Annotated in this window: 42 protein-coding genes, 1 other RNA gene, 1 pseudogene and 1 riboswitch (2 of these 45 cut by a window edge); of the genes and pseudogenes, 35 read left to right on the forward strand and 9 right to left on the reverse strand. The window is 31.8% G+C overall.

Annotated features, from left to right (window positions below; all coding sequences use genetic code 11):
* The 15 genes from LGK95_RS07830 to LGK95_RS07900 all read left to right on the forward strand — a co-directional run.
* On the forward strand, nucleotides 1-657 hold the 3' portion of the coding sequence (locus tag LGK95_RS07830) for a DRTGG domain-containing protein (protein WP_226123863.1). Its footprint begins 648 nt before the window's first position; the window shows 657 of its 1,305 coding nt (coding positions 649-1,305); its start codon lies beyond the left edge, outside the window; its stop codon occupies nucleotides 655-657.
* A 31-nt stretch (nucleotides 658-688) separates the two neighbouring features.
* Entirely contained in the window at nucleotides 689-973 is a 285-nt protein-coding gene (locus LGK95_RS07835) for a Dabb family protein (protein WP_226123864.1), read from the forward strand.
* A gap of 62 nt (nucleotides 974-1,035) precedes the next feature.
* The gene (locus LGK95_RS07840) at nucleotides 1,036-4,617 is read left to right on the forward strand and encodes a DNA polymerase III subunit alpha (RefSeq protein ID WP_226123866.1); all 3,582 of its coding nucleotides are present in this window, start codon (nucleotides 1,036-1,038) and stop codon (nucleotides 4,615-4,617) included.
* Nucleotides 4,618-4,966: 349 nt separating this feature from the next.
* Nucleotides 4,967-5,926: a 6-phosphofructokinase gene (pfkA, locus tag LGK95_RS07845; protein WP_226123867.1), complete on the forward strand. Its 960-nt coding sequence runs from the start codon at nucleotides 4,967-4,969 to the stop codon at nucleotides 5,924-5,926.
* Between the two features lie 80 nt (nucleotides 5,927-6,006).
* On the forward strand, nucleotides 6,007-7,767 hold the full coding sequence (gene pyk / locus LGK95_RS07850; protein ID WP_226123869.1) for a pyruvate kinase: 1,761 nt from the start codon (nucleotides 6,007-6,009) through the stop codon (nucleotides 7,765-7,767).
* 304 nt (nucleotides 7,768-8,071) lie between these two features.
* Nucleotides 8,072-8,434 (forward strand): DUF1540 domain-containing protein, encoded by a 363-nt coding sequence (locus LGK95_RS07855; protein WP_226123871.1) that lies wholly within the window; start codon nucleotides 8,072-8,074, stop codon nucleotides 8,432-8,434.
* 157 nt (nucleotides 8,435-8,591) lie between these two features.
* The gene (rlmD, locus tag LGK95_RS07860) at nucleotides 8,592-9,992 is read left to right on the forward strand and encodes a 23S rRNA (uracil(1939)-C(5))-methyltransferase RlmD (protein WP_226123873.1); all 1,401 of its coding nucleotides are present in this window, start codon (nucleotides 8,592-8,594) and stop codon (nucleotides 9,990-9,992) included.
* Between the two features lie 184 nt (nucleotides 9,993-10,176).
* Nucleotides 10,177-11,424, forward strand: a complete 1,248-nt coding sequence (locus LGK95_RS07865) for a hypothetical protein (protein ID WP_226123875.1) — start codon at nucleotides 10,177-10,179, stop codon at nucleotides 11,422-11,424.
* Nucleotides 11,425-11,642: 218 nt separating this feature from the next.
* Nucleotides 11,643-13,052 (forward strand): alanine/glycine:cation symporter family protein, encoded by a 1,410-nt coding sequence (locus tag LGK95_RS07870; RefSeq protein WP_226123877.1) that lies wholly within the window; start codon nucleotides 11,643-11,645, stop codon nucleotides 13,050-13,052.
* Nucleotides 13,053-13,261: 209 nt separating this feature from the next.
* Entirely contained in the window at nucleotides 13,262-13,777 is a 516-nt protein-coding gene (lepB, locus tag LGK95_RS07875) for a signal peptidase I (RefSeq protein ID WP_226123879.1), read from the forward strand.
* 485 nt (nucleotides 13,778-14,262) lie between these two features.
* Nucleotides 14,263-16,191: an OPT family oligopeptide transporter gene (locus tag LGK95_RS07880; protein ID WP_226123881.1), complete on the forward strand. Its 1,929-nt coding sequence runs from the start codon at nucleotides 14,263-14,265 to the stop codon at nucleotides 16,189-16,191.
* 103 nt (nucleotides 16,192-16,294) lie between these two features.
* Nucleotides 16,295-16,648 carry a PqqD family protein gene (locus LGK95_RS07885; RefSeq protein ID WP_226123883.1) on the forward strand — a complete coding sequence of 118 codons (354 nt, stop codon included), beginning with the start codon at nucleotides 16,295-16,297 and terminating at the stop codon, nucleotides 16,646-16,648.
* Nucleotides 16,649-16,767: 119 nt separating this feature from the next.
* Nucleotides 16,768-18,159: a dipeptidase PepV gene (pepV, locus tag LGK95_RS07890; RefSeq protein WP_226123885.1), complete on the forward strand. Its 1,392-nt coding sequence runs from the start codon at nucleotides 16,768-16,770 to the stop codon at nucleotides 18,157-18,159.
* Nucleotides 18,160-18,396: 237 nt separating this feature from the next.
* Nucleotides 18,397-19,485 carry a dipeptide epimerase gene (locus LGK95_RS07895; RefSeq protein ID WP_226123887.1) on the forward strand — a complete coding sequence of 363 codons (1,089 nt, stop codon included), beginning with the start codon at nucleotides 18,397-18,399 and terminating at the stop codon, nucleotides 19,483-19,485.
* Nucleotides 19,486-19,612: 127 nt separating this feature from the next.
* Complete coding sequence (locus LGK95_RS07900; protein WP_226123948.1) at nucleotides 19,613-21,784, forward strand: HelD family protein; 2,172 nt, start codon at nucleotides 19,613-19,615, stop codon at nucleotides 21,782-21,784.
* Nucleotides 21,785-21,877: 93 nt separating this feature from the next.
* Here the strand turns inward: LGK95_RS07900 and LGK95_RS07905 are convergent, their stop codons facing one another.
* Nucleotides 21,878-22,243 carry a DUF4363 family protein gene (locus LGK95_RS07905; RefSeq protein ID WP_226123889.1) on the reverse strand — a complete coding sequence of 122 codons (366 nt, stop codon included), beginning with the start codon at nucleotides 22,241-22,243 and terminating at the stop codon, nucleotides 21,878-21,880.
* Nucleotides 22,244-22,264: 21 nt separating this feature from the next.
* Nucleotides 22,265-22,969, reverse strand: a complete 705-nt coding sequence (locus LGK95_RS07910) for a DUF421 domain-containing protein (protein WP_226123891.1) — start codon at nucleotides 22,967-22,969, stop codon at nucleotides 22,265-22,267.
* 96 nt (nucleotides 22,970-23,065) lie between these two features.
* Between LGK95_RS07910 and LGK95_RS07915 the strand changes: the two genes are divergently transcribed.
* From LGK95_RS07915 to truA, 7 genes are all read left to right on the forward strand, one after another.
* Nucleotides 23,066-24,853: a sigma-54-dependent Fis family transcriptional regulator gene (locus LGK95_RS07915; protein ID WP_226123893.1), complete on the forward strand. Its 1,788-nt coding sequence runs from the start codon at nucleotides 23,066-23,068 to the stop codon at nucleotides 24,851-24,853.
* A 204-nt stretch (nucleotides 24,854-25,057) separates the two neighbouring features.
* Complete coding sequence (locus LGK95_RS07920; protein WP_226123894.1) at nucleotides 25,058-26,413, forward strand: L-cysteine desulfidase family protein; 1,356 nt, start codon at nucleotides 25,058-25,060, stop codon at nucleotides 26,411-26,413.
* Between the two features lie 105 nt (nucleotides 26,414-26,518).
* Nucleotides 26,519-26,707: non-coding RNA, 6S RNA (gene ssrS / locus LGK95_RS07925), on the forward strand.
* 158 nt (nucleotides 26,708-26,865) lie between these two features.
* Entirely contained in the window at nucleotides 26,866-27,669 is an 804-nt protein-coding gene (locus tag LGK95_RS07930; RefSeq protein WP_226123895.1) for a hypothetical protein, read from the forward strand.
* Nucleotides 27,670-27,682: 13 nt separating this feature from the next.
* The gene (locus LGK95_RS07935; RefSeq protein WP_226123896.1) at nucleotides 27,683-28,801 is read left to right on the forward strand and encodes an ATP-binding protein; all 1,119 of its coding nucleotides are present in this window, start codon (nucleotides 27,683-27,685) and stop codon (nucleotides 28,799-28,801) included.
* An 8-nt stretch (nucleotides 28,802-28,809) separates the two neighbouring features.
* Nucleotides 28,810-30,171 carry a vWA domain-containing protein gene (locus tag LGK95_RS07940; RefSeq protein WP_226123897.1) on the forward strand — a complete coding sequence of 454 codons (1,362 nt, stop codon included), beginning with the start codon at nucleotides 28,810-28,812 and terminating at the stop codon, nucleotides 30,169-30,171.
* Between the two features lie 56 nt (nucleotides 30,172-30,227).
* The gene (gene truA, locus LGK95_RS07945) at nucleotides 30,228-30,965 is read left to right on the forward strand and encodes a tRNA pseudouridine(38-40) synthase TruA (protein ID WP_226123898.1); all 738 of its coding nucleotides are present in this window, start codon (nucleotides 30,228-30,230) and stop codon (nucleotides 30,963-30,965) included.
* A gap of 390 nt (nucleotides 30,966-31,355) precedes the next feature.
* Here truA and LGK95_RS07950 read toward each other — a convergent pair whose 3' ends face one another.
* Nucleotides 31,356-32,468: a DUF362 domain-containing protein gene (locus LGK95_RS07950; RefSeq protein WP_226123899.1), complete on the reverse strand. Its 1,113-nt coding sequence runs from the start codon at nucleotides 32,466-32,468 to the stop codon at nucleotides 31,356-31,358.
* Between the two features lie 211 nt (nucleotides 32,469-32,679).
* Nucleotides 32,680-33,543, reverse strand: coding sequence for a LysR family transcriptional regulator (locus tag LGK95_RS07955; protein ID WP_226123900.1), 864 nt, complete (start codon nucleotides 33,541-33,543; stop codon nucleotides 32,680-32,682).
* A gap of 203 nt (nucleotides 33,544-33,746) precedes the next feature.
* Between LGK95_RS07955 and LGK95_RS07960 the strand changes: the two genes are divergently transcribed.
* The 5 genes and pseudogenes from LGK95_RS07960 to LGK95_RS07980 all read left to right on the forward strand — a co-directional run bounded on the left by LGK95_RS07960 (nucleotide 33,747) and on the right by LGK95_RS07980 (nucleotide 41,082).
* Nucleotides 33,747-35,486, forward strand: a complete 1,740-nt coding sequence (locus LGK95_RS07960) for an ABC transporter ATP-binding protein (RefSeq protein WP_226123901.1) — start codon at nucleotides 33,747-33,749, stop codon at nucleotides 35,484-35,486.
* Nucleotides 35,486-37,222 (forward strand): ABC transporter ATP-binding protein, encoded by a 1,737-nt coding sequence (locus LGK95_RS07965; RefSeq protein ID WP_226123903.1) that lies wholly within the window; start codon nucleotides 35,486-35,488, stop codon nucleotides 37,220-37,222. The genes LGK95_RS07960 and LGK95_RS07965 overlap by 1 nt, the downstream gene beginning before the upstream one ends.
* A gap of 280 nt (nucleotides 37,223-37,502) precedes the next feature.
* Nucleotides 37,503-38,990 carry a spore germination protein gene (locus LGK95_RS07970; protein WP_226123906.1) on the forward strand — a complete coding sequence of 496 codons (1,488 nt, stop codon included), beginning with the start codon at nucleotides 37,503-37,505 and terminating at the stop codon, nucleotides 38,988-38,990.
* A gap of 73 nt (nucleotides 38,991-39,063) precedes the next feature.
* A pseudogene (locus LGK95_RS22805) lies at nucleotides 39,064-40,076 on the forward strand (GerAB/ArcD/ProY family transporter).
* Nucleotides 40,077-40,122: 46 nt separating this feature from the next.
* Nucleotides 40,123-41,082 (forward strand): Ger(x)C family spore germination protein, encoded by a 960-nt coding sequence (locus tag LGK95_RS07980; RefSeq protein ID WP_264174505.1) that lies wholly within the window; start codon nucleotides 40,123-40,125, stop codon nucleotides 41,080-41,082.
* Nucleotides 41,083-41,307: 225 nt separating this feature from the next.
* On the opposite strand, the gene LGK95_RS07985 is transcribed toward LGK95_RS07980, so the two are convergent.
* A complete protein-coding gene (locus tag LGK95_RS07985; protein ID WP_226123910.1) occupies nucleotides 41,308-42,312 on the reverse strand; it encodes a DUF3231 family protein in 1,005 nt (334 codons plus the stop codon).
* Between the two features lie 79 nt (nucleotides 42,313-42,391).
* Nucleotides 42,392-43,564, reverse strand: a complete 1,173-nt coding sequence (locus tag LGK95_RS07990) for an iron-containing alcohol dehydrogenase (protein ID WP_226123912.1) — start codon at nucleotides 43,562-43,564, stop codon at nucleotides 42,392-42,394.
* A gap of 409 nt (nucleotides 43,565-43,973) precedes the next feature.
* Between LGK95_RS07990 and LGK95_RS07995 the strand changes: the two genes are divergently transcribed.
* The 3 genes from LGK95_RS07995 to LGK95_RS08005 are packed head-to-tail and all read left to right on the forward strand — an operon-like array spanning nucleotide 43,974 to nucleotide 48,236.
* Entirely contained in the window at nucleotides 43,974-44,414 is a 441-nt protein-coding gene (locus LGK95_RS07995; RefSeq protein WP_226123914.1) for a MarR family winged helix-turn-helix transcriptional regulator, read from the forward strand.
* A 28-nt stretch (nucleotides 44,415-44,442) separates the two neighbouring features.
* Complete coding sequence (locus LGK95_RS08000; RefSeq protein WP_226123916.1) at nucleotides 44,443-46,218, forward strand: ABC transporter ATP-binding protein; 1,776 nt, start codon at nucleotides 44,443-44,445, stop codon at nucleotides 46,216-46,218.
* Nucleotides 46,215-48,236 carry an ABC transporter ATP-binding protein gene (locus tag LGK95_RS08005; RefSeq protein ID WP_226123918.1) on the forward strand — a complete coding sequence of 674 codons (2,022 nt, stop codon included), beginning with the start codon at nucleotides 46,215-46,217 and terminating at the stop codon, nucleotides 48,234-48,236. Before LGK95_RS08000 ends, LGK95_RS08005 begins: the two co-directional genes overlap by 4 nt.
* Nucleotides 48,237-48,468: 232 nt before the next feature.
* Here LGK95_RS08005 and asnB read toward each other — a convergent pair whose 3' ends face one another.
* A complete protein-coding gene (gene asnB, locus LGK95_RS08010; RefSeq protein WP_226123920.1) occupies nucleotides 48,469-50,310 on the reverse strand; it encodes an asparagine synthase (glutamine-hydrolyzing) in 1,842 nt (613 codons plus the stop codon).
* 243 nt (nucleotides 50,311-50,553) lie between these two features.
* Here asnB and LGK95_RS08015 point away from each other — a divergent pair, with 243 nt between their 5' ends.
* The 3 genes from LGK95_RS08015 (at nucleotide 50,554) to lysA (ending at nucleotide 53,946) form a co-directional block, all read left to right on the forward strand.
* The gene (locus tag LGK95_RS08015) at nucleotides 50,554-51,006 is read left to right on the forward strand and encodes an S-ribosylhomocysteine lyase (protein ID WP_226123922.1); all 453 of its coding nucleotides are present in this window, start codon (nucleotides 50,554-50,556) and stop codon (nucleotides 51,004-51,006) included.
* 97 nt (nucleotides 51,007-51,103) lie between these two features.
* A riboswitch (Lysine riboswitch) is annotated at nucleotides 51,104-51,274 on the forward strand.
* A gap of 147 nt (nucleotides 51,275-51,421) precedes the next feature.
* Complete coding sequence (locus LGK95_RS08020) at nucleotides 51,422-52,621, forward strand: aspartate kinase (RefSeq protein ID WP_226123924.1); 1,200 nt, start codon at nucleotides 51,422-51,424, stop codon at nucleotides 52,619-52,621.
* A 26-nt stretch (nucleotides 52,622-52,647) separates the two neighbouring features.
* Nucleotides 52,648-53,946 carry a diaminopimelate decarboxylase gene (gene lysA, locus LGK95_RS08025; protein WP_226123926.1) on the forward strand — a complete coding sequence of 433 codons (1,299 nt, stop codon included), beginning with the start codon at nucleotides 52,648-52,650 and terminating at the stop codon, nucleotides 53,944-53,946.
* A gap of 349 nt (nucleotides 53,947-54,295) precedes the next feature.
* On the opposite strand, the gene LGK95_RS08030 is transcribed toward lysA, so the two are convergent.
* Nucleotides 54,296-54,841 (reverse strand): GNAT family N-acetyltransferase, encoded by a 546-nt coding sequence (locus LGK95_RS08030; RefSeq protein ID WP_226123928.1) that lies wholly within the window; start codon nucleotides 54,839-54,841, stop codon nucleotides 54,296-54,298.
* A gap of 228 nt (nucleotides 54,842-55,069) precedes the next feature.
* On the opposite strand from LGK95_RS08030, the gene LGK95_RS08035 reads away from it, so the two are divergent.
* Nucleotides 55,070-55,762, forward strand: coding sequence for a CsxC family protein (locus LGK95_RS08035; protein ID WP_319001907.1), 693 nt, complete (start codon nucleotides 55,070-55,072; stop codon nucleotides 55,760-55,762).
* Between the two features lie 99 nt (nucleotides 55,763-55,861).
* On the opposite strand, the gene LGK95_RS08040 is transcribed toward LGK95_RS08035, so the two are convergent.
* On the reverse strand, nucleotides 55,862-57,049 hold the full coding sequence (locus tag LGK95_RS08040; protein ID WP_226123930.1) for a cation diffusion facilitator family transporter: 1,188 nt from the start codon (nucleotides 57,047-57,049) through the stop codon (nucleotides 55,862-55,864).
* 174 nt (nucleotides 57,050-57,223) lie between these two features.
* Between LGK95_RS08040 and LGK95_RS08045 the strand changes: the two genes are divergently transcribed.
* On the forward strand, nucleotides 57,224-57,671 hold the 5' end (the start) of the coding sequence (locus tag LGK95_RS08045; protein ID WP_226123931.1) for a M18 family aminopeptidase. Its footprint extends 854 nt past the window's final position; the window shows 448 of its 1,302 coding nt (coding positions 1-448); its start codon is at nucleotides 57,224-57,226; its stop codon lies beyond the right edge, outside the window.

Below are 57,671 nucleotides of genomic sequence, written 5' to 3' on the forward strand. Positions count from 1 at the left end.
ACTAATCATGAGAGGTATCCGGTGCAAGATGAGCATATGAAGATTATTGGCATAGTTACGCTTCGAGATCTTCAAGGACATAACGATGAAAATGAATTAATAAATAAAATTATGAATAAAAATCCTATTTGCGTAACACCTAAAACAACTGTAGCTTATGCTGCTCATATTATGGGTTGGGATGGAATAAAGATTTGTCCTGTAATTGATAAGAAGAAGTTAGTGGGAGTTTTAACTATAGAACATGTTATAAAAGCAATGGAGTTTGCACTAAGGCAGCCTCAAGTTGCGGAAACTTTAGAGGATCTTATATTAATGAATTTCACCTGCGTACATGAAGGTGATAATTTGCATTTCAATGGGCAAATTGTTCCTCAGATGTTAGACCCTTTTGGAACTGCTTCTTGGAGTTCACTCAATATGCTTCTATCAACTATGGGCATTATGGCATTAAGACAAAATAATAACATTAATGTATCGGTAGATAGCATTATGGCATATTTTATGAAACCTGTGCAAATGGGTAGTGATATAGATATATATACACAAATTGTGGATAAAGGTAGAAGTTTTTCTAAGGTAGAAGTAAACATGTATAATACGCATAAGGACCCTGTGGCAAAGGCTATGATTTCTGCGAAAATGTTTACTAAATAATATGTCTTTTTAAATATAAGGAGGTACAATAATGTTTACACACATAGTATTTTTTAAGTTAAAGAACATAGAGCAAGCAACAGAAGCTAAAAATATTTTACTTAGTATGGAGGGGAAAATACAACAACTAAAAGGGCTTGAGGTAGGAGTAGATGTTTTGCATTCTGAGCGCTCTTATGATTTGGCCCTTATTACTAAGTTTGATTCTTTAGAGGATATTAATTCATATGCAGTTAGTGAGTATCATGTGAATTCAGTGCTTAAGTATTTAAAACCTATGCTAGAATCTTCTAAAACTGTGGATTATGAAAGTTAGGTTGTTGACTAATTTACAGTCCACTGTGGACTAATTACACGACTTTGGAGGGAAGTGAAAAAGTGACTGAGGAACTAAAGATAGAAAAGAAAGAAGATTTGGGAAGTTTTGTGCATCTTCATGTGCATACAGAGTATAGTTTGCTTGATGGTTCGGGAAAAATTAAAGAGCTTATTGCTAAAACCAAGGAACTCGGCATGAAGAGCATCGCTATAACAGACCACGGAGTAATGTATGGATGTGTGGAGTTTTATAAGCAAGCGAAAGAGCAAGGTATTAAACCGATTATTGGTTGTGAAGTATATGTAGCAGCTAAATCAATGGATATAAAGGAAGCTAATAGAGAAAATGCTACGCATCATTTGATACTTTTAGTTAAGAATACTAAGGGTTATGAAAATTTGATGCAAATAGTTTCCTCAGCCTCAATTAAGGGTTTTTATTATAAACCAAGGATTGATTTTGAATTCTTGTCAAAGTATAGTGAGGGAATAATTGCTAGTAGTGCTTGTCTTGGTGGTGAAATACAGAGCCTTCTTTTGCGTGATAATTATGAGAAAGCAAAGGAAATAGCCTTAAAATATAAAGAGATATTCAAAGACGGTTTCTATTTAGAATTACAATACCATGGTATGCAAGACCAGTTTAAGGTTAATGAACTTTTAGTTGAACTTTCAAAAGATACTGAAATTCCCTTGATTTGTACTAATGATACTCATTATATAGAGCAAGAAGATTCAAAGGCTCATGATGTGCTTTTGTGTATTCAAACAGCTAAGACTGTTGATGATGAAAACAGAATGAGATACCCATCTGATCAATTTTATTTAAAATCTCCTGAGGAAATGAAAAAGACATTTGCCTATGTACCAGAGGCTTTGGAAAATACAGTTAAAATAGCGGAGATGTGTAATTTCGATTATGAATTTCATGTCTCAAAACTTCCTAAATTTCCATTGCCTGAAGGGGTCGACCCATACGAGTTTCTAAGAGAATATTGTTATAGGGGTTTGGCTCCTAGGTATGAAGTATTTAGTGAAGTATTAACTAAGGGTTTTTCTATAGAATATATAAATAAAATAGCAGAGGGTAATGCAGATGCTAAGCTCTATGTAGATAGACTTGAATATGAACTTAATATAATAAAACAAATGGGATATGTTGATTATTTTCTTATAGTATGGGATTTTATAAAGTTTGCAGTAGATCATGATATTCCGACAGGTCCAGGTCGTGGGTCAGCTGCAGGTTCGATAGTTGCTTATACTTTAGATATAACGAAGATAGATCCTATTAAATATAATCTTATCTTTGAACGATTCTTAAACCCAGAAAGAGTATCAATGCCAGATATAGATTCGGATTTTTGTTATGAGAGACGCCAAGATGTAATTGACTATGTAGTAGCAAAGTATGGATCTACTAATGTATCGCAAATCATAACATTTGGAACAATGGCTCCTAGAGCTTGTATAAGAGATGTTGGAAGGGCTATGAATTATTCGTATGCAGAGGTAGATAGAATTGCTAAGATGATACCAAGTGTGATAGGAATCACTATAAATAAGGCACTTGAGATGAATGCGGAGCTAAATACATTATATAAAGATGATTCACGTGTTGAAGCCCTTATAAATATTGCGAAGGCACTCGAGGGACTTCCAAGGCACAGTTCCACTCATGCAGCAGGAGTAGTTATCGCGTCAAAACCTCTAGTAAGTTATGTTCCTCTTCAGAAAAATGATGAAATGATAGTAACACAATTTCCTATGGGAACCCTGGAAGAACTTGGTCTTTTAAAAATGGATTTCCTAGGACTTAGAACACTTACAGTTATGAGAGATTGTGTTGATTTCGTGAAAGAGAATAGAAATGTATCTATAGATATAGATGATCTTAATATTGAAGATCATAAGGTCTACAAGATGATTGGGGAAGGAAAAACTGTAGGTATATTCCAACTTGAATCTTCTGGAATGACTAGCTTTATGAAGGAATTAAAACCTGACAATTTAGAGGATATTATTGCCGGTATAAGTTTATATAGACCAGGCCCTATGGCTGAAATACCACGTTATATAAGAAATAAGAACAGCATGGACAAAGTGGAATATGAAACCCCACAGCTTGAGGGAATCCTCGGTGTTACTTATGGTGTAATGGTATACCAAGAGCAAGTAATGGAAATTGTTAGAAAACTTGCTGGGTATTCTATGGGTAGATCCGACCTTGTTCGCCGTGCTATGTCTAAAAAGAAGCACAAGGTTATGGAAGAGGAGCGTTATAACTTCATCCATGGAATAGTTGGCGAGGATGGGATAATAGAAGTTGAGGGATGCCTTCGAAATGGAATTACAGAGAAGGCGGCTAATCGTATATTCGATCAAATGATGGATTTTGCATCTTATGCTTTCAATAAATCCCATGCCGCAGCTTATGCAGTTGTAGGATATGAAACGGCTTATTTAATGTGCTATTATCCTACAGAATTTATAGCTGCTATGCTCAACAGCGTAAAGGGAAATAGTGAGAAAATAGCTTTCTATACTAGGTATGCAGTGCAAATTAACATTGGAGTTCTGCCACCTAGTATAAATGAAAGTTATGCAGAGTTTACTGTAAAAGGTGATACTATAAGATTTGGTCTTTCAGCACTTAAAAATGTAGGGGTAAATGTTATAGAGAGCATTGTACGTAATCGACAAGAAAAAGGTGATTTTACTGGTTTTATGGATTTTTGCAATAAAATAGATACAGGGTGCGTAAGCAAACGAGCAGTAGAAAGTCTTATTAAGGCAGGAGCCTTTGATGATTTTAAAATCCATAGGTCACAACTATTAGCAATCTATGAAAAGGTATTAGATGGAGTAAATAACGATAGAAAGAGAAATATTTCAGGACAAATAAATTTGTTTTTAGACTTTGACAATGATTATGATAATTTTGAAATAGAGTATCCAAATATTAAAGAATTTAAAAAGAAACATCTTTTAGCTATGGAAAAGGAAATCACAGGAATATATTTATCTGGTCATCCATTAGATGAGTATGAAGAGACACTTAAAATACAAACTAATACCAGAATATCTGATATAGTAGTTGAGGAAAGCCTTGAAGAAGGTAATGAAATGCTCAGTGAAAGCTTTAAACTTCAAGATGGGGACAAAGTAATCATCGGAGGTATAATATCAACTGTTAGTAAAAAAGTTACCAAGAACAACGATATGATGGCTTTTATTAACCTGGAAGATTTATATGCAAGCGTTGAAGTAATAGTATTTCCGAGGACCTTTGAAAAATATAAGTCACTTTTAGAAGAGGACGAAATAGTAATAATAAAAGGTAGAGTAAGCATTCGCGAAGAAGAACAGCCAAAGATATTATGCGAAGACATTAAACCCCTCCTAAAGATTAATAGTGAGAAAATTTATATATTAGTCGAAAATGAAATCATGGTAAAGGATGCATTGAAAAAATTAAGACAGAACTTGGCGATATACAGAGGGAATACCCCCGTATTCATTTGTACAAAAGAGCCAAGAAAAATGTATGCTGTAGATAAGAGTTTGTTTCTAAGTGAAGAAACAGATACTATGGAGATACTAAGAAATATATTTGGAGAAAATAACATAAAAATTCAATAAGTTAGGTTTATTATAGTGGGAAATATTACTAATAGTAATTAGACTTATCATGGGAATAATAGTGGGAGATATATTTTTTCTCCCGTATTTATCCATTTAAAGGTTTACAGTGTCATGATTATAAAATATTTATAAAAAAAATAATTTTTTTTTAAATATTATGTTGAATAATTCAAGAATTTTGTATAATATTAAAGTATAAGGGTATTTTTAATTAGTAGAAATGTTTTTGTTAGCAAACATGAATATATTATAACCATAGTGGGACAAACTTTGTCCCAGTGGTACAAGAAGAGGAAACAATCAATAATTGTTTATCTCTCCCAGAGAACTATGAGGAGGAATGTTTATGAAGACAATTGCGGTATTAACAAGTGGAGGAGACGCACCTGGAATGAATGCAGCCATTAGGGCAGTAGTTAGAATGGCCATATATAAAGGCATAAGGGTTATGGGCGTACAAAGAGGATATAGTGGACTTATAAACGGAGAAGTTTTTGACATGGATAGGCACTCTGTTTCCGATATAATTCATAGAGGTGGGACTATTCTTAGAACTGCAAGATGTGAAGAATTTAAAACTGAAGCTGGAAGAAAAAAGGCAGTCAACGTATTAAGAGTATTTGGAATTGACGGATTAGTAGTAATTGGTGGGGATGGTTCTTTCGCAGGAGCACAACTTTTATCAGAGATGGGTATTGCAACTGTAGGTATTCCAGGAACTATTGATAATGATTTACCTTATAGTGAATATTCTATAGGGTTTGATACAGCGCTCAATACAGTACTTGACGCTATTAATAAAATAAGAGACACATCAAGCTCTCATGAAAGAATTAGTGTAATTGAAGTAATGGGAAGAAATTGTGGAGATATAGCCTTATACGCTGGTATTGGTGGAGGGGCTGAAGAAGTGATTATTCCTGAAAAAGGGTATGAAATAGATACTTTGTGCAAAACTATATTTGAAGGTAAACTAAGAGGCAAAATGCACAATCTTATAATCCTTGCTGAAGGTGTAGGCGGAGCAAATGAGCTTGCAAAGCAAGTCGAAGAAATAACAGGAATTGAATCAAGGGCTACAATACTCGGCCATATTCAAAGGGGTGGAAGTCCAAGTGCTTTTGATAGAATGCTTGCATCAAAAATGGGAGTAGAAGCAGTACAAGTGCTTATAGAAGGTAAATCAGGAAGAGTTATAGGCATGAAAGATGGCAAAATAATTGATGAAGACATCAATGAAGCACTAGAAATACCAAGAAAGTTTAATGAGGAACTTTATGAAATATCAAAAATTCTTTCTTACTAAATTGTCTACTATGATGATTTATCAAGAAAGTTTATATAGTAATGCAAATACAAAATAATTAACAACAAGAGGAGTAGTTTATGAAAAAAACTAAAATAATATGTACCGTGGGACCAGCTAGTGATAGTAGAGAAACAATAAAAGACTTAATGAATTCAGGAATGGATGCTTCAAGGCATAATTTCTCTCACGGAGACCACGAAGAACATAAAGCAAGAATGGATTCAGTAAAAGTTCTTAGAGAAGAACTTAATAAACATATTGCTATAATACTAGACACTAAGGGACCAGAAATAAGAACAGGAAATTTTGCAACTGGTAAAGTAGAATTAAATGAAGGTGCAGAATTTACTGTTGTTTGTGGTGAAGAAGTTATTGGAGACGAAACTATATGCTCAGTAACATATGAACAATTATATGAAGATGTTAAGCCTAATGATACTATCTTAATAGATGATGGCTTAGTAGGACTTAAGGTAGTAGAAGTAGTAGGAAAGAAAATAAACTGTGTTGTATCAAATAGTGGTATGATAGGTAACCATAAAGGTGTTAATGTACCAGGAGTTTCAATAAATCTTCCTGCACTTACAGAAAGAGATATTAATGACTTGAAATTTGGATGCGAACAGGGTGTTGACTTTATAGCAGCATCATTTGTAAGAAAAGCATCAGATGTACTTCACATTAGACGTGTACTTAATGAAAATGGTGGAGAAAAAGTACAGATAATCTCTAAGGTTGAAAATAGAGAAGGAGTTAATAATATCGACGATATCATTAAATTCTCTGATTGTGTAATGGTTGCTAGAGGAGATTTAGGAGTAGAAATTCCTACTGAAGAAGTTCCAATAGTTCAAAAAATGATTATTTCAAAATGTAACGCTGCTGGTAAAGCGGTTATAACAGCTACTCAGATGTTAGATTCTATGATTAGAAACCCAAGACCAACTAGAGCAGAGTCTTCAGATGTTGCAAATGCAATATTTGATGGTACAGATGCTATAATGCTTAGTGGTGAGACAGCTAATGGTAAATATCCTGTTGAGGCTGTAACAATAATGGCTAAAATAGCACAAACTGCTGAAAATGCTCTTAACTATGAAGATAAGTTAAAGAAGAAAAGAGAATTCCATACCCCTAATGTACCAAATGCTATTAGTTTAGCTACTTGTAATACAGCTATGGAACTCAATGCATCAGCTATTATTACTGCAACTCAAAGTGGTAACACAGCTAGAAAAGTTTCAGCTTATAGACCAGAATGTGCAGTTATTGCTGTTACTCCTTATGAAGTGGTTGCTAGAAGTTTAGCATTAAACTGGGGTGTAGTTTCAATATGTGCAAATAAGATAGAATCTACAGATGAACTTATAGATAATTCTGTAAATATGGCTTTAGAATCTGGATATGTACAAAAGGGAGATTTAGTAGTTATTGCTGCTGGAATTCCAGCAAATTATGTAGGCAGCACAAATATGATGAAAGTACATATTGTTGGTGATGTATTAGTACAAGGTAAAGGAAATATAACTGCATCAGCTTGCGGTACAGCTTGTTATGCTGAAAATGCAAAAGAAGCTAGTGACACTATGCGTGATGGTGACATTTTAGTTGTGAAAAAATTAGATGCAGAATATGTTGATTTATTAGATAGAGTTTCAGGAATTATTGTAGAAGACTATGCACATAGATCAAATGTTGTTATTGAAGCTACAGCAAAATCAGTTCCAGTAATACGTAATGCAACAGGAGCAGTAGAAATTATTAAAACAGGTTCATTCATAACAATGGATGCAGCTAGAGGTATAGTATATAGCGGTCGCGCTAATATAAAATACTAAGACACTCAAAAAAGATTGCCAGATAATTGGCAATCTTTTTTTTATTTATAAATATTTATAAAAACTGTGTATAATTTTCTTTATTATGGTTATAATTATAAGTACAAGCAAAATAACATGGCAACTGATTCTTTAGGGCATCTATATATCTATATGGTGCTTTTTTTTATTCCTTTCAAATAATATTAAAGTTATGTTGAGTTTAGGTAAAAGATCATATTTATTATGTAATTATTCTTATGTATAGTATAATAAAAGCATAAGATACAAACTATAACTAAAAATAAATAGTGGAGGGATAAACATGAGAGGAACTCTAAGTTGTACTGCAACAAGTTGTGTTAATAATATGTCGGGAATATGTTCAGCTGGCACTATCAATGTTTCGGGGTCAAATGCCCATAGCACTGAAGCAACACAGTGCGAAACATTTGCCGAAAAGGGATTAAAAAATTCATTAAGTAATGTACTTAATATGAATGTGGTTGGTGAGTTTAAGCAAGTATTTAGCAATGCAACTATAGAGATGAGTCCAAGTATTAGATGTGATGCTATAAACTGTATGCATAACTTAAAAGAAGAATGCCATGCAGAAAATATTATGGTGAATGGAATCGGTGCTTTAAGTAGTGCAAAAACAGAATGTGAAACGTTTAAAGAAAAATAGAATTTTAAAATCATAGAATGAACATTTTTTTAAACTATGCTAAAAGGCATCTTCAAAGAAGTGACAAGTCAGTGTGCTAGCATTTATGGCCTGACACTTCTTTATAGATGCCTTTAGTGTGGAAAAACATTAAAGTTAGAGATTGAGAGGAGAAACAATGAAAAGTAAGAGAATATTTGATGATTATATTATTCCTGTTGAAAAAAACATGGATTATATAATGACTATAGATAATATGGGATATGAGGGTGAAGGAGTAGGTAAGATAGATAACTTTACTGTTTTCGTTGCGGGAGCAATTGTAGGCGAAAAGGTACAAATAAAAATAGTTAAAGTATCTAAAAAATTTGCTTTTGGTAAATTATTAGAAGTGATTGATCCTTCAAAGAGCAGAGTTGAGCCAGTTTGCAGTATATATAAAAACTGTGGAGGTTGCAATATTCAACACATAGATTACAAGGCGCAATTAGATTTTAAAACTAATAGGGTAGTCCAGGTCATAAATAGAATAGGAAAATTGGATGACGTGATAGTGCATCCTACACTAGGAATGGAATCCCCATACAATTATAGAAATAAGGTTCAATTACCTGCAAGTAACAAAAACACAGAAGTGAAAATTGGTTTTTATGCGGCAAGAAGTCACGACATCATAGATATGGAAATATGCCATATTCAAGACTCAGTTGCAGATCTTGTAGTAAAGCTAACAAGGCAATGGATAAAAGAGTTTAATATTGAAAGTTATAATGAGGAAAACCACCAAGGTATTTTAAGACATATTATGATTAGAAAAGGAATTAAAACAGGAGAAGTAATGGTAGTATTAGTTACTAATGGTAAAAACCTTCCCCATAAAGAAGAATTTATAGCATTAATCAGTAAAAAGATTAAAGGGCTCGTAAGTGTTATACAAAATGTTAACAGTGATAAAACAAATGTAATATTAGGACCACTTTGCGTAACGCTTTGGGGAAAAGATTCTATAACTGATTACATAGGGAAATTTAAATTTGAAGTTTCAGCGTTATCATTTTTCCAAGTTAATTCGATTCAAACAGAAGTGTTGTATAGTAAAGCACTAGAGTATGCAAACCTAAATGGTGGAGAAGTGGTCCTGGATGCATATTGTGGTACAGGTACTATATCATTATTTTTATCTCAGAAGGCTAAAAAAGTGTATGGAGTAGAAATAGTGCCAGAAGCTATTGAAAACGCTAAAATAAATGCAAAAGAAAATGATGTACATAATACAGAATTTATAGTAGGAGAAGCAGAAAAGATTATTCCTAGACTTATAGATGATGGAGTACGTGCCGACGTAGTTGTAGTTGACCCTCCAAGAAAGGGTTGTGATAAAACTCTTTTAGAGGCAATTAGTCATATGGGACCTAGAACTATAGTTTATGTTTCTTGTGATCCTGGGACATTAGCTCGGGATTTAGGGATATTAGATGAACTAGGATATAAAACTTTAGAGATTCAGCCAGTAGACATGTTTCCACAGACGGCGCATATTGAATGTGTAGTTAATTTAGTGCGAAAAAATTGTATATAAATATATTATGTGCAATTTAATAACATACAACAGATCATAAAAGATGATAATATACATGGTGATATATTTGAGAAAATGATAATTAAAATGTGTACCCAATTTGGATGCTTGTTAATATGTGGAATAGATATGTTATAATGGAATTATACTATTGGATTATTTTGCGTAAAAAGGGAGTGGTCAAATGCAGAAGGTCGAAGAAATTAAAGTTGGAATAGGTTTTGCCACTGGAAGAAAAAGCTTTCAAAAGGTGCTGAGAACTAACATAAGCAATTGGAAGGAATCCGGTTTAGTAGCAAACAAACGGATTAGTTTAAATATTTTTGTCGCATATGATCTTCATTATAACAAAACCCAAGTAACAGATTACACTAATGTACATCCAGATCTAGTCAAGCAGATTGATAGTAGCAAGTTCATTGGAAGTGTTGCTATTAAAGAAGAAATTGACTATTTAATAAATGAAAATGTTATTAGTTTTGAGGAAACTCAAATGATATTTGGCAAGGGGTATGCAGCTAAGCGTAACGCTGTGCTATATAATGCTATAAAAAACAATATGGATTATCTGGTTTTTCTAGATGACGACGAATACCCAATGGCGGTTACTAATACTCTTGATACTGCTATTTGGGGAGGTCAGTTTGTTCTGTCAGAACATCTTAAAAATATTACTGATGCTGACATTACTCACGGACATCATTGTGGTTATATATCACCAATCCCATATATGGAATTTAATGAAATTATGACCGAAGCAGATTTTCGTTCTTTTATTGAAGCTATCAGCAATGATATAGTTAAGTGGGATAAGTTAAAGGCCATTATGAAAAATGGTGGAATAACTTATGCAGATACAAAAACATTAACTAGTCATGAGGCTGTAGAGGTTGAAGAAGTGAATCATTCAAAATTTATCTCGGGGGCTAATTTGTGTATTAATCTTACAAAACCTGAGCGTATTTTTCCGTTTTATAATCCACCGGGAGCTAGGGGAGAGGATACTTTTTTAAGTACATGCCTAAGCCAGAGAAAGGTATTACGCGTGCCATGTTATACATTCCATGATGGATTTTCTACATACAATCATCTTTTAGAAGGTGTTCTTCCTATAAGGTTAAAGTTTATTAAAGCTGATACGGAAAAAGTTACTACTCGTTTTTACAATGCATGTATAGGCTGGATTCGGTACAAGCCATTACTACTTTATATAACGCATCCAGATCACTATGAGGAAAAAATTAATCAAATGAGGAAGCAATTAAGTGTTACATTACCTAAAATATGCGAATATTTTGGGAAACCTGAATTTATGAACGTGTTAGGAGAACTTGAGAAATACAATAAAAATGTTAAAAAACATTATGGTGAATTTCTTGAAACACAACGTATTTGGGCAAAAATAATGAAGCATTTTGCGCAGCGAGAATAAGAATATAAGAAGCAACTTAATATACATAGAATTATAAAGGCTCCTAGACTAAAAGTTTAGGGGCTTTTCTATACACATATTTGGCTGGACATTTCATATTATAATTAGGAGATATATATTTTTAAAGGAATTTAAATAATTAACTGAAGATTGAGAATTGATAAAATATTCTAAATAGTATATAATTAGGTTTATTATAAAAAAAAGGAGGAGGATTTATGGAGTTATTTGGTAATATGGTCCAGCAAATTGATGGGTGGATATGGGGCATACCACTTATTGCTTTATTATTTGGTACTCATGTTTTTTTAACTTTTAGGCTAAAATTTATTCAACGATACATATTTAAGGCTATAAAGATTTCGGTAACTAAAGATGATTATGGAGAAGGCGATGTAAGTCAATTTAGTGCTTTAACAACAGCTCTTGCGGCTACGATTGGAACAGGAAATATAGTTGGTGTTGCAACAGCAATTGGTCTTGGTGGACCAGGAGCAGTTCTTTGGGTTTGGTTAACAGGAATTTTTGGCATAGCAACAAAATATTCTGAGTCTTTACTATCTGTTAAATATCGTGTAAAAACGAAGGATGGTGAAATGGCAGGTGGCCCTATGTATGTTTTAGAACATGGACTTAAGTCAAAATGGGCTGGAGTATTATTTGCATTATTTACAAGTATTGCAGCTTTTGGAATTGGATGTATGGTACAAGCTAATTCGGTATCATCAATGGTATATGAAACATTTAAAATTCCAACTTGGATTACTGGAGTTGTAATAGCTGCAATGGTAGCTATAGTTATATTAGGTGGAATAAAGAAAATAGCAAAGGTTTGTAATGTTTTAGTTCCATTTATGGCATTGTTCTACGTTCTTGGGTGTATTATACTACTTGTAATGGGATATAAAACTGTTGGAAGTACAATAGTGTTTATAGTTAAGGATGCATTCTCACCTCAGGCCGCCACTGGTGGATTTGCAGGGTCAGGAGTTATGATGGCGATGAGATATGGTGTATCAAGGGGACTTTTCTCAAATGAATCAGGTCTTGGTAGTGCACCTATTGTTGCAGCTGCAGCACAAACAAGGAATCCTGTTAAGCAAGCATTGGTATCTGCAACAGGAACATTTTGGGATACAGTCGTTGTGTGTGCAATGACAGGAATAGTTATTGTGAATTCAGGTTACTGGCAGGAGGGTGTACAGGGGGCTGCTCTTACTAAAGCTGCGTTCTCCGCTATCCCAATTGTAGGACCTATTATTTTAACGGTAGGACTTCTGACATTTGTATTTTCAACTATACTTGGTTGGTCATACTATGGCGAAAAAGCAATTGAATATTTGCTTGGTAAAAAGGCAATTATTCCTTATAGAATACTTTGGGTCATATTTGTTTATATTGGTTCTGTATTCTCGCTTAATCTAGTTTGGAATTTAGCAGATATATTTAATGGACTAATGGCAATTCCAAATCTGATAGCTTTAATATTACTCAGCCCCGTAATTGTTAGTGAAACTAAAAAGTATCTATGGGATGATAACCTTGAAGCAGTAGATAAAGATCTAATAAAAGTAATTGATGATAACGGAAAAGTTATTGATGAACATAAAAAAAATATTCAGTTGTAATTAAATTATATATATATTAATAAAGCCCCCCTGACATTTAAAACATGTTAGGGGTTTTTATGATTCTTCTTCACTATATAACATAAAATAACTAGTTTATTAAAGAAGTGAAAATTTTTCGTTTGTTAACACATAATAAATTTTTAATAGTGATATATTATAGGTATTGTGATAAAATACTAATGTATAAGATTTGAGAGGGGATAATCATGGATTTAGTAAAAAAGATTTTTCAAGATTGGATATTACCTATAATTGCAGCCATTATAATAGCGTTTGTTATAAATAAGCTTATTTTCTTCAATGTCACTGTTCCAACTGGATCTATGTTACCAACCATAAACTTAGGGGATAAAATTCTAGTAACAAGAGTTCATAACAAAAATAACCTTAAACATGGAGATGTAATAGTATTTCATTCAGATGAATTAGGTGAAGATTTAATAAAAAGACTTATTGGATTACCAAATGATGAGGTAGAAATTAAGGCGGACGGATCAGTGTACATAAATAATAAAATAATAACTGAGAGTTACATTGTATATCCAGGTGGTAAAACAGGAAAATTCAAGGTTCCACAAGGTAGTTACTTCTTTATGGGTGACAATAGAATTAACTCATTAGATGCAAGATATTGGGAAAAACCATATATACCTGGTAAAGATATAATGGGTAAAGCAAGAATTATAATTAGTCCTTTTAGTAGATTTGGAAAATTAAAATAATAAAATAGTAGAGTGCAAATGCAAGTTTGTACTCTACTATTTTCATTTTTTTGATATTTGTTTGGAAAAGACTTTATTCTTTCTAAACAAATAAGGATATATCTACTGCATTCAGTTTAGCCTAAGATAAAAAAACCGTTGTAAAGCTTTTCATAACCTAACAAAATATCTGAAAAATATTATCGGTATTTATTGTAGCTTTAGGAAACAGTATATACTTATACAAGTGAGGTTTTAGAAAACGAATTATATTATTAAAATTCTTTCAAATATTGTTAGAATGTGTAGAATGATCTTAATTTATAATGTCAATATGTGAAAAATAGAGTATTTTGTAGGTATTTGAGAAAAAAAACATTACAATATGAAAATTCCGTAAAAAACAACGAATTCTCATATTTAGTTATTTTAAAAGATTATGGTATTATAAATTTAATTAATAAATAATTAATATGTAGTATTTATAATTAAAAGGAGGACATATAATGGAGAAATCTAAAAAACTTTCGCATACAGCTTATGGTGGCATTAAAGGTGAAGATTACTTGCCATTTGTACCGGCCAGTCAAGCAATGCCAGAAATAACAGTCATATCTATAATAATAGGTATGGTATTTGCTATGATATTTGCTGCTGCAAACACTTATCTAGGACTTAAAGTAGGTTTAACTATTTCAGCAGGTATTCCAGGGGCAATTTTAGCTACAGGGGTATTGAAAGGTTTATTTAAGAGAAATAATATATTAGAGGCTAATATGATATCCTCAATTGCGGCCATGGGGGAATCTCTAGCCGCCGGAATTATATTTATACTTCCAGCAATTATTCTTTGGGGTATGGAATTAAAGCTTTCAACTATAGTTGTTGTAACACTACTTGGAGGACTTTTAGGAGTATTCTTTGTTACGCCCCTTAGAAGATTCTTAATAGTTGAAGAACATGGAACTCTTGTGTACCCAGAAAGTATGGCAGCTGCCGAAGTTCTTGTAACTGGTAGTGAAGGTGGAGAAGGACTTAAGACAGTAGCGACAGGACTCTTGGTTGGAGCAATTTATAAGTTATTCTCTGGTGGATTCAAGTTTTGGCTTGAAGAAGCTTCATGGACTATAAAGCCAATGCAAAGTACAATGTTCGGTTTTGATACATTAGCATCTCTTATGGGTGTTGGTTATATAGTTGGTGTTAGAGTTTCACTTTACATGTTTGGAGGTTCTGTAATAGCATGGTTCGGACTTATTCCATTAATAATGTATGTTGGGCAAGGACTACAAACACCATTATTTCCATCAACAGTAGTTATTAGTCAAATGGGAGCATTGGACGTTTGGAGTAAATATATAAGATATATAGGTGCTGGTGCCGTTGCAGCGGGTGGATTTATAAGTCTTGCAAAATCAGCCCCTACAATAATTAGATCTTTCAAATCAGCTATGTCTGGTATTGGAGAAAGTAAATCAGGAGTTCAAAATAGAACGGATATTGATGCACCAATAAGTTGGGTAATAGGTGCGGCAGTATTAGTATTTTTACTTTCTTGGTTATTACCAATAATTAATGTTGGTATAATTGGAGCAATACTTGCAGTTGTATTCTCATTCTTCTTTGCGGTTGTATCAGCTAGAATGGTCGGTATAATTGGAGCATCAAATAACCCAGCTTCTGGAATGACTATAGCTACATTGTTATTTGTAACAGCAGTATTAAAAGTTACAGGTAATGTTGGAGATAAAGGAATGGTTATGGCAGTTATTATAGGTGGCATAGTTTGTGCCGCTATCTGTGTATCAGGTGGTGCTGCGCAAAGTTTAAAAACAACTTATATAATTGGTGGTACACCAAAAAATGTACAAATTGGTATGTATTTAGGAATAATTGCAGCTGCAACAGTTGCAGGAGCTGTACTATTAATGCTTGATAACACATATGGTATAGGGAGTAAAGATGTTGCGGCACCTCAAGCAACGTTAATGTCAATGGTTATTAAAGGTGTAATGACTGGTCAACTTCCATGGGCATTAGTATTAGTAGGAGTAGCAATTGCAATATTTTGTGAACTTTCAGCAATTCCAATACTACCAGTTGCACTTGGAATATATTTACCAATACATTTAAATGCCGCTATCTTATGTGGTGGTATTGTTAGATTATTAGTTGAAAAGAAATTCAAGAAAAACGAAGAAAGACAGAAAACACAAGTGGAAAAAGGTATACTGCTTGCATCAGGACTTGTTGCAGGAGATGCTTTAATGGGTATTGTAGTTGCAGGGGCTGCAACAATAGGACTTGATATGGGATTCGGTGCTAAGTTATTCCCTGCATTAGGTGCAAGCTCGGAATTTTCAACATTAATGTTCTTTGCATTAGGATTATGGATTTACGTATTTGCTACAAAAGTAGATAAAACAACAGTTTAATGTTATAATTAAATATGGTATATATTATTTAATTTATGATTAAAATATAAAAAATATAAGTTAAGAGCCGTTACGGCTCTTAACTGTTTTGTAGGTGGAATGAATGTTAAATAAAAAAAACAAGGATAAATCACAAGAAAATTTTTTGCTTTATAGACCATTAAGAAAGATTGAAGAATGGGAAGTAACTGATGATACAGTAAAATTATTTTTCCGACATGACAAACCAGTGGAAAGATTCATGAGATGGCTTATAAAAAAATCAAAAGTTAGTGATATTAAACTTGATGATAGGGGTTCTATGGTTTGGCAACTTTGCGATGGTACTAGAACTGTCTATGATATAGCTTTAGCCATGGTTGAAAGATTTAATGACACTGAGCAAAATTCTATAGATAGATTGATTATGTTTTTGAGATATTTATCACGACGAGGATGGATAACATTTGAAAAATAAATATAAAAATAATAATATATCATATCTTAATTAGCTAAATGAGTGGAATTACTTTCTTAGTATATTGAACTACCTTAGTGAATTAAGACATTTAAAAAATATTAAGGGAGGGAATGAGTATGAAATTAAATAAATTAATTGATGTTATGAAAGAAGATATTATTGAATCTACACAGGAAATTATAAGAATTAAGAGCACCGAGAGTGAGGCAAAACCTGGAATGCCTTTTGGGGAAGGTGTAGCTAAATCACTAGAATGTGCTTTAAACACTGCAAAACGATTAGGTCTTCATACAGTTAACTTAGATGGCTATGTTGGGTATGCAGAGTACGGACAAGGTGAAGAATATGTTTTAGCCTTAGGTCACTTAGATATAGTTCCCGAGGGAGATGGATGGAATTACCCACCTTATGGTGCAGAAATTCATGATGGAAAAATGTATGGACGTGGAACTACAGATGATAAAGGACCAATAATGGCAACACTTTATGGATTAAAAGCAATTAAGGATGCAAAATTGCCTCTTTCTAAAAGAATTAGAATTTTATTTGGAACTAATGAAGAAACAGGAAGCAAAGAACTTGAACATTACTTAGAAAAAGAAAAACCACCAGTTGCTGGGTTTACACCAGATGCGGACTATCCAATTATAAATGGAGAAAAAGGTATAACTATTTTCAACATTGTAAAAGAGTTTAGTATCAAAAATAAAGGCGAAAAATATATAAAATATATAAAAGGTGGTCAGGCGGCTAACATGGTACCTGATTATTGCGAAGCCGGCATTATAGCTACAAATGCGCAGAGTATTGTTAAAGCATTAGGCATCTTTGTAGAAGAGCATAAATACAAGATTTCGGCAGTAGTTAACAAAAATCTGATAATAATTAAATCTATAGGCGAATCAGCTCATGGAAGTTTACCAGAACTTGGAACAAATGCAATCATGCAACTGCTTTCTTTTATAGGAACTATTGATCTTGGTACAAATGATGTATCAGAATTCATAGAATTTTTAAATAAAAATATAGGTATGGAAACACATGGGGAGTCTTTTGGTGTTTGTCTTGAAGATGAAAATTCAGGAAAATTATCTTTTAATGTTGGAACTATAAATATGGATAGAAATTCTGCAACAGTAACATTAAATTTAAGGTATCCTGTAACAAAAAAATTAGAAGACATGATGAATCCATTTAACGATAAAATTAATGGAACGGGTATTAAAGTAGAAAAGTTTGTTCATCAAGAGCCATTATACTTTTCACCAGATAGTCCAATTATAAAAGCACTTCAAAAGGTTTATACTGAGCAAACCGGAGAAGAAGCTAAATTGGTATCTATAGGTGGGGGAACTTACGCTAAAGAAATGCCTAATATTGTGGCCTTTGGACCAATGTTTCCAGGGGAACCAGATACTATTCATAAACAAAATGAATATATTACAATAGATAATTTAATTAAGAATGCTAAAATATATGCTCACGCATTATATGAACTTGCAAAATAAATAAAACTGAATGATTTTTAGGCCTATATCTTATAATATAAGACATAGGCTTTAGTATTTAAAAGAGTTAAATTGTATGTTATTATTTAGTAACCAAATTATATTATAGCCGTAGAATTAAATTAGATATAGAGGTATAATAAAATTTTATACTACTAGTATAATTCAGAGCATTGTATAAATAAGTTAGGTTGTATAAATACTATAAAAATATAGACTTTTTAGTGGGGGATAATTATGAAAATACAAGATATAAAAATGGGAAAAATTAATACACCTTTGATACATGCATATAAAGTAGGAAAGAAAGTCCTTACATATTCTGATGAGATAGTTATTAAAATGATTACAGATACAGGGGAAATAGGATATGGCAGTGCAGCCCCAACGCCTTTTATAACTGGGGAAACAGAAAATTCTATTATTGGAGCAATAAATTATATTAAACCTGAAATCATAGGTTTGGACATTGATAACCTTGAAGAAATCATGAAAGTGATTCATGATTCTATTCATGGGAATAATAGTGCGAAAGCTGCTATTGATATTGCTATTTATGATTTACTTTGTAAGAAATATGGAATTCCACTATATAAATTTTTAGGTGGATATAAAAATTCATTAACTACAGATATTACGATATCAAATGATACAGTGGAACAAATGGTAGAAAAATCTTTTAAAGCGGTGATGGATGGTTATACTTGTTTAAAAGTAAAGGTTGGAAATCATGTAGAACACGATATAGAGAGAGTAAAGGCAGTGAGGAAAGCCGTAAGGCGTGGCATAAAGATAAGGGTAGATGCTAACCAAGGTTGGAGACCAAAGGAAGCAGTAAAAATTATTAGGAAATTCGAAGACCTGGGCCTCGATATTGAGTTTGTTGAGCAACCAGTTAATTCTTGGGATATAGATGGATTAAAATATGTTACAGACAATGTAGATACAAAGATCCTTGCAGATGAAGCGGTTTTTGGCCCAACAGATGCTTTTAAGATAATTGAAAAAAGAGCTGCTGACCTTATAAACATAAAGCTTATGAAATGTGGAGGAATAAATAATGCCATAAAGATATATAATATGGCAGAAAATATGGGTATAAGATGTATGATGGGATGTATGTTAGAGAGCAGGATAGGAATAACTGCAGCAGCTAGTTTTGCAGCGTCTAAATCTAATTTAATTAAAGCAGATTTAGATACTATGTTGTTTTTTGAGAAAAATGCTATAATAGGTGGAGCATGTATAGAGGGAAATAATATAAGCATTAATGATTCGCCAGGTCTTGGTATTTCGGATGTTATTGGATGGCATGAAGTTTTTTAAACATATGTGATTAAGGCGTATTTAGACAAATATATCGTGTGTCTATTTGTTGAAAATTTAAGTGCGTTTTTAAATAGATTATAATCATAGAAATGGGGCGATAGTTTTGAACGATAATAGAAATGATATGGATACTAGTATGATAGAAGTAGAATTAAAGAAGCAACTAGAATTTAATATAGAGGAAGAAAAATTAAAAAGTATAGTTGAAATCATTAGCGAGGAAATTATAAAATATATTCAAAAGAGAAAAGAAATGACAAAATATATTTTAGAATATAGGAAAAAAGTAATAGAAGACTATAGAGATGATGAAGATATGGTAATTGAATATTTTGATCATGAGATATATGTAAAGGAAGAGGCTTTCAAAACTATTGATAGAAGACTTAAGGAATTAACTGCACTTAAGAGTTCACCTTATTTTGGAAGAATAGATTTTTCTGAAGAAGATTATGGTATTAATGAAATGTATGTAGGGAGATTTGGAGTTACTCCAGAGAATACATATGAACCTTTAATTGTAGATTGGAGGGCACCAGTAGCATCTTTATTTTATACTGGAGCTTTAGGGGAAGCTTATTATGATGCTCCTAAGGAGAAAATACCAGTAAATATTCTAGCTAAAAGGCAGTATATTATAAAAAAAGAAAAGCTTGTGGGCATGTTTGACTCAGCATTAGATATAAAAGATGAGATACTTCAAATGGTTCTTAGTAGTAATGCAGGAGAAAAGCTTAAAGATATAATAATGACTATACAAAAGGAACAAGATGATTTAATAAGACAGCCGAGATCTCAAACTATTGTGGTTGATGGTGTTGCAGGTAGTGGAAAAACTACTATTGCACTTCATAGGGTGGCGTATTTACTTTATAATTATAGAAAAATACTTCAAGATAAGGTTCTTATATTAGGTCCTAATAATGTATTTATAGAATATATATCAACAGTTCTCCCAAGTCTTGGTGAATCAGGTGTTAAGCAGACAACATTTAGAGACTTTGCATTTGATTTTTTAGAGCTTGAGGAAGTAATGACTCTAAAAGAATACATGGAAAAAGTGCTTAGTGGAGAAAAAGAATTTACAGAAGATATAATGTATAAAAATTCTCTGCAATATAAAAAATTTCTTGATGATGAAGTAGAAAAATTAGATAGTGAATATTTTACAATAGAAGATTTATTCTTTATGAATGAGTTAGTTTTATCTAAGGAAGACATAACTAAAATGTTTCGTGTTCATTATAAAACTATGCCTTTATTTAGGCGAAGTAAGAAAATTAAAAGAATTATTTATTCGAAAATCAGCAATGCTAGAGATGAAAAAGTTAGGCTTATACAAAAGGAATATGATAAAACTGTGTTTGCTTTATCTAAAGAAGAACAGGAGCTTAAAGTAAATGACTTAGATTTTAATAGAAGACTTAAGATTAGAGAAGTTATTAAAGAAGTACTAGATTTAAAGAAAAAACTTACCTGGATTGAAAATGGAAACTGTGTTGATTTGTATAACAAAATTAATGGTTATAAAAAATTAACTGAAAATGATTTAGGTGGTATCTTATACTTTAAAATTAAATTAGAAGGTATAAAGATGTCTAAAGAAATAAAACATGTAGTAATAGATGAAGCTCAGGATTACAATCAACTTCAATTCTTAGTAGTAAAGGAATTAACAAAATGTAATTCATTTACTATAGTCGGAGATAGCAATCAAAGACTAATACCATTTGAGGGCGATATACCTATGCATGACTTAAAAAATATACTTCCGAATCTAAATGTACAGGAGTTTAGCCTAAATACAAGCTATAGATCTACTAAGGAAATAATGGAGTATGCTAATAAATACCTAAATGCAGAGCCTATTGTTCCTATAGTGAGAAATGGTGAAATGGTAAAAGAGAAATTAGTTACTGATGAGGATGAACTTAAACAATTTATACTTCAAAAAGTTAGCGACTTTAAAATTAAAACTTATGAAAATATTGCAATAATCTGCAAAGATATAAAAGAAACAGAAAAGATATTTGAGTTAATTAAGGAAGCATTAAGTGTTAAGATCATAGATAGAGAAGATGCAGTATATCACAGCGGAGTAGTGGTGCTTCCGTCATATTTTGCTAAGGGACTTGAGTTTGATGCAGTTATCATGGTGTTAAATCAGCCTAGTGATATTGGTGAGCACAAAACGGATGTGCTACAGAATAAATATAAGCAAGAAGATAAACTTAGGTATGTGATGGCAACTAGAGCATTACACGAACTCTATGTTATTAAAAAAAGTTCGTTTTAAAACTTAAAAAATGATTAGATGTAATATTAATAAACAATATTATATCTAATCATTTTTTTATAGTATGCTATAACTTATACGAATTCATCTGTACTATGTTATTAGATCATTCCAATTTTCAACGATTTCATTTAATTCAATTAAGGTACTACTTTTATCTTTACTGTCTATGGATCCTTTGAGTCTAGCAAGGTTTAAATTTATATCCAATATCTCATCTGTTTCTACGCTATATTGAATTCGAGGTATAATTTTCTTCCAGGCAGAATCAATATTAGTTAGATCTGTCTGAAGTTTATCCCAATTTTCTACTTTTGCATCTTGCATAGATATATTTACAAAAGCAAATACATCTTCTGAAGAATTGTGAGGTTTTTTTAAATAATTACCCCCTAGCATTATTAATATAAAGGCTGTTAATGTAACTATTGGTATAATGTATGATATAAATTTTTTCATATGGAAAGCAACCCCTTTATATTATTTGTTTTTTTCTTTTATATGATCTTTATAAAAATCTACATGTAAGCCACTATTTGCATTGTATATGGCTAAAAACACTTCAGAAATATCATTAATACTTTGCTTTTTTAATTTGTTAATTAACCATCTTTCATTTCTGTTAATGCTTATTAAGTTCTTTTGAATAATAGATCCATCGTAAATTACTTCATAATCAATACTTGCGGCTGTGGTTTTAATATTAAGATCCTTTGGTGTAACTGGATCACATTCAGTCTTTTTTAAGATAGATAATGTACCATCTTTTTCAAGTACTGCATAAGCTATTTGATCTAAGTCAAAAATACCTTTATCTCTTAACTGAGCTAAAAGGTCACTTATTGTATAACGATAAGTTTTCATAGATTGCTCAAGTATTTTTCCGTTTGTAATAACAATAGTTGGCTTACCATCCAAAAATTCTTCTGCAGTTTTTGATTTAACAGTTATTAATTGAAGGATAAGACACAAGGTAGCCCAGGTAAATAATCCCACCCAGTGAGGCCATGCTCTACTAGTTAAATCTGTAGTAAGAGTGGATGCAGTGGAGCCAATAGTAATGCCAACTACGTAATCAAAAAAAGTTAACTGACTAACTTGCTGCTTACCAAGAACACGAGTAAATATTAATAAGGTAAAAAATCCGATTACACCTCTAACGAGTACTATTAAACCTTCATTCACTGTCACCATCTCCGTTCAATGTTATTTTAACCAAATTTATTATATATATGTTATAATAATTACAATTTCACGTAAAAAATCAAAAGGATGATAAGTATGGATTTGATAAAAATTGTTTCAAATGTACAGAAGACTTCTGAGGCAATATCAAGCGTTATAGGAGTAGATGTTACTGTTGTAGATAATAATTATAATAGAATAGCAGGTACAGGAAGGTATAGAAAATGCATTGGAGAAAAAGTAAATGAAAAATCTGCTTTTGGATTTGCTTTAACGCAGGGAGAAAACTTTATCATTGAAAATCCTAGAAAACATTTTGCGTGTTTAAAATGTGAAAATGCTTACACTTGCAAGGAATTTGCAGAGGTTTGTTGTCCGATTCATGTAGGTAATGACACGGTTGGAGTTATTGGGCTTATTGCTTTTGATGAAGAGCAACGTATGGCTATTATAAACAATGAAGTCAACCTAATGAATTTTTTAAATAGAATGGCCGATTTAATTACATCAAAGCTATTAGAACAAGAAAATACAGAGCAAATAAAGCTTTTGGCACGTGAGTTAGAAATAGTTCTTGATTCTGTAGATAGAGGTATTGTGGCTGCGGATCGCACGGGGAATATTTTTCATTATAATACAAAAGCAGCAGAGATATTCAAGCTTCATGGAAACGAAATTCAAACTACCAATGTAAAAGATCTTATTGGTAGTTTGAATTTTAAACATCTTATTGAAAAGCATAAGAATTTGGAAAATCAGGAATTTACTTATACTGGTAGTAAACATCACTTCAGAGGTATTTTTGATGCAAAGCCTATTAGCATTGGAGTTAAAAGCTTTGGTATTGTATGTGCGTTTAGTAACATCTCCGATCTGTTAAAAACAGTAAATAATATTACCACAGGAACTATCGTTACTTCCTTTGACAGTATTATAGGTAGTAGTAACTGTTTAGAACAAGTTAAAGTAGAAGCAAAAAAAGCTTCGAAATCAACTTCTACGGTATTGATTCTGGGAGAAAGTGGAACGGGAAAAGAACTATTTGCACGGGCTGTTCACTTTCATAGTAATAGAGCTGAGGGACCATTTATTCCAATAAATTGTGCAGCTATTCCAGAGCAATTGTTAGAAAGTGAGTTTTTTGGATATGAAGATGGTGCTTTTACAGGAGCAAGAAAAGGTGGCAAGTCAGGGAAATTTGAATTAGCAAATAAGGGAACAATATTTTTGGACGAAATTGGAGATATGCCTATTCATCTTCAAACTAAACTATTAAGGGTAGTACAGGAATACGCTATTGAGAAGATTGGTGGAAAAGAACCCATTCATATAGATGTAAGAATTATTGCGGCTACTAATAAAGATTTAGAAAAAAAAGTATTAGAAGGAGAGTTTAGGCAAGATTTATTTTATAGATTAAATGTAATTCCCCTAAATATACCTCCTTTAAGAGATAGAAAAGATGATATAGTAATTCTTGTGAATTATTTTTTAGACAAATATAATTCTAAGCTACAAAAGCATATAAATAAAATAGATGATGTTTCTCTTGAGATTTTTATGAATTATCTATGGCCAGGCAATATACGTGAACTTGAAAATACCATAGAATATGCTGTGAATATGTGCAGTAGTGGTGTTATAAAATGTGTGGATTTACCTAATAGGTTAAAAATTTCAGAAAATACGGTAAAGAGTTATAAAAATGTAGAGATTACACCTATTAAGGAACTGGAGAAAAGAGAAATTGAAAAGGCTCTAGAATATTTTGGACATAGCAAACAGGTAATTACAAAGGCTGCTGAGGCTTTAATGTTAAGTCGAGCAACATTATATAGAAAAATAAAGGAATATGGAATAAAACAGTCTCATACTGAGAATTAAATCTCAGTATGAGACTGTTTTTCTTTAATTATTATCATTTTGAGAAAAAAAGCATTGAAAGGGATATTTTCGGTACGATTTTATTGGCATGAAAATTGCTTTAATATGTATTAAGCATCTTCAAATAATATTCATAGGAACTACATAAGTTTTTGATATATTTTATTTCAGATGACTTAGAATAATTCATATAGGAGTGATTTCATGAAATTAAGAAATCTTATAATTAAAACACTAAAGGAAGAAGTTGTTCCTGCCATGGGATGTACTGAGCCAGTAGCTGTTGCTCTTGCATGTGCAAAGGCTAAAGAATTAATAAGTTTTAATTATATTGAAAAAGCAGAAATATATGTTAGCCCTAATATATATAAAAATGGATTGTCCGTTGGGATACCAAATACACAGGAAGTTGGGCTTTATATTGCAGCTGCCTTGGGTTTTATAGGTGGAGAAAGTAAAAAGGATTTAAGGGTACTTGAGGGAATTAACGAAACGCAAGTAAAACTTGCAAAAGAGCTTTTACATAGCAATATTTTAACATTAGATATCAAAGATACTGAGGATAAGGTCTACGTAGAAGTAAATATTGTAACGGATAAAGGCAATTGTAATGTAATTATAAGCGGAAAACATAATAGATTTGTTTATATTGAAAGATTAGGAGAAGTTATTATAGATCTGAGAAAAGAAGATCTGAGAAGTATTAATGGGAAAAACAGTTTTTATGATTTGAGAATAAGGGAGATAATAAAGGAAATTGAGAAAATCCCTCACAAAGATATTGCTTTTATGTTAGAGGGAATAGTAATGAATGAAACTATAGCTAAGGTTGGATTAAAAGAAAAAATGGGCATGGGCGTAGGGTTTGCTCTTAAAAAAAGTATACAGCAAGGGATTCTTTCAGAGGACTTAATGATTTCTTCAATGATGTTAACTGCAGCTGCTAGTGATGCGAGAATGGCAGGGAGAAATTTATCTGTTATGAGCAGTAATGGGAGTGGAAACAACGGAATTACAGCAATTTTGCCATTAGTAGCATATAAAAATATATTTAATGTTAATGATGAGGAATTAGCTAAAGCGGTGGCAATAAGCCATATTATGAACTGTTATATAAAGCATTACATAGGTAGGTTATCTGCATTGTGTGCTTGTGGTGTTGCAGCTGGAACTGGAGCAGGGATAGCTTTAGCGTGGTTAATGGGTGCTAGTTATGAACAAATAGATGGAGTTATAAAGAATACCATTGCAAACACCAGTGGTATGATATGTGATGGAGCAAAGGAAGGATGTGCAATAAAGCTTTCAACCTCAGCATCAGTGGCTGTGCAATCCGCAGTTTTAGCTATAAATAATTCTATTGTATGTGTTAGAAATGGAATAGTTGCAGAAACTGCAGAAGATACAATTAAGAATTTAGGAGTTTTATCTTTAGAAGGAATGAGTATTGCAGATACTGTTATATTAAATACCATGAAAAAAATGCAAAGAGAATGTGATGATGCAAAATCAGAAAAAAATATAGTAGGTCACTCAAAAAAAGAAGGCATTATTGCCTAGTATAATTATTTTGAAAAATCATCAAAATACTATTGAATTTTATTTTAATTCTGATATAATAAAGTTAACAAAAGGAAATTAAACGTATTCAAAGTTTTTAAATTTGTATTTCTGAGATATTCGTGAAGCTCTTATTTTCAACCTACAATATTTATACGGGAGTTCAAGATCTAGATGTGGATTTGGCTTATAAGACCAGTGTTAAATTGGCAAGGACTGTTAAACATCTCTGAGGACACCCACCTATCATAAAGATAGGTGTAAAAATTAGGGCAACGGTATTTTGGATTATAAATCTTAAAATTTTGATCAATTTATGAAAGAGATAGAAATATCTCTTTTTTTTATTTGCTCTAAATTATAGTTTTCTTTTTTATGATATAATTAGTATAAATATATAAGGCATCTACAAGTTATTTGAGGGATGATGTCTGGTAATGAGGTGTACTTTTATGAAAGAAGATAAAATTCTTGAGATGATAAAGAATAACCCAATTGTTATAAAAAACATAGAAAACCCCAGTAATGAAATGAAACTTATGGCTATAAAAAAAAATGGGATAATGTTACGTTATATTCAAAATCCTACTGATGAAATGAAGGATTTGGCTATAAAAAGCAATTCGATGTCAATTGAGTTTATAGAAAATCCAACTTATGATATGAAAAAATATGTTGTGGCAAAGCTTTGGAATACTTTAGAATTTATTAAAGAGCCATGTGAAGAATTAATAAAGATAGGGATCCAGCAAAAAGGCTACGCAATAAAATACTCTAGAAGTCCGAGTGTTCTACTTCAAAGATTAGCTGTAGAAAAAGATTACGACTCTATAAAATACATAGATAACCCAAGTGAAGAAATTCAAATAATGGCTATAAAAATAAATTATGATGCACTACGATATATAAAAAAAGCAACCATAAATGCAGAAATATTAGCAATACGCGAAAATGAAGCTGCAATAAAGTTCATTATAAATATAGATGAAGATAAAAAAATATTGTTTTTAAAGCATAATGCATTGGTAATAAAGTATTTTAATAATGAATTACCCAGGGATGCTGTAGAGGCGGCATTTAGAGAGGTATTATCTAAAGACGAGATTACTGAAAAATATGTTAGAGATTTTATAAATTGTGAAAGTATAAACGAGAAAAACGGCAATATATCTATGGATAAAATAATCTTTATTTATAAATATGGTAGTAGAACCTGTAAAAAAATAGCAGTTGATGAAAAACTTAATATGATGTAAAAGGGGATAAATTATGAATTTTAAGGATACCGTTCAAAGCGTAGAGCTTGTTATTGAAACGGATGAAGTACCTTTAATTGTAGGGGAAAGTGGGATAGGTAAAACAGCCTTAGCTAAAACACTGGCAAAACGCAAAGGTTGGAGCTTAGTTATTATAGACGGAAACCTTCTAAAAGAAGGGGAAATAGGTGGTCTTCCAACAATTGAAGATTATAGCTTTAAAGATGCGAGTGGCAAGGATGTTCGTGTTAAAAATACTGTTTACGCTGTTCACACAAAACTACAAGAAATTAATAGTCTAATAAATGATGGTCAAGAGGTATTTCTATTTATTGATGAAATAAACCGTTGTGAGCATACGGTTCAGCAAGAGCTTATGAATCTTATATTAAACAGAGAGATTAATGGTTATAAGCTAAATAAAGAGGTTAAGATACTCGCTGCAATGAATCCTTCTAGCAAATATGGAGATGATTTTGATTATCAAGTAGTTGATATGGATGCAGCACAAGAAAATAGATTTGTTTTGCTACATATGGAATGTGATTCATTAGCTTGGATTTCATGGGCTTCTGAAAATAAATTAGAACAAAAAGTTATAGAATTTATATCTACTTTTCCAGAATATTTACTTAGTAATCCAAAAGATGATCAAATAAGAGCAACTCCTAGAAGTTATGAGCGGGTTTCTAAAAGCTATAGTATATATAAGGAAAACAAAGCTACAATTGCTAAAAGAATATTCTTAAACATTCTAAAAGGTAACTTAGGTAATCAAATTGCCGGAGAGTTTATGGCATTTGCACAGGAAGATAATAAACCTCTAATTTCTTATGATGATGTTTTTACAGGCGTTAAATTATCTCTTGAGGTAATTGCAGAAGTTAAGAAGGAAAGCCATACTAGGTTATATTTGATTGCAAAAAATATTTTAAATATTTTAAATAAAAAAGAAGTTTTTAATAGTGATATAGAAAGACTTGTAGAATTCTTGAGGTTATACCCAGTGGACTTAGGTATGGGAGTTATGCAGGAAATTAAAGAAAACAATGCTAGCGTTTATAAGTTATGTTTGGAAAATGAAGCTTTCGTCGAAATGTATTTTAAAACCTACAATGAAATAAAAGGTTAGGTGAAATTATGGGGAAAAATTTTGAAAGTCTCAAAAATTCGCTTTATGATGAGATTTCTAATGTGGTAAGTATAAAAAATATGCCAACCAATTTTAAAGAGGATTTTATGCAACTTGTTAGCATGGTTAATTTTATGCTTATAGAAGATAATGAAAACTTTTATGGCTATTTTCTTCTTCAAATGTCTAGAGAAATAAAATATGATATAAGCGCGCCTACAGCTGTAAACTTTAAATTATCTAGGTATGTTATTTACTTTAATCCATATATATTCTTAAATCTAAGTGGCGATCAGATGAAAAGCACTATTAAACATGAGATATATCACATATTATCTTCCCACTTAAACCGCGCACGGGGTCTCAAAACTAAATATAGTACATTGGCTATTAATATGGCCATGGACATAGTAGTAAATCAATATCTGAATTATTTACCACCATATGCTACAACAATAGACAGTATAAATTTTAAGTATAGTTTAAAGTTACAACCTTATATGTCTATGGAATCCTATGCAGCTGAAATTCAAGAATCATTAAATCTGTTAGAGGAAGATGAGAATGAAGAGGATGACTCTAAGGAGAAGCATATAGAAAAAGAATATGATGTATCTAAAACTCACGATTTATGGGAAGAATCCATAGAGGGAGACGAGGAAACTCTTAAAAATTTTACTAAAAAATTTGCAGCACTTTCAGAAAAAGGAAAAGTTCCTCTTTATTTAGAGAAGACCCTCAAGGGACTGAAGGGTAACAAAGGTGAAATTCCTTGGAATCTATATCTAAAAAAGATTATGGGAACATTAGAAAGTGATAAAAAAAAGACCGTAGCAAGGAGAAGTAGACGTCAACCTAATAGATTAGATTTAAGAGGAGAACTTAGGGGACATACAGCTAGAATTACCTTGGCTATAGATATAAGTGGTAGCATAAGTGATGAGGAGTTTCAGGGAGCAATAAAAGAAGTTTTTAATATTGTAAAAACTTATAAACACGAAATAACTCTTATTGAATGTGATACAGAGATAAGGCAGGTATATAAGGTCAAATCTATTAACAGTGTACGGGAGAGGTGTAATAGTCGCGGTGGTACAAAATTTGAACCAGTGTTTAAGTATGTAAATAATACGGATACCAACATACTAATATATTTTACAGATGGAAAAGGTGAAGAAGAACTGGACGTAATGCCAAAAGGATATAAAACTTTGTGGGTTATATCAGGACGTGGTGATAAACTCTCATTGAAGGAACCTTTTGGAATAGTTAAAAAGCTAAAACCTGTAGAGATAAAAGAGGATACGCAGGAAAGGTTAGATGTAATGGTTGACGGCTTTTCCATGAACAGTCAGGAACCAATATATTAATTATGTTGGTGGGGAAAAAGTTGATGAATAATTAAATAAATTAAAGGTGGATATATATGAGAAATTTAAAAACGATATTAGAATATGATGGAAGCAGATATAAAGGATGGCAAAAACAAGCCGATAACGATTTAACAGTTCAAGGAAAAATAGAAAGTTCATTATCTAAAATGGCAGGGGAACGTATAGAGGTTGCAGGTTGTGAAAGGACAGACGTAGGAGTACATGCTGAAAATTATACGGCTAATTTCCATACAGATTGTGATCTAAGTATAGATGCTATTATGGATTATCTATATGAATCTTTACCGGATGATATTGTAGTTAAATCAATGGTGGAAGCAAGTGAAAGATTCCATGTAGGATATAACATAAAATCAATAACTTATGTATATAAAATAAGCAATAGTGAACAAAGAAATGTGTTCAATAGAAAATATGTTTACAACTCTGAAATGAAACTTAACATAGACGAAATGAGGATTACCGCAGAATCTCTAGTTGGGACTCATGATTTTCAGTATTTAGCGACAGTATCTCCTAATACTAAATCTACTGTTAAAACTATTAATTATATAAATATAACAGAAGAAAATAATATAATTGAAATAGAAATTAATGCAGATGATTTCTTATGGAATATGGTAAGGATTATTATGGGAAGCCTTTTAGAAGTAGGTAAAGGGAAAATTAATGCTATGGATATAGAGAAATTATTAACTGAAACAACGGCATCAGCATATATTCCTATGGCTAAAGCAAAAGGACTAGCATTAAGAGGCGTAGAATACTAAAAATGAAGTAGTGAGTGTATTCTCCTTCGTGCCTTGCAAAAGAACTCAAAACGGGAGATTCCATTAAGTAATTCTAATCTTTTACTCATATTAAATTCTCTATCGCTCACATTCGGCGTCCTGCCTCAGGTTCGCTAGACCACGCGTCCTGCGTGGTCTCACGAGAATTTTATATTCGCAAAAGAAGAATTACTAAGTGGAATTTCATTGTTTTATCGTTTCTTATTGCAAGTCACTACGGTGAAATTATCTTATTTATTATTCTAAGTACTACATAAAGAGATGTAGCTTTTACTTTCACAATTATACCTTGTATTTATGGGTAAACAAAAAGAGATAATATCAGGGGGGTCAACTCCTTGGTATTATCTCTTTTTAATAGCATCTTTTTTATTTAACTGTTACTATTTCATATTCATTGGTACCAAATCCTATTTCTTTTGCATGGTCAAGTCCAACTTTCCAATTTGTATCAGGATGTATGTTTGAGAATTTATCCTCACCTTCGTGATAATGGTTATCAGAAAGCTCACAGCCATATATTGCTGTTGCTTTATTAACCATATCAACACATGCTTGATCTAATGCTATTGGATCAAAGGATGCTGCTATACCTATATCTGGAATAATTGCTATATCATTTTCTGGAGAACAATCACAATTAGGAGAAACGTTCATAATGAAACTAATATGAAAATTTGGTTTGTCTTTAATAACTGCATAGGTGTATTCTGCAATTTTCTCATTAGCACTATCAGCAGACTCGTTCCACTTTACTGTTGCAGAGCCGAAGCGACAGACTGCAACGCATTGACCACAGCCTACACATTTATCATAATCTATAGTTGCTTTTTTATCTTCATTAAATGTAATTGCTTCATGTAGGCAATTTTTAATACATTGACCACAGCTTACACATTTACGATGTTTCATAAAAGGCTTAGAAGCAGAATGCATTTCAAGCTTTCCACCAACGGATCCGCAGCCCATTCCTAAATTCTTTAATGTTCCACCAAAACCGGTCATTTCATGACCCTTAAAATGAGTCATAGAAATAACTATATCTGAATCTGCAATGGCTGAACCTATTTTAGCAGTTTTACAATGTTTTTGGTTTATTGGAATTTCTCTATAATCTCCACCTTTTAATCCATCAGCTATAATTAAGTTACAACCAACTGAAATCGGATTAAAACCATTTTCCATAGCAGCTTCAATATGGTCTACAGCATTAGATCTTCTTCCTGCATATAAAGTATTACAGTCAGTAAGGAAAGGATTACCACCAAGTTCTTTCACTAGTTTAACTATACTCGCAGCATAGTTTGGCCTTATGTAGGAAAGATTTCCTGGCTCTCCAAAATGAATTTTTATAGCTACGAATTTATCTTTAAAATCAATGGTTTTTATACCTGCCTGGGTTACAAGTTTTTGAAGTTTATCTAATAAAGAATATCCCGGTTTTGTTCTTAAGTTTGTAAAATATACTTTTGATTTTTCCATTTATTTGCCTCCTGTGAATCTTATATTAATTTTTATTAGGTTTGATTATCTATACCTAATATTATAACATATTACAATTTCTATATTTATTGAATTTTTATTATTGTTTGATTTTTCCAACTTATAATTAAAGTATAAATGGAAATTTTTATATCTACACCATCCGTATATGCGGCTATCTAATCTTTAAAAAATAAAAAATACTTAAGTTTTAATTGAAGCATTTTATAAACCTATCTGCTAGTGAAGACATATATCTATCTTTTATCCATATTGCAGCTAGTGATGTTTCTAATTTTTCATTTTTTATTTCCTTATAAATAAGATTCTGATTACATGAAAGTTCAAAAGCGGATTTTGGAGCTATTCCAATTCCAAATCCTGCATTAGCTAGCAGAAGTGTTGTTCGTGCATCATCATTTTTGCAGAATACTTCCGGCTTAAAACCACTTTCTATACAGGTATCCATTATTAATTGTTCAAATCTTCGATAAAAAATTAATGGCTTTCCACTTAGTTGTTCTAATGAGATGTAATTCCCTTCTAAATCCGAAGAATATTTTTTTGTCATTGCCGCTATCATGGGTTCTTTCTTCATACATTTATAATTACAGTTTAAGGCTTTAAATGGCGTTCTGACAATTCCAACTTCTATGATCCCTCTATTTAATAGTTCTAGGATCTTAAATGTGTTACCTTCATGCACAGAAAATTTTACACCAGAATATTCTTCATGAAATTTTGACATAGTATTTTTTATGAGTAATGCACCAGAGGATGAAACCATTCCTATGGATAATGTTCCGTTTAAACCTTTTTTGAAATCGTCTATTTCATTTATTGTAGAATCCGAAAGTTCCAAAATTTGCTCTGCTCTAGTTCTTAAAATTTCACCAGCATCCGTTAAATGGATATGCCTTGGTCCTCTTTCTACAAGTTTTACTCCAAGTTCTCTCTCTAAAAGTTTAAGCTGTTGACTTAGGGGTGGTTGAGCAATGTGAAGCCTTCTAGCTGCAGCTGTTATTTGACCTTCCTCTGCTATTGTAAGAAAATACCTGAGCTGTTTAATGTCCATACTATTCCTCCTCTTATACATAGGCAGGCACTCCATATATAATTAAAATTACAAAACCAAACATTAATTAAGGCTTTAATATATATATGAATATCGTATGCCACATATATAAAACATATATTATTAATATGGAAATCCCTATGCTATAATCATATTCGCATGGAACAAAACATGCAATACTTTTTATAATGGAGTGATGATTTTTGTTTAAACTTTTAAAATACTTAAAACCATATAGGAAAGAATGCATTTTAGGACCCACATTTAAGCTTATTGAAGCATTATTAGAACTATTACTTCCAACACTTATGGCACTTATTATAAATAACGGGGTAAGCTCGCACAATACAAGCTATGTGTTAAAAATGGGTGGGATTATGTGTGCTATGGCCATCTTAGGTTTTTGTAGTTCTATGACATGTCAGTATTTTGCTGCACGTACTTCTCAAGGCTTTGGTACAAATTTGCGTAACAATTTATTTGAACATATATCTACGTTTTCCTATGTGGAAATAGATAAGTTCGGTGCCTCGTCTCTAACAAATCGTATTACTAGTGATGTAAATCAGCTTCAACTCGCAGTTGCTATGCTTATTCGTATGGCATTTCGTGCACCATTTATATGTATTGGTGCAATTATTATGTCAATGTTATTAGATCTTAGATTAGCTCTCGTATTGATAGTAGCTACTCCTATTTTTGGAATTATTATATACCTTATCATAAGTAGAACCTCTCCACTTTATCGTAAATATCAAAATAAATTAGATAAACTCGGAATAGTAATTCGTGAGAATCTTTCTGGAGCACGAGTAATTCGTGCCTTTGCAAAGACAAGGAACGAAGAAATAAGATTCAAAGCTGCAAACGACGATTTAACTTCAACTGCAGTTTTAGTTGGCAAAACCTCCGCTTTGTTAAACCCTCTTACAACTCTTGTTATGAATGTAGCAATAATTGCTATTTTATGGGCTAGTAGTTATCACATTAATGCTGGCACGCTTTCTCAAGGCACAATTATTGCATTTGTTAATTATGTTACACAAATATTATTAGCACTTGTTGCACTATCAAATCTTGTTATTATATTTACAAAAGCATTTGCATCTGCTAGCCGTGTTAATGAAATACTTGATACCGTAGCATCAATTAAGGACGATGGAATGCAAATAGAAAAATCTTCGCATGATGATAATGATGTTTCCATTGAATTCAAAAATGTTTTTTTTGCATATGACAGTGCTAGCGACTGCGAACTAATGGATATTAACATATCTATTAATAAGGGAGAAACAGTAGGCATTATAGGAACTACAGGTTCCGGTAAATCCACTTTCATAAATTTAATTCCAAGATTTTATGAGGCAACTAAAGGTGAAATAATAATAAATGGAGTAAATATTAAAGATTATTCTCTAAAAAAACTTAGGGATAAAATTAGCATGGTACCACAAAAATCTGTTCTGTTTACTGGTAGCATTTGCGAAAATATTCGCTGGGGAAAGAAAGCTGCCTCGCAAGAGGAAATCATTGACGCCGCAAAAATAGCTCAAGCTGACGAATTTATAAAAGAGCTACCTAATGGCTACAATACACAAGTAACCCGTGGAGGTCTTAATTTTTCTGGCGGACAAAAGCAAAGACTGACAATTGCTAGAGCAATAATTGCAAAACCTGAAATCTTAATACTTGATGATTCCTCTAGTGCACTTGATTTTGCAACGGATGCAGCCCTTAGAACTGAGCTTAAAAATTGCAGTGAGACCATGACTGTACTTACTGTTTCTCAGCGTGCCAGTTCTATAAAGCATGCAGATAAAATTATTGTATTTGACGATGGGAAAATAGTAGGAGTAGGTATCCATGAGTATCTTATGACAAATTGTGATATATACAAAGAAATATGTCTTTCACAGCTTTCAGATAAGGAGGTAAATAAATAATGAATAAAACTATATTTAAAAGAATTATAAAATATATGTCACGAAGTAAAGTATATGTTGTATTTTCTCTTTTAAGCGCAATTATAACAGTAATTTTAAGCCTTATTGCACCACTGCTAATAGGTAAAACTATAGATAAGATGATAGGAAAAGGTCTTGTTGATTTTAGTTATGTATTTAAAATTATAATTGCAATAGCTATAGTTTATATAGCTTCAAACATATTTAATTGGCTTTTGATATATTTAACTAACTTAATTGCTTTTTCTAGCGTTAACAATATGAGGCAGGATCTTTTCAAAAAAATAAGCACCCTACCATTAAATTTCTTTGACACTAAGCCTCATGGTGATACCATAAGCAGGTTCGTTAACGATATAGAAACAATTTCAGACGGAATGATTCAATGCTTGTCCACACTTATTACAGGTATTGTTACCCTAATAGGAGCTATAGGCTTTATGTTCTACTTAAATCCTGTTATGACCTTAGTAGTTTTGATTTTGTCTCCAGCTTCTTATTTCATGGCAAGATTTATCACAAATCGCTCCCAGAAGATGTTTAAAAAACAGGCTAAAGTTTTGGGTGATTTAAATGCTTATGTTGAAGAAATTATAGATGGTCAAAAAGTTGTAAAAGCGTTTAATTATGAAGATGACACTATTAATAAATTTAAAGATATCAATAATGATTTATATAGTGCAGGTGTAAAATCTCAATTTTATGGTTCTTTATCAGGCCCAACTACAAGGGTTGTAAATAACATAATCTACTCGTTTATTGGTATTATTGGAAGTTTTGCTGTTATTTTTGGTAAACTCACAATAGGTGACATATCAAGTTTTCTTATATATTCAACCTTATTCTCAAAACCTCTAAACGATATAACCGCAATATTTACACAGATTCAATCAGCTGCAGCTTCTGCTGAGCGTATATTTTATGTGCTAGACATGGAATCCGAAATAGCTGACAGGAAAAACGTAATTGATCTTCATAACAATCGAGGTGTGATTTCTTTTGAAAATGTAAATTTTGGATATGCATCTAATCGTCCCCTTATTAAAAATTTTAATTTAACTGTGAAGTCGGGTAGTCGAATTGCCATCGTAGGTACAACAGGTGCAGGTAAAACAACTCTTGTAAATCTATTGATGAGATTTTATGAGATTAACAGTGGAGGTATATTTATTGATGGGACCAATATAAATGAAATAAGCCGCGATAGTCTACGTTGTAATTTTGGAATGGTTCTTCAAGATACATGGCTTTTCTCAGGAACTATAAAGGAAAATATAGCCTATGGTAAACCCGATGCCACAGAAGATGAAATAATAACTGCTGCCAAATCTTCTGGGTCTCATAGCTTCATACGCCGTTTACCTAAGGGGTATAACACTATAATTACTGATTTAGGTGAAAATCTTTCACAAGGGCAAAGGCAACTTCTTACTATAGCAAGGGTAATGCTTGTTGAGCCTCCTATGTTAATTTTAGATGAGGCTACAAGTAATATAGACACAATAACTGAAATTGGAATACAAAAGGCATTTCTTAAAATGTTAAAAGGAAGAACCAGTTTCATTATAGCCCATAGACTTTCCACAATAAAAGAATCCGATATAATTTTGGTAATGGATAATGGTAATATTGTTCAAAGTGGAACCCATGAAAAATTATTAGAAATAGGTGGTCAATATGCGCAGCTTTATAATAGTCAGTTTGCTCCTGTTTGATATTCCTATGGCAAAAGTGAGTGGTATTCTTTAATGGTTATACAAATAGAGGGTTCAACTATACAATAGCTAATGTTTTTTTAAAAAGTTTATTATATAACTAGTCCGAGAAGTCATCCATATGATATTCTCGGGCTTTTTTTTGTGTGATATTAAATTTACTTGAAGAGTATTATGATTTTAAGTTTTAAAAAGATATCTTTAAAAGGTTAATGTATTGTTACCATATAAATATTTTCATAAATCAAGGGCATAATAAAAATATTATTAATGTGGGGTGATGAAATTGTTAAGCAAAAAATGTAGTTTAAATGAAAATATTAATAATATAAAAATGCTTCTTGGAACCCAAAATGAATTAGTAATAAGAAACTTCATTATTGGTGAAAAAAATTACTTAGAAGCTGCGGTTATTTATATGGATGGATTAGCTAAAAAAGATATGATAGATAGAGATATACTAAACCCAATAATGCTTCATGTTAATGAGGATTTTATTAGCATGGGAAATATAGAGGAATATATATGTAAAAAATATATTGCTGTTAGCAACACCTATGTTGAAACAGATTCAAATAAAGTTGTGGATAATATTAAAAGAGGAAAAACTATATTACTAGTGCAAGACTCTTGTAAATTTATCATAATCGATACTACAGGAGGAGTATATAGAGCAATAACAGAGCCAATAAACGAAATTGCTTTAAGAGGACCAAGAGAAGGTTTTGTAGAAAACCTAGAAACAAACATCAGTATGTTACGAAGAAGAATAAAAGATAAAAATTTAGCAACTGAGAAATTTGTATTAGGGAGGAGAAGTCAAACAGATTTAGTAATCATGTACATAGATGATATTGTAGATAAAGAGTTTTTACAAAAAATAAAGGATAAAATAAATACCATAGACATAGATTCTGTTACAGAAAATGGTATTCTTGAACAATGTATGGAAGAACATCCTTACAGTATATTTCCACAGGTAATCGGTACTGAAAGACCTGAGGTTGTAGAATCCAAATTAATGGAAGGTAAAATTGCATTTTTATTATCAGGCACTCCATATGTTACAACTTATCCTACAACTTTTATAGAGTTTTTTCAAACCCCAGAGGATTATTTGGGAAGAGTAATTCAAACATTTTTAACACGAATGATAAGAATAATAGCTGCTTTTATAGTAATATCTTTTCCTGCAATTTATATAACCCTGATTAAATTTAATCAAGAGCTTATACCCATAGATTATATTAAGTCTCTTATACAAGCTAGAAAAGGTATATCATTAAGTCCATTTATGTCTTTATTAGGGATGCAAATAAACCTAGAACTTATGAGAGAAGGTGCACTGCGGATGCCTACTAAAATAGGCCAGTCTCTTAGTATTGTAGGTGGGATTATTATTGGAGATGCCGCACTTGCAGCAAAAGTCGTAAGTTCAAGTACTTTACTTATTGCAGGAATTTCTGTTGTTGCTTCTTTTGCAATATCTTATTATCAGATGTCTATTTCAATAAGATTGTTAGTATACCCCATGTTATTCTTAGCAAATTGGCTTGGGATACTGGGAATAGTAATAGGGTGGTTTTTTATATTAGCATATCTATGTTCCATGGAGAATTTTGGTGTGCCCTATTTTTCATTTCCTAAAAGCGATATGAAGGATATATTTATAAGAGCACCTATTTGGAAAATGAATAAAAGACCTGAGGTTATTCCACATAATGACCCTATAAGGCAAAGTGATTTCAGAGGTGAGAAAAATAAATAGAGCTAAAGGTACTTTATTAACCCCAAGCCAATTTACATTTACATTAAAGGCAATTATGACTGGTATAGCAACTATGTCTCTACCTAATCTCGTTATAAAAGTTTCAAAACAGGATGGCTGGATAAGCATCATATTGGGGGCAGTGTATCCTATATATTTGGTTATTGTAGCAAATTTTATGAGTAAAAAATTTCCTAAAGATAATATATTGGTATTAAGTAAAAAGTGTTTTGGAAATATTTTAGGTAGTATTCTAAATTTTATTTTTATATCCTTTTTTTTATTTATTCTAACAGCAGAATTTTCTGGATATAGCAATGTATTTAGAGTATATGCAGTAACTTTCTTAAAAAATTATCAAGTTTTATTAACTGTTTTAATTCCAATATCTTTTGTATCTTATAAAGGTATTAAAACTCTCGGAAGGTTGAATGAAATAGGTTTTTATTTAACTATATGCTTGATTATTTTTCCAGTAGGTATTTTAGCATATGGAAGTCTTTTAAACTTGATGCCTATATTTGGTTCAGGCTTAAGCAATATAGTAAAAGGTTCAAGTAAAACAGTTTTTGCTTTTTGTGGTATGGAAATTATATTCCTAATTTATCCTTTTTTACAAGAGCAAAAAAACTATTAAAATGTGGTCTTGTAAGTACTGGTATTGTAACATTTATTTATGTTTGGGTTACATTTGGAACTATTTATTACTTAGGTGTTGATAGTTCCCAAAAGTATTTATGGCCTGTTATAACCTTAGCGGATAGTATAAAAATTCCGGTTATTAATAGCTTTCGATATATATTTGTAACTATATGGTCTTTGGTTGAATTTAAATGTATATCCACTTTTTACTTTGCAGTTTCTTATGGCTTAAACCAATCCATAAAAAAAACATCTGCTAAAACCTTTACTATATTACTGTATCCCATAATCATAATTATATCTCTTCTATATGGAAATCCAACAACTACTAGTTATTATATGGAAAAGCTAATCCCTGTTTATGTAATATTTAACTTAACATATATTTCAATAGTAGCAATTTTGATTTATTTAAAAAGAGGTGTTAACTATAAAAAAACATAAAATTTATATATTAATTGTTGTTATACTTATTTTTATTATATGTTTTATGGGCTCAAAGGGAGAATTAGTTGAAAATTTACAAATACCTATAGGCGTTGGAGCAGATACAGATCCTGCTAATACATATAAAATACCTTTTTTAATATATTCCTTTGAGGAAGAAGGTAAGATATCAAGCATTTTAGTTTCTGGAGAGGGCAAAAGTATAGGAGATACAAGACAAGATAGGCAATTAAGATCTGGTACAAGGTCAACGATTGGTCTTTCTAGAATATTTGTCTTTAGTGAGGCCGCTTCAACATTTGGTTTGAAAGACTTTTTAGATATATGCATTAATAATCCCCAAATAAATGATAGAGCAATATGTGTAGTATGTACAGGAAAAGCTGAGGATATGTTGAAATATAAAGTTAAAGGATATCCAAATTCTGCTGAATACATTGAGAAGATGGTAAGTAATTTACAACAATACAATTTTTATCCCATGCAATACACACTTATAGATTTGTTAGTAAGAGTGGATGAGGAAGGGAGAAATGCTTTGCTTCCTATTGTAGAAATAAAAGGTACCAATATAGAAACCATAGGTCTAGCAATATTTAATAAAGATAAACTGGTTGGAAAAGCTGGCGTTGAGGAAGCTAGAATAATTAATATTTTAAAAGAAAATAATGTTAAGGGTATCTTAACCTTACAAAAGGATTCAAAGAAATATATAAATTGTTTTACTGTTTCTAAAAGAAAGATTAAATGTGATAAAATTAATGGAAAATATAAGTTTGTAATAAACTTGGATTTAAAGGGTAACATTATATCCAATGAATTATATGAAAATTTATACAATGATCCTAAAGTATTAAAAAAATTTGAAGAAGACATGAAAATTTACGTAGAAAAAATGTGTAATGAATCTATTAATAAGATTAAATTAAAATACAAAACCGATGTTTTGGATTTAGGAAGACTAAGTATGGAAGGGGAACGGTTTCTGATTGGAATAAGGTAATATCCAATTCTGATATAAAAGTTAATGTAACGTTTTCAGTAGAGACTGAAGGAAGAGGGGATTTTTAATATATTTCTACCAAATGCTAAAAACTAATTAATATTTATTAATTAGTTTTTGTTCTATTGAAAATAATTCAAAGTTGAGCTGCTTATTTTTCACGTCTCAACTTTGATTACAAACATATTCATATTATATACTGACATTTACTTAATCTACATTAGCTTAAACCTCCACTAAATTTTCATGTCTTATTGCTTGTGGAGGCTGTTCAGACCAGCCATTATCGATCATAATATCCGCACCATCTTTAGCATATTTCATAACAGCATCCATAAATTTAATACACATAGATTGTAGGTCACTTCTCTGTATATCTGCCAAAGCAAAGCCTAAACTACCGATTTTTTCTGAACACATTATCATTATTTTATATAACATCAATTTTTCTGAAAAGGGGGCAACTGTAGACTGGGTTACATATAAGTCGGAAGAAGATGGAATTGGAATACCTTCAGCTGCTAAAATTGAATTAAAAGCATTATTTTGTTTAGTTGCAAGTTCTTTTCCTCTTAACATATAATCCGAAATTTTTTTATCCTTAGAAACTTGAGCAAATCCAATTAACTGTGCGCTTCTAAGTATGGTAGCGGAAGCAATGGAAAAGATGTGAGTTATTTCCAACGTAAGTAAAGGTCTCTTTTCTCCAAACCAGTCTAACATGAAACTTTCATCTTTTATATATTGTACCTCTTTAGGCACTTCTACATGAGGCGCTCTTACAAATATACCCTTTGATAATCTCAGTTCTGCTGACCTATTGTAAAGATCGATGTATTCTTGAATACATTTTGAAAAGTAATTTCTAACGTCGGAACGTGCTATGTTATTTAAAATCAGAGTATAATTTTGCATTGCTACTTTTGAGGCATAAGCCATATACTGCAAGTAGAAAGTATCTGTAAATAAACGCGGAGCATTTATATTAACTTCATTGTCACTGAATCCTCCTGGTATAGGTAGTTTCTCTTGATTAAATAAATCAGTTAATACTTTAATACGTTGATTTGACAAATCCAAAGTATACTTCATTATAGCGAGAGTATCGGTATCCTCAACACTGTTCAAATGGTGTTTAAGTTTACATATCAACAAATTTTCACCCATGTATGAGTTCCAAATACCTGTTATCTCTGATGAAACTAACGGTATTTTTGTATTATCGTCCATATACATTTTCTCCTCTCATAATAACAATTAATAAAATTAGTTTCCCCAATTGTTTTTTATTAATACAAATAACCTACTTTCACATAGCGGCAATATAAATCTTCATAATATCTACAAAAGTTCCCTGCCTTGGGTTTGTAGAGGATGTTATATCTTTTTCAGCATTTTTTGAAAGAAATTCAATATCACTTTTCTTAACTCCCATTTTTTTTAAATGAGTTGGAATACCTATATCTTCAGTGAGCTTTTGAATGCTACTCATAATTTTTTTAACAGCTTCTTTTTTATTATGTGTTTTAATACCAATTGCTTCGCTAATTCTAAATATTCTTTCGTCAGATATTGACACTGAGTTAAACTCTAACACATGGGGTAATAGTACTGCATTACAAACTCCATGAGTTTGATTATAAAATCCGCCTATTTGATGGGCCATTGAATGAACATATCCCAGGCCTGCATTATTAAAAGCCATCCCTGCCATAACATTTGCAAACATCATCTTTTCTCTGGCTTCCAAATCATGGCCATTATCGTATGTTCTTTTTAAATAACCAAAAACTATTTTCAAGGCATCAATTGCCAAAGAGTCTGTGATTGGTGAAGCCTCTGTGGAAACAAAAGCTTCTATAGCATGGGTAGCAACATCAATACCAGAACTAGCGGTTACTTCCGGAGGCATGGTTACCATAAACATAGGATCGTTTACCGATATTATAGGCATCATTTTAGAATCTCCAATAGTCATTTTTAATTTTCTACTCTCATCTGTTACAATAGTAAAATTACCTACTTCAGAGGCTGATCCAGATGTCGTATTAATTGCTACGACTGGCAAACAAGGCTTTGTCATTTTGTTATAACCTTCATAATCTCCAATCGCTCCCCCATTTGTTGCTACAATAGCGATACCCTTAGCACAATCATGGTTTGTCCCACCGCCTATAGATATGATAAAATCATAATTTCTTTTTAACGGGTTTAATCCCTTATTCAAATAGGTGAGACCATCTTCTATAAATGAAACTGTCGCATTTGGATGTAAGATGCCATCAAAAATGTCATAGGAAATAAACAAACTTTTTAATATTGTCTCAACCATTTCAACATAGCCACAGCTTATTATGTTTTTGTCTGTAACAATTAATGCTTTGCTCAGTTTGTGTGCCAATAATTCCGTTGGCAAATCTTTTATAGCCCCTACACCAATAAGATTTTTTGGGGGAAGAAAAAAGTTATGTGTGTTTTCCAAATTTAATCACTCCCGTTCCAATATATGTTAAAGTTTCTCACGCTTTAAGTCCATACCCAAGTTTAAAAGCTCATTTATTATTTTACAAATTAATTATGTAAGTAGTTTGAACTGTTTACTCTGTAATTATTCGCATATAGGGTTTCTTATATGGGATAAGGTACGTTTATATAACATAGCCATATAATATCAAGTGATTCTTTTGTAATCTAATTTTATATAATAGGACCGAAATAGTTTACTTTTTATATTCGTAAACCCTGGTAGAGGCAGGCATAAATGTATGCCCATTTATTTTCAATATATGTATTGACATAAAATATTTATGGGATTATAATATATTTCGTAAGCTAAATGTACGTATACGAAACAATTGTATGCGAAATATATACGAGGTGGTGATTGAGTAGTGGAAACATTGAATGAGAGTATAGAAGTTGCAAGACTTTTTCAAGAAGTTATGCAGTTATTTAAACATAGTATGACTAAAGTGCTTAGTGATACAGGTATGTCTGCACCTCAAGGTATGGTTTTGGGGCTTTTAAGTAAAAAAAAGAAGCTAAAGATTACAGAACTAAGCAATGAACTTTGTTTATCAAATAGTACAGTTTCTGGAATTATAGACAGGCTTGAGAAGCAGGAAATGGTAGTAAGAGAAAGAAGTTCGGATGACAAGAGAGTGGTTTACGTAAGTATATCGCCGGAGTTTAAAGACATGCATAAAATCTTTCATAAACAATTTGAAAAAAACCTTGCAGACATAATGAGTAAGGGAAATGCAGAGGAAATTCATAAAGTATTTGAAGGCTTGGATGTACTTAAGAAACTTTTAAGTGATCAGCAAAAATAGTGTAAAACAATGATTGGGGATGATATTAATGATGAAATTATTTAGGTTTTTAAAACAGTATACGGTGCAAATAATGGCAATAGTTATATTGATTTTTGTTCAAGTACTTGCAAATCTATATTTACCGACGCTAATGGCGGATATAGTTGACAAAGGTATCTCTCAGAAGGATGTAGTTCAAACTATTTCGTTTTTAGGATTTAATGGGTCATATAAAGGGATAGATTATATAATTAGAATAGGTGGACTTATGTTACTAATCTCAGCAGGTGGTGTTATATGCTCAGTTATAGCTGCATTCCTATCATCAAAAACTGCTGTAGGGCTAGGTAGGATTATTCGTAATAAATTGTTTACAAAAGTCGAAGGATTTTCACTACATGAGTTTGATAAGGTTGGTACTGCTACCCTTATAACAAGAACTACAAATGATGTTACTCAGGTTCAAACAGCAACTGTGATGATTTTTTCTATTATGCTTTTTGCTCCTTTAACTGCCATAGGTGGTATTGTTATGGCTTTAAGAGAGGATGGTCCACTAACATGGATTTTTGCGGTTGTAATTCCGCTGCTTGGGATTATTATTGGTGTTACTCTTAAATTCGCTATGCCATTATTTAAATTAATGCAAGTTAAAATAGATAAATTGAATCTTGTATTACGTGAAGGACTTACTGGTATTAGGGTTGTACGTGCATTTAATCGTATAGATACTGAAAAGGTTAGGTTTGATGACGCTAATACTGATCTTATGAATAATGCTGTTAAAGTAAATAAAATTATGGCATTTTTATTGCCAGTAATGATGTTAATTATGAATATTACGACAGTTGCAATTATTTGGTTTGGTGCTAAAAGAATAGACGCTGGAAGCATGGAAGTTGGTTCATTAATCGCATTTATACAATATGGAATGCAAATATTATTTGGGTTCTTAATGCTTGCTATGGTGTTTATTATGATACCAAGGGCTCAGGCGTCTGCAATAAGAATAAATGAAGTTTTAGAAATGGAATCAGAAATTATAGATCCAAAGACTACAATACTCGCTAATAAACAAAGTGGATTCGTTGAGTTTAAGGATGTAACATTTAGTTACCCAGGTGCAGATCAACCAGCAATTAGTAACATATCATTTAGTACAAGACCTGGCGAAACAACAGCAATTATTGGTGGTACAGGTTCGGGTAAATCAACTCTTATCAACTTAATACCTCGTTTTTATGATGCTACTAGTGGTGCAATATTGGTCGATGGAGTAGATGTACGCGAAATGAGTCAGGAAAACCTTCGCTCAAAGATAGGTTTCGTTCCTCAAAATACCGTACTCTTTACTGGAACAATTGCTGAAAATATTAAGTATGGTAAGAATGATGCAACTATGGAAGAAATTCAGCATGCAGCAAAAGTAGCACAAGCAACGAATTTTATTAATGGAATGGAACGAGGGTATAATCATCCTATAGCCCAAGGAGGAACAAATGTTTCTGGTGGACAAAAACAACGGTTATCTATAGCGCGTGCTCTAGTTAGAAAACCAGAAATATATATATTTGATGATAGTTTTTCGGCACTTGATTTTAAAACGGATGCAAAACTACGTGCAGCACTTAAAAATGAAACAGCAAAATCTACAGTTATAATTATTGCTCAAAGAGTTGCAACGGTTATGGACGCAGATAGAATTATAGTAATAGACGATGGTAACATTTGCGGCATTGGAACTCACAAAGAACTTTTAACTAGTTGTAAGATATATCATGAGATTGTATCGTCGCAGCTTTCAGAGGAGGAATTATCATGAGTGAAAACAATAAGAACACTAAATCAGGTGGAGGTTCAGGAGGCGGAATGGGACGCTCGGGTGGTCCAATGGGATCCTTTGCGGGTCCAATAGTTAAAGCCAAAGACTTCAAAGGGACATTAAAAAGACTTTTAGGGTATTTAAAACCTCAAAGAACTAATTTTATTTTAGTTTTTATATTTGCAATCATCAGCACTGTTTTTACCATAGTGGGACCTAAGATTTCAGCAAAAGCTATAGATAGATTAGTAGAAGGCATAATGAATAAGTATGGTTTAATTCAGTTGCATGCTAAGCAGGGCGAAATAGCAGCTTTAATAAAGGCTAACCCTGCAGCAGCGAAAAGTCCTAAAGTTATTGAGGGGCTTACTCAAATTAAAGCTGGAATTTCTAAGATAATGAATGTAAATGGCGGTATGATAGATTTCACATATATTCGAAATATAATTTTATTACTTCTTGCATTATATTTAGTAAGTACAGTTTTTGGCTTCCTTCAACAATATATTATGGCTGGAGTTGCACAGAAAACTGTTTACAATATGAGAAGAGAAGTTGAAGATAAGCTTTCACGGTTGCCACTTAAATTCTTTGATTCAAGAACTCATGGTGAGATATTAAGTCGTGTAACAAATGATGTTGATAACATTTCAACAACTCTTCAACAAAGTCTTACTCAGCTTATTACGTCTATTGTTACAATAATTGGTATTATCGTTATGATGCTAACAATAAGCCCACTAATGACGCTAGTTGTAATTTTAACATTGCCACTTTATATTGTTGTGACAGCTTTTGTTGCAAAACGATCTCAAAAGTTTTTCGCTGCTCAGCAAAAAGAAATCGGAGCACTCAATGGTCATGTTGAGGAAATGTATACTGGTCATAAAATAGTTAAATCATTTGGTCATGAGAAAGATTCAATACAGCAGTTTGAAAATATTAATGATAGATTATATACTTCAGGTTGGAAAGCTCAGTTTATATCTGGGATAATAATGCCTATGATGAGATTTGTTAGTAATATAGGGTATGTAGTTGTTTGTGTTGTTGGTGGATTTCTAGCAACGCAAGGTAGAATAACTATAGGTGATATTCAAGCCTTTATTCAATATTCTAACCAGTTTACACAACCAATAGTTCAAACAGCTAACATCGCAAATATCATACAATCAACAGTAGCTTCAGCTGAACGTATTTTTGAATTATTAGATGAAGTTGAACAAATTGCAGAAACTTCGGATAGTAAGGTAATTAAGCTTCCTAAGGGAGAAGTTAAGTTTGAACATGTTGATTTTAGTTACAAATCAGAAGAATCACTTATTAAAGATATGAATATTGATGTAAGACGAGGTCATACAATTGCAATAGTTGGACCAACAGGTGCTGGTAAAACTACACTTGTTAACTTGCTTATGCGTTTCTATGAGATAGATGCAGGTAAGATTTCAATAGATGGAGTTGACATAAGAGATATAAAACGTGGAGAATTACGTAGTATGTTTGGTATGGTTCTTCAAGATACTTGGTTATTTAATGGTACTATAATGGAAAATATCGCTTACGGCATAGAAGGAGCAACTGATGAAGAAACTATGCAGGCAGCAAGGGCTGCTCATGCACATCACTTTATTAAGACTCTTCCTGATGGGTATAATACAATACTAAATGAAGAAGCTTCTAATATATCTCAGGGTCAAAAACAACTTCTTACGATTGCTAGGGCAATACTTGCAAATCCAACAATTATGATACTTGATGAAGCTACAAGTAGTGTTGATTCAAGAACAGAAGTTTATATTCAAAGGGCAATGACAGAGCTTATGGAAAATAGAACAAGTTTTGTAATTGCACATAGACTTTCTACAATTAAGGATGCAGAATTAATATTAGTTATGAACAAAGGGAGTATTATTGAGATGGGTAACCACAATGAACTTCTTGCTCAGAAGGGCTTCTATGAAGATCTTTATAATAGTCAGTTTGCTGGGGCAAACTTAGATAATGAAGTAATGTAAATAAAATTAGTTAAAATTCAATTTATACCTTATAAAGTAGACAAATAAAAAGTCTACTCTATAAGGTGTTTTTGTTTGAAAGACTACTTAAGAAAGTTATTTATAACCTAGAAAGATATAAGAAAAAGAGCTTTGATTGGTATAAAGAAGTAATAAGAACAAATGGAAAAAGCTTAAAATAAGAATGATATATTGAAAGCCACGTTGAAATAATATTCAACGTGGCTTTGATTTATTTTAATATAACCTTATATTCTTTAAGCCAAGTATTTACTTGTATTAAATAAGCAATAAGTTGAGGCCCTGTCATAAGTTGACCATACCAAGGATTCTTATATGCATTACCACCTGAATCAACTATCTCTTGAACATGTTTTTGGTCTATGATTTGTAGTATTGGTGAAGATTTATCTTTTAATATAACATTCATCAATTTTTGAACTGCCATAGTATAATTAGGGTTATGAGTTTTTGGGTAAGGACTCTTTTTCCTCCAAAGTACATCATCTGGAAGTAGACCTGTAAGAGCTTCTCTTAATACTCCTTTTTCACGTCCATTATAATATTTCATATCCATAGGGATATTGTATGCATACTCTACAAGTCTCTGGTCTGCAAAAGGAACTCTTACCTCTAGTCCGCTAGCCATACTCATTCTATCTTTTCTTGTAAGCAAGGTTATCATGAACCATTTTATATTTAAATAGAATAATTCTCTCATTCTATGCTCTCTTGCGCTTTCACCTGGGAGACCTGGAACATTCCGAAGACTCTCATCATATTTTTCTTGGACATATTCCTCTAGTGGAAGACTTTGAAGATCAGGAGAGAGTATACTCTTTCTATCACTTACGAATTTTGACCAAGGAAAAGTTGTGGCATTTATGTCTTCTTCACGCCTAAACCATGGGTAACCACCAAAGAGCTCATCAGCGCATTCGCCGGATAAAGCTACAGTGGATTTTTTTCTTACCTCCTTGCAAAAGAGATATAACGATGAATCTACGTCCGCCATGCCAGGGAGATCAGTAGCTCTAACAGCATCTTTAAGTGCTGATGCAAGCTCAGGTGTATCAATAAGTATATCGTGATGATCTGAGCCAATATAATCTACCATTTTATAAATCCAGTCTGCATCTGTATTTGGTTGAAATTCTGTAGGTTTAAAAAACTTTCTATTATCAACATAATCTACAGAATAAGTATTTAAGTTGGGTAAATTATTCTTTTTAAAGTAAGTTGAAGCCACTGCAGAAATTATGCTTGAGTCGAGTCCACCAGATAAAAAGGTACACACTGGAACATCTGCAACTAGTTGCCTTTCAATTGAATCTACAAGCAAGTAACGTATATGCTCTGCAGTTGTAGCTAGGTTTTCATCATGTGCTTTAGCAGTAAGTTTCCAATATTCCTTTGTTTTAATGCCTTCTTTACTGTAAATCAAACTGTGCGATGGAGGCAATTCTTTTATATTTTGGAATATACCACTGCCAAGAGGTCTTGCAGGCCCAAAGCCGAAAAGTTCAGTAAGGCCTTGTTTGTCAAGAATTGGATCTACTAATGGATGAGCTAAGAGAGTCTTTATTTCGGAACCAAAGATTAATGAATTATCTTTGATTGTATAAAATAAAGGTTTAACTCCTAAGGGATCTCTTGCTAAAAAGAGTGTTTGATGAGTTTCATTCCAAACTCCAAAAGCGTAAATACCATTTATATGTTTAACACATTCTTCGCCCCAGAAAATATAGGCTACCAAAAGCACTTCTGTATCAGAATATGAGGTGAAACTAAATCCATTCTCTTTTAGTATTTTTCGTACATCGTCTGTATTATAAAGCTCACCATTATAAACTATAGTATAGGTGTTATTTCCTATTTTTTTCGTCATAGGCTGCGCTCCACCTTCTGGATCAACTACTACTAAACGTCTATGACCTAATATAGCATGTTTTGAAAAATGAAAACCACAAGCATCAGGTCCCCTTTGTTTTAGGGTATCGGTCATTTTAAAAAGAATTCTATCGTCTTTTTCAATATTAGCGTATAAATTAACCCATCCTGCAATACCGCACATTTTATCATCTCCTAAAATTAAATAACATTGTAATATATATATTATGTAGTTTGATTTAAAGGGTGCACAAAAGTTCATTTTTAAATTTATAGGTGCATATATAAGATGAAACAGACCATTGAACAAAGAGATTCTCCTTTGCACTGTTTTTTATGTATATATTGTAGTAAAATTGTAAGTAGGTAAAAAAGTGTTTACAATATAAAAAAATACTTAATTAATAAATTTAGGAGGTAAGATTATATGGTTAAAGTTGAAAGTTTTTCATTAGATCACACAAAGGTTGCGGCACCTTTTGTAAGAAAATGTGAGGTGAAGACAGGGGAAAAGGGTGATAAAGTAACAAAATTTGATTTAAGATTCATGCAACCTAATGAAGAGTTTATGAATATATCAGCTATTCATACCTTAGAGCATTTGCTTGCTGGATATATGAGAGAAGTAATGGACGGAATTATAGACATTTCACCTATGGGCTGTAGAACAGGTTTTTACATGATTGCATGGAATGAAGTTAGTGTGGACAAGGTTATAGAAACACTAAATTATGCATTGAAAAAGGTATTAGAAACAAAAGAAATACCGGCAGCTAATGAAGTCCAATGCGGAAATTATAGAGATCATTCTTTAGAGGGTGCAAAAGAACTTGCAAGCATGCTTTTAAAGAAGGGTATAAGCAGCGAAATATATAAATAGTATAGATAAATTTATATTTTACCAAAAATCCCTATAATTGATACTTGTGATTATAAACGTACTGTGATAAACTAGAAACTAATAAAATAAGTAAACTACCTAGGGTAGAGGTGCTGTAACTAAGAGTACTTGTTCGGAGTCGACAGATGAAGAGGAATAAGAAAAGGAGCTATAGCCGAAGAAAATAGATTGGTAAAGTTATTTTCTGGGTTTGTATATAATATATACAAAATTGTCACTGATTTTTCAGTGGAGAGCTACAAGGTACACGAAGTTTGTATAAAAATATATAATTTATGCAGCAAGGGTGTTCCTTTGCTGTATTGTTTTTTTTTGGAGTTAAAACATTTAAAATGATTAGTAGTTTGGTTTGTAATATACAAAATTCGTAAATATTATTAGGAGTGATTTTATTATGGCAGTAGTTGTTCAAAAATATGGGGGTTCATCTGTAGGGACTACAGAGAAAATTAAAGGTATTGCACAATGTATAGTAAAGAGAAAAAATAAAGATACGGATTTAGTCATAGTAGTATCGGCTATGGGGGATACTACAGACGATTTATTGGCTCTATCAAAAGGGATAGGAGAATATCCGGATAAAAGAGAACTAGATGCACTATTATCAACCGGAGAAATAATTTCAAGTGCACTTTTAGCCATGGCAATTAAGAGCCTGGGATATGATGCCATAAGTTATACCGCTTATCAAATTGGAATTCGGACTAGTGGACAATATGGTAAAGCGTTAATTGAAGATGTACATGGAAATAAAATTAAAAAAAGCTTAAAAGAAGGTAAAATTGTAATAGTTGCTGGTTTCCAAGGAATAAATGGAGAAGGTGATATTACAACACTCGGTAGAGGTGGTTCTGATACTACAGCTGTTGCTTTAGCTGTTAAGCTTGATGGAAGATGTGAAATATACACTGATGTTTCTGGAATATATAGTGTTGATCCTAGAGCTTATAGCGATGCTAAAAAGTTAGATGAGATAGAATATGAAGAGATGCTTGAGCTCGCAAGTTTGGGAGCTCAAATAATGCATTCAAGGTCAATAGAGCTTGCTCAAAAATATAGTATACCTATATATGTAGGCCTTAGTAATAGTGATATAAAAGGAACTGTAATCAAGGAGGTAAAGAACATGAATATGGAAAGTAAACCAGTAACAGGAATTGCTACGAGCGATGATGATGTGGAAGTGACACTTAAGAATATACCTAAAGATGTGAATATATTAGCTACCATTTTTGAAGCTATAGGAAGTAAAAGAGTTAATATAGATATGATAAGTCAATCATCACCTGTAGATGGAATGGTAAGTGTATCATTCACAATACCTAAAGATAACTTAAAGGATAGTTTAAAAATTATAAAAAAATTAACAGTGGATACTAAAGTTATAGTTGATGAGGATATAACTAAATTTTCAATGGTGGGACTGGGCATGAAGACAACCTCTGGTGTAGCTGCTAGAATGTTTAGAGTTTTTAGCAAAAACAATATTGAGATTAAAATGATTACTACATCCGAAATAAGGATTACTTGTGCTATCAAAACAGGAGATAAATCAAAGGCTATACAAGTTATTGCAAAAGAATTCAACTTATAAACAAAAGGATTGAAGGAGGGAAATATATGAAATTATTTGGTAATATAAAAAATGATGATAATAAACTAAGTATTGCAGGTGTTAGTGCAGAGGTTCTAGCCAAGGAATACGGTACCCCTCTTTACATAATGGATGAACAACTTATTCGAGATAATTGTAGAAGGTTTTATAAATCTTTTAAAGCTGGTACTGAGAATAATAAAGTGGCTTATGCGGGAAAAGCATTTTTAACTATCGCTATGTGTGAAATTATAAAATGCGAAGGGTTATATTTAGATGTAGTTTCAGGAGGAGAATTATATACTGCCTATAAGGCTGGATTTCCATTAGATAAGGTATATTTCCATGGTAATAATAAAACTATTGATGAGATAAAAATGGCAATAGAACTTGGAGTGGGTACTTTTGTAGTAGATAATCTTCATGAAATGGAGATCATCAATGAAAATGCAAAGGAGAAAGGCATTATGCAAAGAGTTCTTCTTAGAGTAACTCCTGGTATAGAGGCTCATACTCATGATTATATAAAAACTGGACAAATTGATTCAAAGTTTGGATTTACTATATTAAATAACGAATTAGAAGAAGTTATAAAAACTGCATTAACGCTTTCAAACATAAAACTTGCAGGACTCCATTGCCATATAGGATCTCAAATTTTTGAGTTAGAACCTTATAAAGATGCTGTAAATATAATGACTACTTTAATTAAACACATAAAAGAAAAATTCAGTTATGATATAGAGGAATTAGATTTAGGTGGCGGATTTGGTGTTTATTATGACCATGGTGATGAGCCGAAGGAAATAGAGGAGTTTTGCTTCGCAATACTTGAGGAAACCAAAATTAAGTCAAAAGAATATGGAATAAAACAACCAATTCTTGTTATAGAACCAGGCAGATCAATTGTGGCTAATGCAGGTATTACATTATATACTGTAGGTGCTATAAAGGATATACCAGAAGTTAGAAAGTATGTGGCAGTTGATGGTGGAATGACAGATAATATAAGACCTGCCTTATACAATGCACAATATCAATGTGTACTCGCAAATAAAATAGATGGACCTTGTACCGAGGTAGTTACAATAGCCGGTAAGTGTTGCGAAAGTGGAGATATATTACTCGAAGGTGTTAAGTTACCAAAAGTAAGTAGTGGAGACCTTGTGGCTGTACTTTCAACTGGTGCTTATGGATATTCAATGAGCAGTAATTATAATAAAATACCTAGGGCAGCTGTAGTTTTAGTAAACGAAGGCACTCATAGATTTATATGTAAAAGACAAACTTACCAAGATATGATTAGCAACGAAGTGTGTTTATAATCAATGCAGTATAAATTTTATTTCTGAGTGCATTGTAACGGAGCTTCAAACTGGAAATTGTATTAAAAAAATTCAATAGTTTCTTCGCCTAAGTATTTTAAAGAGATTATTATGAAATATATTGAAGGTATAAAGTAACTATTTATATTTTCAAATATTGTGAAAAGCAAGAGCAGAGATTTCTGCTCTTGCTTTAGTTAGTTTAAGGTATAACGCAGTATAGTTAGGCCCTCAATCATACATTAAACAAATTGTATCATTGCCATTGTATGGCTTTTGCTAGTCGTCAAATGTGTATGATTTAAACATGAGCATTTTGATATGTAGTATATTTTCTTTATAGTGTCATCTATAAAGAGGGAAAAGATAACTCATAGATATTTTCGTTTTCGACAAAGTCTTTTATTAATAAATCTGTTATATGTAATTCTCCACTTTTTAGTAATGTATAATTTTTATTTCTCGCATATTTACTGAATGAATGCATTGATTCCATATTATCCGTATCAATTGATGCATAAAGTGAATAGATATCTTGTTTTTTTATCACTTTAACAACGGTATCAATTAGAATTTGAGCTAAGCCCATTTTTCTAAAACCAGGTAATACTGCCATTTGCCATATGAAAAATACATTATTGAATGATTTTATCGAAGTTATAAACCCTATAATCTTATTATCATACGAAATTTTAAACGAACACTCACTAAAAAAATTAGCAATTACCCAGTATGTATATGGTGTATGCATGTCAAGTGGATTACATTTACTAACACACCTGCGAATTTCTGGAATATCATTAATTGTAATATTATTTATCTTATAATTATCAATATTTTTTGCGGTGGAATCATTTTTACTTACCTCTTTTGAAATTTTATCACAAATACCCATATAAATTCCTCCTATTAATCTCATTTATGCAATTATATCATATATATAAATATGTTGGTATTGTAGCAATAAACCTATATAACTACATAACACACTACTTACAACTGGTTTAAAGTATAATACTTTTGTATTCATTAACCCCTGAGAAATTATTCTAAAGTAACACTTTTTTTATTTCTTCATATTATGTAGAAGGTCTTGAGACCTCAATAAAAGGAGGAATTACCTTTGGAAAAGAATCAAATTGTACATCCTTGCGATAATTGTGGTAAAATTATTAGTTCACAAACATTACCTTTAAGTAGTGGAACTACTATTACACCATACGGTATTAATGGCCCTCTAGTAGCTAAAATCCCTGTAGTACTTGGCGAAAGAGAGATTCAAATAGATGTTGAAGCTGTGTTTAAATTAAACGAACCATTCTTTGAAATTAAAAGAATAAAGAAAGATGTATTTTTAACTCAATGTAAACTACTTCCAAGATCAGGTGCAATTGCTGCAGATGGCACTCTCATTTCTGGGAAATTATTTATAAGTGGATTCGTAAGAAAAAATATAGAATACGCTACTGCTGACTGTGTAGAAAAAGAAATTGTAAGTGGGAGAATTGCTCATACAACAATAGAGGTCCCATTTACAGCTGTAACAGAAGTTGTATATGCAGTGCCACCGGTAGTTAATGCATCTTCTGGAGATAGTACAACTTTTACTGAAAGCCCATACTGTGAATTAGAAGGAGTAAGGATTTTTGAAGACGATATTAATACAGATCCTTTACACCATAAAACTAATTCAAATGTACAGCTTTATAATAAAGTAACCGAAAAAATGGTTATATATATTAGACTTAAAGTATTACAATTACAACAGGTAAATATTGAATATATTAGGTATGACGATTCCGATTGCGACGAATAAATATCCCATTATAGACATTTAAATATAACCGTTTTTCTAAAAAATATTATTCTTTAGAAAAACGGTTATTATTAAGTAGCTATATATACTTTTTTAACTTTATTGTACCCCTATATAATCTCTATCTATTGTCATCACGGCATTATAATTCGGGTAGATTTTCTTTAGTTCTATATTAATATTGGATTCTAAGTGTAGTTCGTCTCCTTCTGAAAAGCTGGGATTAAAATCAATAACAACATCGAAAATTAAATTCTTATGTTCGCCTTCTCCTACAATTCTAAAGTCATGAATTGATTTTATTATAGAAAAAAATTTTAAAACACCTAAAAGTTCTAAACGGGAGGCTTTAACTTCTTCGTCAGCTGTATTTATAGGGTCCATGTGAATAACTAGATAAAGGTTAAATTCCTCAGAAATTTCTTTTTCAGCTTTGTCTATAATTTCATGAATTTTAACTATAGATATATCGCAAGGAACTTCTGCGTGAATAGATCCCATACACCTGCCAGGTCCGTAGTTATGGAGAACTAAATCATGGGCACCTGTAATATAGTCAAATGATAATAATTTTGATTGAATTCCTTTCACAAGTTCCATATCAGGAGCTTCACCAAGCAAGGGATTCATAGTTTTTTTAATGAGTGAATATCCGGCATAAATAATAATGATGGATACTAGTATTCCGATGTATCCATCTATTGGAAAGTCAATCCAGATAGATAGAAGCAGGGATAGTGCAACGCAGCTTGAACTAATTACATCACTTAATGCATCAGTGGAGGAAGCTTCTAGGGCGGAAGAGTTTATTGCCTTGCCCATAGTTTTATTAAATTTACTAATCCAAATTTTAGCACCTATAGAGACTAATATTAATATAAATGGTACAAGGCTAAAGATTACTTTTGATGGATGAATAATTTTATTAAATGAGGTTTTAATAAATTCAAAACCTACTATAATTACTATAAAGGAGACTATAAGTCCGGAAATATATTCTAGTCTTCCATGGCCAAAAGGATGTTCTTTGTCAGGCGGTTTACTAGCCAATTTAAAGCCTAAGATTGTAATAACTGACGATGCTACATCTGAAAGATTGTTAAAAGCATCTGCAATAATTGCTATGCTATTTGTTATTAATCCTACAATTAATTTAGTAGCAAAAAGAATTATGTTTAAAATAATTCCAACTAAGCCACCTAAGTAACCATAAGAATCTCTTACTTTTTTGTTATTAGTGTCTTGATAATTTTTTATAAACTTTGAAATTAAAAATTTTGATAACATATTCCACCTCTGATTATATAGTATAAATAAAAATATTTATTTTAAACATTTTACTTATAATTAATTATAGCATTTTTTTAGATTATATAGAAATATTATCAAAAAAATTTGTTATACTAATAAAAGGAATAAGCAAAGTGCTTATATGCCTTAACATTCATTGGAGGAATATATATGAGTAAAGAATTAGAATTTGCCCAAAATCTTATTGATTATATTTATGATAGTCCAACCGCTTATCATGCTGTAGCAAAGGCTAAGGAAGATTTATGCAAAGATGGATTTGTGGAGATTAAAGAAGAAGAGAAGTGGAACCTTAAAAAAGGTGGAAAATATTTTGTTACTAAAAATGATTCTGCACTAACTGCTTTTGTAGTTGGAAACGGAAAAATCGAGGAAAATGGTTTTAAAATTATTGGAGCACATACAGATTCACCCAGTTTTAGAATTAAACCAAAACCGGAAATGGTAGTAGATAATATATATGTGAAACTAAACACAGAGGTTTATGGTGGACCTATAATAAACACCTGGATGGATAGGCCCCTGGCAATAGCTGGACGGGTAACTCTAAGAGGTAAAAACATTCTATATCCAGAAACTAGATTAGTAAATATTAATA

The sequence above is a fragment of the Clostridium algoriphilum genome, from assembly GCF_020443705.1.
In the GTDB taxonomy this organism is placed as follows: domain Bacteria; phylum Bacillota; class Clostridia; order Clostridiales; family Clostridiaceae; genus Clostridium_AD; species Clostridium_AD algoriphilum.

What these genes read in the sequence shown, in the direction of transcription:
- LGK95_RS07835 (WP_226123864.1), top strand. Translation starts at nt 689, where the DNA reads ATGTTTACACACATAGTATTTTTTAAGTTAAAGAACATAGAGCAAGCA.
- pfkA (WP_226123867.1), top strand. Translation starts at nt 4,967, where the DNA reads ATGAAGACAATTGCGGTATTAACAAGTGGAGGAGACGCACCTGGAATG.
- pyk (WP_226123869.1), top strand. Translation starts at nt 6,007, where the DNA reads ATGAAAAAAACTAAAATAATATGTACCGTGGGACCAGCTAGTGATAGT.
- LGK95_RS07855 (WP_226123871.1), top strand. Translation starts at nt 8,072, where the DNA reads ATGAGAGGAACTCTAAGTTGTACTGCAACAAGTTGTGTTAATAATATG.
- rlmD (WP_226123873.1), top strand. Translation starts at nt 8,592, where the DNA reads ATGAAAAGTAAGAGAATATTTGATGATTATATTATTCCTGTTGAAAAA.
- LGK95_RS07865 (WP_226123875.1), top strand. Translation starts at nt 10,177, where the DNA reads ATGCAGAAGGTCGAAGAAATTAAAGTTGGAATAGGTTTTGCCACTGGA.
- LGK95_RS07870 (WP_226123877.1), top strand. Translation starts at nt 11,643, where the DNA reads ATGGAGTTATTTGGTAATATGGTCCAGCAAATTGATGGGTGGATATGG.
- lepB (WP_226123879.1), top strand. Translation starts at nt 13,262, where the DNA reads ATGGATTTAGTAAAAAAGATTTTTCAAGATTGGATATTACCTATAATT.
- LGK95_RS07880 (WP_226123881.1), top strand. Translation starts at nt 14,263, where the DNA reads ATGGAGAAATCTAAAAAACTTTCGCATACAGCTTATGGTGGCATTAAA.
- LGK95_RS07885 (WP_226123883.1), top strand. Translation starts at nt 16,295, where the DNA reads ATGTTAAATAAAAAAAACAAGGATAAATCACAAGAAAATTTTTTGCTT.
- pepV (WP_226123885.1), top strand. Translation starts at nt 16,768, where the DNA reads ATGAAATTAAATAAATTAATTGATGTTATGAAAGAAGATATTATTGAA.
- LGK95_RS07895 (WP_226123887.1), top strand. Translation starts at nt 18,397, where the DNA reads ATGAAAATACAAGATATAAAAATGGGAAAAATTAATACACCTTTGATA.
- LGK95_RS07900 (WP_226123948.1), top strand. Translation starts at nt 19,613, where the DNA reads ATGGATACTAGTATGATAGAAGTAGAATTAAAGAAGCAACTAGAATTT.
- LGK95_RS07905 (WP_226123889.1), bottom strand. Translation starts at nt 22,243, where the DNA reads ATGAAAAAATTTATATCATACATTATACCAATAGTTACATTAACAGCC.
- LGK95_RS07915 (WP_226123893.1), top strand. Translation starts at nt 23,066, where the DNA reads ATGGATTTGATAAAAATTGTTTCAAATGTACAGAAGACTTCTGAGGCA.
- LGK95_RS07920 (WP_226123894.1), top strand. Translation starts at nt 25,058, where the DNA reads ATGAAATTAAGAAATCTTATAATTAAAACACTAAAGGAAGAAGTTGTT.
- LGK95_RS07930 (WP_226123895.1), top strand. Translation starts at nt 26,866, where the DNA reads ATGAAAGAAGATAAAATTCTTGAGATGATAAAGAATAACCCAATTGTT.
- LGK95_RS07935 (WP_226123896.1), top strand. Translation starts at nt 27,683, where the DNA reads ATGAATTTTAAGGATACCGTTCAAAGCGTAGAGCTTGTTATTGAAACG.
- LGK95_RS07940 (WP_226123897.1), top strand. Translation starts at nt 28,810, where the DNA reads ATGGGGAAAAATTTTGAAAGTCTCAAAAATTCGCTTTATGATGAGATT.
- truA (WP_226123898.1), top strand. Translation starts at nt 30,228, where the DNA reads ATGAGAAATTTAAAAACGATATTAGAATATGATGGAAGCAGATATAAA.
- LGK95_RS07950 (WP_226123899.1), bottom strand. Translation starts at nt 32,468, where the DNA reads ATGGAAAAATCAAAAGTATATTTTACAAACTTAAGAACAAAACCGGGA.
- LGK95_RS07955 (WP_226123900.1), bottom strand. Translation starts at nt 33,543, where the DNA reads ATGGACATTAAACAGCTCAGGTATTTTCTTACAATAGCAGAGGAAGGT.
- LGK95_RS07965 (WP_226123903.1), top strand. Translation starts at nt 35,486, where the DNA reads ATGAATAAAACTATATTTAAAAGAATTATAAAATATATGTCACGAAGT.
- LGK95_RS07970 (WP_226123906.1), top strand. Translation starts at nt 37,503, where the DNA reads ATGAAATTGTTAAGCAAAAAATGTAGTTTAAATGAAAATATTAATAAT.
- LGK95_RS07980 (WP_264174505.1), top strand. Translation starts at nt 40,123, where the DNA reads ATGGGCTCAAAGGGAGAATTAGTTGAAAATTTACAAATACCTATAGGC.
- LGK95_RS07985 (WP_226123910.1), bottom strand. Translation starts at nt 42,312, where the DNA reads ATGGACGATAATACAAAAATACCGTTAGTTTCATCAGAGATAACAGGT.
- LGK95_RS08000 (WP_226123916.1), top strand. Translation starts at nt 44,443, where the DNA reads ATGATGAAATTATTTAGGTTTTTAAAACAGTATACGGTGCAAATAATG.
- LGK95_RS08005 (WP_226123918.1), top strand. Translation starts at nt 46,215, where the DNA reads ATGAGTGAAAACAATAAGAACACTAAATCAGGTGGAGGTTCAGGAGGC.
- asnB (WP_226123920.1), bottom strand. Translation starts at nt 50,310, where the DNA reads ATGTGCGGTATTGCAGGATGGGTTAATTTATACGCTAATATTGAAAAA.
- LGK95_RS08015 (WP_226123922.1), top strand. Translation starts at nt 50,554, where the DNA reads ATGGTTAAAGTTGAAAGTTTTTCATTAGATCACACAAAGGTTGCGGCA.
- LGK95_RS08020 (WP_226123924.1), top strand. Translation starts at nt 51,422, where the DNA reads ATGGCAGTAGTTGTTCAAAAATATGGGGGTTCATCTGTAGGGACTACA.
- lysA (WP_226123926.1), top strand. Translation starts at nt 52,648, where the DNA reads ATGAAATTATTTGGTAATATAAAAAATGATGATAATAAACTAAGTATT.
- LGK95_RS08030 (WP_226123928.1), bottom strand. Translation starts at nt 54,841, where the DNA reads ATGGGTATTTGTGATAAAATTTCAAAAGAGGTAAGTAAAAATGATTCC.
- LGK95_RS08040 (WP_226123930.1), bottom strand. Translation starts at nt 57,049, where the DNA reads ATGTTATCAAAATTTTTAATTTCAAAGTTTATAAAAAATTATCAAGAC.